The organism is Longicatena sp. 210702-DFI.1.196, assembly GCF_020563125.1.
Lineage (GTDB): Bacteria > Bacillota_I > Bacilli_A > Erysipelotrichales > Erysipelotrichaceae > Longicatena > Longicatena caecimuris.
On record NZ_JAJCPX010000021.1, the window covers coordinates 1 to 51,932 of the forward strand.

Consider the following 51,932-nt stretch of genomic DNA (forward strand, 5'->3'; position numbering starts at 1 on the left):
CGGAACCGTACGTACGGTGGTGTGAGAGGGTGATTTATTTCACCCTACTCGATTGCCGCCTACGGGCTGGGCATTGGCATTTACCTCTCATCCAGGCGCAACTACCGCAGGGGCGAGGAACACGGCTCCGCCAAATGGGGCGATCCGCGGGCCGTGAACCGGAAATACCGGGATAAAAACCCGTTTCAAAACCGCATTTTTACCCAGCACGTCCGCATGGGGCTGGACGGGAAAAAGCACCGCAGGACGTTAAACACCCTGGTCTGCGGCGGCAGCGGCGCGGGAAAAAGCCGCTTTTATGCAAAGGTCAATATCTGCCAGGCCAACACCTCTTTTTTCATCCTGGACTGCAAAGGAGAGCTGCTGCGGGACTGCGGCGGCCTGCTGGAACGGCAGGGCTATGAGATTAAGGTGGTTGACCTTTTGAACATGAACAAAAGCCACTGTTATAACCCCTTTGCCTATCTGAAAAACGACAACGATGTGCAGAAGATGGTGACGAACCTGTTCAAAGCCACCACCCCCAAAGGGAGCCAGTCAAACGACCCCTTCTGGGATACGGCGGCCAGTATGCTTCTTATGGCGCTGGTGTTCTATCTCCACTACGAGGCCCCGGAGGACGAGAAAAACTTCCCCATGGTCATGGAAATGCTGCGGGCCGGTGAGGTGCGGGAGGACGACGACAGCTATCAATCCCCGCTGGATGAGCTGTTTGAACGGCTGGAAATGCGCTCCCCCGACCACATCGCGGTGAAGTATTACAAGGACTACCGCTCCGGCAGCGCCAAGACCTTAAAATCCATCCAGATCACGCTTGCTTCACGTCTGGAGAAGTTCAACCTTTCATCCGTGGCGGCCCTCACGGCCACCGACGAGCTGGAGCTTGCCAGCCTGGGGGAAAAGAAAGTGGCGCTCTTTGCCCTCATCCCGGACAACGACGCCAGCTTCAATTTTTTAGTGAGCCTTTTGTATGCCAGCACCTTTCAGGAATTGTTTTACAGCGCCGACCGGGTACACGGCGGGAGCCTGCCTGTGCCGGTGCATTTTTTGATGGACGAGTTTGCCAATGTCAGCCTGCCCGATGATTTCGACAAGCTGCTGGCTACCATGCGCTCACGGAATATTTCTGTGTCCATCATCATCCAGAACATCGCCCAGCTCAAGGCGCTGTACGAGAAACAATGGGAATCCATCATGGGCAACTGCGATGAATTTCTCTACCTGGGCGGCAACGAATCGTCCACCCACAAGCTCATCTCGGAAAGCTATCTGGGCAAAAGCACCCTCTGGCTGGACACCTACGGCAAGAGTACCGGCCATTCGGGCAGCTACTCTACCAACAACCAGATCACGGGCCGGGAGCTGATGACCCCGGACGAGGTGCGTATGCTGGACAACCGCCTGGCCCTGCTCTTTATCCGGGGCGAGCCGCCGCTGATGGATGAAAAGTACGAATTGCTAAAGCACCCCAATGTGAAATACACCACCGATGGCGGCGCGCCAGCCTATGCCCACGGCGGCACGGAAAACGCTGTGGCGGGCTTGACCATCAGCCGCCTTACCCCCGGCGACCTTGCAAATCTCAAGGAGCCGGATGTGACCTGTGAGCTTCTGTCCGACGAGGACATGGAGAAAATCTTTCAATTCAAGGAGGAAAAGCAAAATGAAACTGTTTAACAAGGAAAGCAAGAAGAACAAGGAAACCCGCAGCCTGCCTATGAGCAAAAAGGGCAAAAGCGCCCTTACCGTCTACTCAGCCCTGGTGCTTATGCTGTGCAGCTGCACCACCACGGCCTTTGCTGCCAGCGACCCCTTGACGGTTATCAACAACCTCAGCGACTTCATTTTCGGCCTCATCCGGGCTATTGGTATGATCCTGCTGGGCTTCGGCGTGGTGCAGATCGGCCTCTCTCTCAAATCCCATGACCCCAGCCAGAGAGCCAACGGCTTCCTCACTTTGGCAGGCGGCGTTGTGATTACCTTTGCTAAAGAAATCTTAACCCTGATTACCGGCTGATGAAAAACGGCGGCATAGGGGCGGGCCACAGCGGCCCGCCCCTGTTTCTGCCGGAAAGGAGGTCTTTGAATGTCCGATAACTGGGTTGTGCAAAACCTGCAAAATGCCCTTGACACCTGGAACAAGTATCTGTCTGAAATCTGGCAGCTTATCACCCAAAGCCCGGAGCAGTTTAAGGGCGGCTCCATCTGGAGTGTGATCGTCAACATCCACGACGCGGTGCGGGCTATCGGCCTTGCGCTTCTGGTGCTGTTCTTTGTCATCGGGATTGTGAAAACCTGCGGCAGCTTTGCCGAGGTGAAAAAGCCGGAACACGCCTTAAAGCTGTTCATCCGGTTTGCCATTGCCAAGGGTGTCGTGACCTATGGGCTGGAGCTGATGATGGCCCTCTTTAACATTGTCCAGGGCCTTGTTTCCACCATTATGAACGCGGCGGGCTTTGGAACCGCACAGCAGACCGTTCTCCCACAGGAGATCATTGACGCGGTGGAAAGCTGCGGCTTCTTTGAGAGTATCCCTTTGTGGGCGGTGACGCTCATCGGCGGGCTGTTCATCACCGTTCTCAGCTTCATTATGATTATGACCGTCTACGGGCGGTTTTTTAAGCTCTATTTATACACGGCCATCGCGCCGGTGCCTCTGTCCACCTTTGGCGGGGAACCCAGCCAGAACGTGGGCAAGAGCTTCATCAAAAGCTATGCCGCCGTGTGCCTGGAGGGGGCAATCATCGTGCTGGCCTGCATTATCTTCTCCCTGTTCGCGGCTTCACCCCCTGCGGTTGACCCCAACGCGGCGGCAGTTACCCAGGTGTGGAGCTATGTGGGCGAGCTGCTGTTCAATATGCTGGTGCTTGTAGGCGCTGTGAAGATGGCCGACCGCGTGGTGCGCGAGATGATGGGCCTGTAAAGGAGGAAAAGTCAATGGACGATACAAGAAACGAGGTTTGCCGCAAGGTGCTGGAAACGCCTCTTGAGGACATCCGGGAGGATGTGTTCTTCCGCGCCGACAACTTTCAGAATGAGCCGTGGTACGGCGAGTTTCAGATCTACCGCAATCTGGGCGTTTGCCAGCCCAAGCCGGAACACGTCCTGGAGGTGCAGAAGGCGCTGAAAGTCATGGGCTATCCCACCCACGCTGCCGAGCGGAACGGGAAAACCTATCTTCTCCCCGGCGAAAAACAGCCCGAAAGCACAAAGACGTTGAGGGAGGAATGGAAAATGGCGCGGCTGGAGGAACAGAAAGAAGCTGCCTCTCGGCTGTTTTAGAAATCTTCCCGGCAAAAGGGCCGGGAGCGTTAAGAAACGGAGGGATATGTTTTGAACATGAGCAAAGAAAAGCTGATGAGGCTTGCCGGGCGCGCCCTAAAGCGTACCGAATCCTATCAATGGAACCGGGGGCTGGATGTGCCGGATGAGGAAAACTACAAAATCGACTATCTGCTGGTCAAGGGCAGCAAGGCTTCCCCGGAGGACGTGATAGCCTATGCGTCCTTTGAGGACGATATGGTGCGGTTCCATCCGCTGCGGGAAAACGACCAGCCTTTTGCGCATTACGGCGAGTGCTTCACTTACGATTCCGACCTGTTTGAGCCTTTGGAGCAAGGATATTCCCTGGCTTGTATGTCGCCGGAGGCCCATGCCTGCGCCTGGTATGAAATCGAAGATTTACAGGGCGGGATCGAACACCAGGCAGGTATGCAGAGCTATTTGCACTACTGCAAGCAGCACGGCGTTACCAGGGTGCAACTGGCCCGTCTGGCGGACTATGACGGCATGGATGTGATGAAGCTCTATGACCGGCAGGCTGTCAGAGGGGCGCAGGGCAAGCAGAAAAAAGAGTTTGAGCGATAACGGGAGGTGGCATTTTGGAAGTCAAGATCAACCGCGAAATCCGCAACTACACCGAATCCATGTTTTTCGGTTTGAGTATGCGGCAATTCATTTTTTCCATTCTGGCCTGCGGCGTGGCCGTGGGCCTTTACTTTCTCCTGCGCCCCTACTTTGGCGTGGAAACCCTTTCCTGGGTTTGCATTTTGGGCGCGTCCCCCTTTGCCATGCTGGGGTTTATCACCTACCACGGCATGACGGCGGAACAATTCATCTGGGCGTGGCTGCGCTCGGAAATGCTGGAGCCAAAGGAGATAAAGTTTGAGGACGGCAACTATTACTATGCTGCTTTGAAAGATGTGATCGAGGGGCGGCAGACCGGGCGGCCCGTCAGAAAGCAGCCCAAAGAGCCGAAACAGTTTTACAAGCGGAAGGAGGCAACCCATGATTAAAACGTTGAAAACCATGTCCAAGCAGGACAAGGAGCGATATACCGTACCCCGGAAGGTGCAGGATGTGATCCCCGTCCGCCGTATCTGGCAGGACGGCATTTTTTTGACCGGAAACAAGTTCTCCAAAACCTATCAGTTCAGCGACATCAATTATCTGGTGGCAAGCCGCGAGGATAAAGAGAGTATGTTCCTCATCTACTCGGAGCTTCTCAACTCCCTGGATTCTGGAGCGGTGACGAAAATCACCATCAACAACCGGAGGACGAATAAGGCAAACTTTGAAAACTCCATCCTCATGCCTATGCAGGAGGACTTCCGGGACGAGTACCGCAGGGAATACAATCAAATGCTGCTCGATAAGGCCACCGGGGCCAATGGAATCACCCAGGAGAAATATATCACCATCTCTGTGGTGAAGAAAGATATTGAGGAGGCCCGCGCCTACTTTTCCCGCGTGGGGGCCGACCTCATTTCTCACTTTGCCGCCCTGGGTTCCAAGTGCGTGGAGCTGGACGCTTCCGAAAGGCTACGTATCCTGCACGATTTCTACCGCCAGGGCGAGGAGGCAGAGTTCTCCTTTGATTTGGCGGCTATGGCAAAGCGCGGCCACGATTTCAAGGACTATATCTGCCCCGACAGCATGGAGAAGAACAGCGACTATGTGAAGCTGGGTGACAAGTTTTGCCGGGTGTTGTTCCTCAAGGATTTTGCCAGCTATATCAAGGACAACATGGTGACGGAGCTTACGGATTTCAACCGCAATCTGATGTTCTCCATTGACGTGGTTCCGGTGCCTACGGATGAGGCTGTGCGGGAGGTAGAAAACCGCTTATTGGGCGTGGAAACGAACATCACCAACTGGCAAAGACGCCAAAATGCCAATAACAACTTTTCCGCCGTGGTGCCCTATGACATGGAGCTTCAGCGCAAAGAGAGCAAGGAGTTCCTGGACGATCTCACCACCCGTGACCAGCGCATGATGTTTGCGGTGATTACCCTGGCGATCACCGCCGACACCAAGGAGCAGCTTGACAGTGACACCGAGGCGGTGCTTTCCGTGGCAAGAAAGCATATGTGCCAGCTTGCGGTTCTCAAGTTCCAGCAGCTTGACGGGCTGAACACGGCCCTGCCCATTGGGGTGCGCAAAATCAACGCCTTCCGTACCCTCACCACCGAGAGTTTGGCGGTGTTCATCCCCTTTAAGGTGCAGGAGATCCAGGACAAGGGCGGCATTTACTTTGGGGAGAACGCTATTTCCCACAACCTCATCATGTGCAACAAGGCGAACCTGTTAAACCAGTCGGCTTTTTACCTGGGCGTTCCCGGCGCGGGAAAATCTTTTGCGGTGAAAGAGCTGATCGCCTTCCTTATGCTCCATCCCAATTACGCCAATGATGAAATCCTCATTTGTGACCCGGAGGGCGAGTTTGGCGCACTGGTGAAAGCCCTGGGCCGCGAAAAGGCTACGGTGGCCCACCTGGTGGCAGGCGGAAAAGACAAGCTCAATTCCATGTATATGGTGGAGGGTTACGGCGAGCAGAATCCCATTGTGGAGAAGTCGCAGTTTGTTATGTCCCTCATCGAGCAGATCGACAAGCGCGGCGTGGGGCCGCAGCATAAATCCATCATCGACCGCTGCACCGCCCTTGTTTACCCGGAGGCGGAAAAAGAGGGCCGGGCCGCCACTCTCTGCGACCTGCGGAACAAGCTGCTGGAGCAGCCGGAGGAAAAGGCAAAGGAGATCGCCCTTTCCCTGGAGCTTTACACCACCGGCTCCCTGGACATCTTTGGCCGCGACAGCACGGTGGATTTGAATAAGCCCTATGTGGTGTTCGACATCCACGGCCTGGGCGAGCAGCTAAAGCCAGCCGGTTCCCTCGTCATCACCGACACCATCTTGAACCGCGTGACTCTCAACTGGAAACGAGGCAAGCGCACCCACGTCTTTATCGACGAGTTCCATGTGATGTTTGAAAATGAGCAAAGCGGTATTTTCTTTAACAGCGCATGGCGGCAGTTCAGAAAGCGCGGCGCTTATCCTACGGCCATTACCCAGAACGTGGAGTACCTTTTGGATTCCGTCCAGGCCAGCACCATGCTCAGTAACTCGGAATTTATCGTCATGCTCAACCAGGCGGCTTCCGACCGGGAAAAGCTCTCCAAGCTCCTCAATATCTCTAAGGAGCAGATGAGCTATGTCACCAACGCGGACGCGGGCTGCGGCCTCATCCGCTACGGCAGCGCACTGGTGCCTTTTGTCAACCGTTTCCCGCGCAATACAAAGCTGTATGCCCTGATGACCACCAAGCCCGGTGAGGGCGTGTTCGGCGGCGAGGAGGTTTTGGTATGAACAGGCTCAATATCCGGTTTGCGTCCGCAGAACACCGCGATTTCTTTTTGCGGATGATGAGTGAGGCCCGGAAAAATGACTGCTATCATCAGTCTTTCTTTTATGTCATGGGGATTGCCCCGGAAACACGGGCCAACATCCGCCAGATGTTTGATTTCAAGCAGGACTGTATCAAACCGGAGGGTATGCACGGCGGTTGGCAGACCAGCGGCACCGTCCGGGTGTGCCGTTTGGCCTTTAACCTTTGGAACGGCTATACCGAGCCGGAACACAGCAACGCCTATTCCCCGGAAGATCTGTTCTGCTGCGAGTTTGCCCCCTATTTCATGGAGGGCATGAAAATCCGTTACCCGGAATACTGCCGGGAGCTGCCGCCTGCCAGAAAGCAGGCGGAACCAGCCCGATAATGGCTTTGATAGGAGGAAAATAAGATGGCTGAATTGACCTATACGCTGGGGGAACATCCCCAGATCATCGAGCTTCTCTCTGTGCTGGAGAAAAACAACCTTCAAAGGCAGAAGGAAGAAGTGCAGGCCCTGGTGGGGTATATCGACGGCATGGAGGATAAGCTGGCCCAGATGATGGAGGAGATGAAAGAAATCCGTTTGGAGGTTGGCAAGCTCCACGACAAGGGAATCCGGGCCAAATGCGCGCAGCTTGTGACAGCGGCGGAAGGCAAAATCCAGCAGGTAAAAGCGATGGTTTCCACCGCCAAGGCAAACCTCATTTCCTCTGCCGGGCGCATGGTGCAGACCTTTCAGGAAAAGGGGCGCTCCGCCCTGCGTCATGCGGTGCAGGCTTTGCGTATTCCCGCCGTTCTCTCGCGCATGGAACACGGCTTCTCTCATGCCGGCAAGGCGATGGAGCAATGCGCCGGGAAGCTGGATGTATTCCGGGAGGAGCTGCATCAGGCGGGAATCCACATGAAAAGCGCCGGGCGCGCCCTTGCAGGCAAAGAAGTACAGCAGGCCCAGGAGCTGGAGGCCGACAAAGGCGTGCTTGCCAAGCTGCGGGGCCTGTTTCTGTCCTGCGGCAAGACCTTTTCCGGGATGGAGCGCGGCGCGGCCCGGCTGGCTGAAAAAGCAGGCAGTGAGAAATCATCCGTAAAATTGGAGCTGCGGGAACTGAAAGCGGCCCCGGACGCACCGCACCGGCAGGCAGCCAGCAAAGAGCAAGCGCGATAAGGACAAGGAGGGTAAAGAAAATGAGTGATAAAGTGAAAACCAGACGGATGATCGCAGGGGCGGCCTTTTGTGCCGCCCTTTTCCTTTTCTCCGGGGCTATGCTGGCCCGTGAATATCTCGACCAGAAGCAGAGCGCCGAAGCCTTTGAAGAAGTGGCGGAGCTGATAAAGGAGGATGTGGAGCTGCCCGCGCTGGAGCTGGAAAACGCCCCGGCCACGGAAGAAGTAACTGCGTTTGAGAAATACGCTGATGTGTACGCCAAAAACAGCGACCTGGTGGGCTGGGTTTCCATCCCCGGCACCCGGATTGATTACCCTGTCATGCAGACCAAAGACAGCCCGGATTTTTACCTCAAACACGCCTTTGACAAATCGTACAGCAGTTACGGCGTGCCTTATCTGGCCGAAAACTGCGACGTTGGCATTTCCGACAATCTGGTGTTGTACGGCCACCACATGAACAACGGCACAATGTTCTCAGACCTGTGCAAGTATGCAAGCGAGGATTTTTACCGGGAGCATAAGACCATCTGTTTTGATACCCTGGACAGCTTTGGCGAGTATGAGGTGATCGCCGCCTTTAAGACGGTGGCCTATTCCGGGGAGGGTTTCAAGTATTACCACTTTGTCAATGCGGAGAGCGCCGAGGCTTTTGACGAGTATATTGCAGAGTGCAAGGCGCTGGCCCTTTATGATACGGGCGTGACTGCGGAATATGGCGACAAGCTCATTACCCTCTCCACCTGTGAATATTCCCGGACAAACGGCAGGATGGTTGTGGTGGCAAAGCTGCTTGACGCATAAGGACGCGCCCGCCCTGGGAAGGAGGTGAAGCCTATGGGCAAGGGTATTAAGACAAGGAGTGTTGCGGATAAGACGATCAAGGCGATTGATAAAGCGGCGGTTGCTTCAGAACGGATGAAAGAAGCATATATCCGCACCAAAGACAAGGGCGAGCATGGCCTGTATGCAGAGGAAGGCTCTCCCGGCGAGTATGCGTCCGACCGCATTTCTTCCGGGGTTGAAAACACGGCCCGTGAAGCTGTCCACCAATTTGACAAGCAGGGCCGCAAAGGGGTTAAGACCACCAAAGAGAACATTTCCAAGGTCAAAGAAAAAATCCAGAAGCACAAGGCCGCAGCCGAACAGCCTAAAAAACAAGCGGAGAAGCAGGCGGCAAGACAGACCAGACAGGCCGCAGACCGTCTTTCGGAGCCGGTGAAAACCATCCGGCAGGAGCGCGGGGCTGTCAAGACACTGGATCGGGGCCAGAAAAGCATTAAAACAGTGGACAGGAGCCGCAAGACCATCAAGCAGGCGTCCTCTACTGCCAAAGGGACGGTGAAAACCGCCAGCAAATCCATCAAGACGGCGGAAAAGACAGCCAAAGCCAGTATCAAGACTACCCAGCAAGCAGCAAAAACGGCTCAAAAAACAGCCCAGGCCACAGCCAGGGCCGCCAGAGCTGCCGCCCATGCTGCCCGCGTTGCGGCGAAAGCGGCTGTGACTGCGGCAAAGGTGGCGGTCAAGGCCACCATCGCAGCGGTGAAAGCCATCATAGCAGCAACAAAGGCGCTGATTGCTGCCATCGCTGCGGGCGGCTGGGTTGCGGTGCTGGTGATTATTGTGATCTGCCTCATTGGCATGATTATCGGCTCCTGCTTTGGGATTTTCTTCTCCGGGGAGGACTCCGGCACCGGGCAGACCATGCAGACCGCTGTGCAGGAGATCAACGCCGAGTACGAGGAAAAGCTGGAGGAAATCAAAACTTCCCACACCTACGATGTGTTGGAGATGTCCGGCAGCCGGGCGGTTTGGAAAGAGGTGCTTGCGGTTTATGCGGTGAAAACCACCACCGACCCGGACGCTGCCCAGGAAGTCGCCACCATGGATGACTCCAAAAAGCAGCTCTTAAAGGATATTTTCTGGCAGATGAATGAGATCTCATCCAGCACCTCTACCAAGACGGAAACCATCATTGAAACATCCGATGACGGGCATGGGAATATCGTGGAAACAGAAGTCACCGTCACCCGCACCTATCTGTATATCACGGTCAGCCACAAGACGGCGGAGGAAATGGCCAATCAGTTCAGTTTTCACGAAGATCAACGGGAACAGATGGCAGAGCTTCTGGCCGATGAGAACAGTTCCCTCTGGAGCCAGGTGCTTTATGGCATTACCGGAGGCGACGGCGAGATCGTCACCGTGGCGCTCTCCCAGGTGGGGAATACGGGCGGTGCGCCCTATTGGAGCTGGTACGGCTTTGACAGCCGTGTGGAATGGTGCGCCTGCTTTGTGAGCTGGTGTGCCAATGAGTGCGGCTATATCGACGCTGGTGTTATTCCGAAGTTTGCGGCCTGTGCGTCCCAGGGTGTACCCTGGTTTAAGGAGCGCGGGCTGTGGCAGGACAACAGCTACGAGCCGCGCCCCGGTGACATCATCTTTTTCGATTGGGATGATGGAGGCCAGGACGGCTCATCCGACCATGTAGGGATTGTGGAGAAGGTGGAGAATGGCCGCGTCTACACCGTGGAGGGCAACTCCGGTGATTCCGTGCGCCAGAACAGCTACCCCGTGGGATACTATGAGATTTATGGGTACGGCACCCCTGCTTATTAACAGCCTCAAAAAAGAAGAAGCCCAGCCGCCTGCGCGGCTGGGTACATAGAAATCAGGCGAAATAACAAAATAAGAGTAGGCTCCACTTGACAGTAAAACAAAAATATGCTATTCTAACTTTTGTTTGATAATCCGATTATCTTAAATAAAATGTTTATCTAAGAAAGGAGGAAATATTTTGAGTTATTGCTCCGACTTGACAAAAGAGCGGATTATGGAATGTGCGAAAGCAGAATTCCTTAAAAAAGGCTTTCAGGCAGCGCAACTTAAAGATATTGTTACCGCTGCAAAGGTTACAACAGGTGCAGTATATCGTCATTTCAAGGATAAAGAAGCGCTATTTTTGGCTTTGATTGAAGATGTCTACCATTATACATTAGATTTTATGGATAATGCAGAGCCTTACGATAAAGTTGGAATTAGAGAAGCCATTGAGAGGGATTCTGTTGAAGCGTCATATATGCAGGCCATGACATACATTAACTATATGTACGATCATTTAGAGGAATTTCAGCTCTTGTTGAAATGCAGCAAAGGCTCTCGCGTCGAAAATTTTATAGAAGAAATTACAAACCAATATGCGAAGCAGAATTCCGAATTTGTAAAAGCGGCATATGAAGCGGGATATACAAAATACCTGCCAAGCGATATAGAAATACATATTTTGACACATGGCTATATTACTGCACTATGCGAGTGTATTTTGCACGATGTTCCTTATGAAAAAGCGGAGGATTACGTAAAAAACATCATAAAATTCCAGCATTATGGATGGTATGGTGTATTAGGACTTCCGTTCAAATAAGTGGCTTTGGCCATTTATTTTTTACCAAATGGTTAGTTTTTGCTAACTTATTTAAGGAGGATTCTTTCATGGAGAAGAAAAAGAAATCCGGAGCAATTCATCAACTGCTGGATTATGCCGGAAATAATAAAAAGCAACTATATCTTTCAACCTTTCTTGCAACGCTGGGAGAATTGTTTGGGATGGCTCCCTTTATTGCAGTGTCATTATTAGTTGCAGAATTATTTAACAAAACAGCGACCATTCAAAATGTATGTATCTTGTTTGCGGTTGCTTTGGGTGGACAGATATTAAAGCTATGGCTTACATACCAGTCCTCTTTCATGTCGCATAAGGCGACATATAAAATATTGAAAAATATCCGTAGTATGATTGCAGATAAGATGCTTCGGGTGCCCATGGGCGTTATGCTGGATACACCGACCGGCAATTTCAAAAATTTGATGGCGGATACGGTTTCAAAGTTAGAGGATTCGATGGCTCATTTCATGCCTGAGATAACCTCTAATATAGTGGCTCCCCTGTGCTGTATACTACTGGTATTTATTCTTGACTGGCGCATGGGATTAGCGGCATTGATAACAATTCCTCTCGGACTTTTGGGATACATTGGAATGATGAAAGACTATGTGAACAAAAGTACTACTTACATGAAATCGCAAAACGCGATGAACAGTACGCTGGTTGAGTATGTAAACGGGATAGAGGTTATTAAGGCTTTTAATCAAGGAAGCGCCTCTTATAGTAAATTTACAGGTGCAATCAACTTCTTTCACGACAGCACTCTGGCCTGGTGGAAGCAAAGTTGGCTTTGGTCAGCCGTGATTCAAGCTGTAATGCCTACAACATTGCTGGGAACGCTGCCGATTGGAGCATGGCTTTATATGACTGGAACATTACCTCTGTCAGATTTTATCACTTGCATTATCCTTCCCATTGGATTTATTGCTCCGCTTATGCGAGTTGGGAAGTATTCTGAACAATTTAATATGGTGAAAGCTTGCCTCGACCAAATACGAGAGTTTATTGAGAAACCGGAATTGAGCCGTCCAGAAAAAAATGCTGTACTGGATGAAACAGCCTATCGCTTTGAAAATGTTTCTTTTGCTTATAATGAAACAGAAGTTCTGAAAAATGTGTCCTTTGAAATCAAACCCTGCACGGTTTCAGCGATTGTCGGCCCTTCTGGTTCCGGCAAATCAACGATTGCAAAACTCATGGCTGGTTTTTGGGATGCTACAAAGGGAGAGGTCATTTTCGGTGGAAAAAATATCAAAGAGATTCCTTTTGCCCAGTTGATGGGTGAGGTCAGTTATGTGGCTCAGGACAATTTTTTGTTTGATGAAAGTATCCGTGAAAACATTCGTCTCGGAAAGCCAGATGCGACAGACGATGAGGTGGTAGCTGCTGCGAAAGCTGCCTGCTGTCATGACTTTATCGTAAATCTGGAAAACGGATATGATACAAATGCCGGAGACGCTGGAGAAAAACTTTCTGGCGGAGAGCGTCAGAGAATTACTATTGCAAGAGCGATTCTTAAAAATGCAAGAGTGATTATTCTTGATGAAGCTACAGCCTATGCTGACCCAGAGAATGAATATCTCATTCAAAGTGCTATCAGCAAGCTTGTAAAAGGAAAAACGCTTATTGTAGTGGCTCATCGTCTTGCAACGATCCAGAATGCAGATCAAATCCTCGTGGTGGAAAATGGAAAGATTGTCGGCTGCGGCAGACAGAAAGAGCTTCTGTCAAAATGCCCGCTTTATCAAAGGTTATGGAGAGATTATGTGAGTTCAGCAGATCAAGTGGAAGGAGGATTTTAATATGTTTTCAATTATAAAAAGGATTTTACGGTTATCCGGAAAATATCGTTCCCGTGTAATTGTCGGGTTGATCTTCAATGCTCTAAAATCCTGCTGCGCTGCCTTTGTATTTTTTGCGGTGCTATTGGTAATGTTGAATATCGAACACTTGACAGGAACTGTCATTTTACAGGCATTTGGAATTATTGTACTTAGTGTTTTAGGCCGTTTTTTATTTCAGTATCTAAGCGATGTGTTTATGAGTGCGTCTGGATATGAGATTTTTCGGGAAAAGCGTCTTGAGATTGGAAATCAGCTAAAACGGGCACCGATGGGGTATTTTACAGAAAACAATCTCGGCACCGTACAAACGGTATTGACAACAACAATTTCCGATCTGGAAGGAAATTGTATGCTTGCATTGACTTTTTTGGTGGGGGGCTTTGTTCAGGCACTTGCCATGACGTTAATGTTGGGTATATTTTGCTGGCAGATTGGCCTTTTAGCCTTAACGGGAATTTTAGCAGGAATTCTTGTGTTGGGCCAGATAAAAAAACGAGCCGGAGCACATACAGAAGATATGCAAAATGCCCAGGAATTGCTGGTGGGGAGCGCGTTAGAATATATAAAAGGTATTTCTGTTCTGCGCATATTTGGGAAAGGCAAAGAAGGGAAAGGAAAGGTGGATCAAGCCTTTGAAAACAAGTGTCGCAGCGATATAGCGGTTACAGTCTCTACTGCTGGAATTATGAAGATATATGAAGCCGTATTTAAGATTACAAGCTGTCTATTATTTTTGTTTTCAGCCCTACTCTATTTATGGGGAGTTATTACCTTACCCTATTGCCTTTTGTTTATCATCTGTGCATTTTTAATGTTTATGGAACTGGAACTGATGAATGATGGAGCTTTTTTGAGTAAAATGCTTGCTACGCAGTTAGATCGGCTGGATCTTATCTCAGATATACCAGTTTTAGATGTTGGCGGAAAGGACATTGCTCTGAAATCATATGAGATTGAACTAAAAGATGTTACTTTTGCTTATGACAGCCGTTCCATTTTGGATGGAATTAACTTAAAAATTCCCCAAAACTCTACCTGTGCTATCGTTGGGCCGTCAGGTTCTGGAAAAACAACTTTGTGTAATATCATTGCAAGGTTTTGGGATGTAAAGTCCGGCAGTGTTAAAATTGGAGGGCATGACGTAAGAGAATTTACCTGCGACAGTCTTTTGTCATATGTAAGCATGGTATTTCAAAAAGTGTACCTGTTCAATGATACGATTGAAAACAACATCAAATTTGGCAAACCTAATGCGTCTCATGCAGAAGTAGTGGCGGCAGCCAAAAGAGCTTGTTGCCATGATTTTATTGAGGCACTCCCTCAAGGATACGAAACGATGATAGGAGAAGCAGGTTCAACCCTGTCCGGAGGTGAAAAACAGAGAATCTCAATAGCAAGGGCAATATTGAAAGACGCACCCATCATTATTTTGGATGAAGCGACATCCAGCGTAGACCCGGAAAATGAGAAAGCCCTTTTGGACGCAATTTTTGAACTAACCAAAAACAAAACATTGATTTCCATTGCTCACAGGCTATCCACCGTTCGGACAGCAGATCAAATTGTTGTCATTGACCAGGGGCATATTGTTCAGCACGGAACTCATGAGGAATTGGCAAAAAAAGAAGGGGTTTATCGTACTTTTCTGGAATGCCGGGAAAAATCCATCAGTTGGAAGTTATGAGGTGTGCCGCCATGAAAAAACAAATTCCAATTATATCCTTTGAGCATACCTCTTTTCAATATGAAGGACAGATACAGGAAAATCTAAGGGATGTAAACCTTACTATAAAATCGGGAGAATTTCTTGTTATTACCGGGCAAAGTGGATGTGGAAAGACCACGTTAACCAGGTGTATCAATAATTTGATTCCACGCTTTTTTGAAGGTGTATTATCCGGTGAAGTTATTGTGTCAGGGCGATCCATTAAGGAATCAGACGCTGGTGAGGCTGGAAAGGAGATTGCCTCAATCTTTCAAGACCCACGCAGTCAGTTTTTTACTACTAACAGCTCCAGCGAGGTTGCGTTCGCCTGTGAAAATTATGGAATCCCTCATGAAGAAATCGTCAAACGTGTTGACAGAGCCTTTCAATCATTGGATATGGAAAATCTAAAAGACAGAGATATTTTTACTCTGTCCAGTGGAGAAAGGCAAAAAATCGCATTTCTTGCAGCGACTACGCTTAATCCTCAAATTTATGTACTGGACGAACCATCGGCTAATTTAGACATTCATGCAATTTTACAGATGAGGAAAATCCTTTCTGCCTTGAAAGCCGCAGGACACACAATCATTGTCTCCGAACACAGGCTATTCTATCTATACGGGCTTGCAGATCGATTTTTAATTATGAAAGAGGGACGAATCTGCGAAGAATTAACAGGTGAGGAGATGGCAAAGCTATCTGCTTCTCAAATGCGCAGCAGGAGGCTTCGTCCGTTAAATCTCAATACGATACAAATAGAAAAGATAGAGCCGATTGGGCATTCAGAAGTATTTCTCCAAATTAAAAACATGAGTTTTTCACATAAGGCTATGCCGGAGCTTCTTCACAGCATTTCAATAGAAGCTCATAAGGGAGAAACGATTGCTCTGGTTGGAGAAAACGGCTGCGGAAAAACAACATTTGGAAAAATCCTGTCCGGCTTGATTCGTTGTCGACAAGGGGGGTTCTTTATTGATGGAAAGAATGTGAAGCAGCGAAAATTGTCCGATTATGTGTACTTTGTTATGCAGGAAGCAGATCACCAGCTTTATACAGACAGTGTGACAGAGGAGTTGAGGTTAGGAAACAAAAAGATTCCGGGCATAGATGAAAAAGTGTCTCGAATTTTGAAAATGCTTCATTTGGAAAATTTCAAAGACTGTCATCCGTATGCTCTGTCAGGTGGTCAAAAGCAGAGGTTGACAATAGGGGCCGCAATGCTTTCAGAAAAACCAATCATCGTTTTGGATGAGCCTACAAGTGGATTAGATTGGAACAATATGTATGCCGTTGCCAATGCTGTTAACTTTCTGCGCAAGTCTGGGAAAGTGGTTTTTATTATTACACATGATCTGGAGTTTATCAGTCTGACCGCCTCGCGCACTTTGCTTTTGAAGGAAGGGATTATCAAAGATGATTTACAAATGACAGGGAAAAGTACATTCAAAATTGTAAAGGATTTCATGATGAAAGGTGGTGAATAAATGAGAACACATCATGGCTTATATTACGATTCGCGTATAAAACTACTTTTGATTTTGTTGACGTCGGCGCTGGCATTTGCTTTAGGTGGTGGTCTGACAGGACTATTGCTTTTTGGTGTTGTTTGCCTATTTTCCTTCCTGAGTGGGCTTTGGAAAACAAGTATTAAATTTTTAACGGCTTATATAGCCTTACTTATGCTGGCACAAATCCTTCCAATCCATTTATCTTCTGTGATAACTTTCTTCTTATTAAGGATTTTAACCATTGCACTCGCTTTGAACATCTTATTTCAGACTACGGAAATAGCGGAATTGATAGCCTCGCTTCAAGTGAGCCATATCCCCCAGGCCATTGTGATTCCAATAGCTATTATTTTGCGGTTTCTCCCATCTCTAAAACAGGATGCGATTTATATAAAGCAGGGAATGAAAACGAGGGGTGTGGGATTATCTTTCTGGCGAGTGTTAAGTCATCCAGCGCAGACATACGAAGGCTTTTTAATTCCTATACTTATGCGACTTTTGATGACAGCAACTGAATTATCTGCATCGGCAGAAACGCGAGGGATCAGCTATCCCTGTAAAAAAACTCACTATATATTAGTTGATTTCCGCTTGAGAGACGGCCTTTTATTGATAGGTATGCTTGCTCTTTTTGCGGTTGTCATATGGACATCGTTCCAGCCAATATCATTATTTTAAGGAGGATTTATTCCATGCAAAATGAAAACAAAAAAGGCTTTCAAGTAAGAGACTTGATCGTCACAGCTCTTTTATCTGTATGTGCGCTTGTCATTTATATTCTTTGTGCGTTTTTGTCCTTTTCTCCCTATACTATGTTAGTAGTAAGCCCATTGTGGGCATTACTGGCAGCTATTACATACTTCCTTGTGGCAGCTAAGACGAAAAAACCGTGGGCATTATTCATTTTTTGTGCAGTAACAGGGATTTATGGTTTTTATCCACCTATGATAATTTGCTGTATTATTGCCGGGATTATTTCTGCGCTGATTGCCTGGAAAACAGGTTGTACGAATGGAAAGACACTTACAATCAGTTATATTATTTACATGGTTTTAGCAGCATTCAGTGGAACATATATTCCTTTCCTGTTTTTCTCAAAACAAACGCTTGAACAGTACGCAGGAATGTTTGGCGAAAGCTATTTGGGGATTTTGCAGACGTTGGTATCGCCTATAACGGCTATTATAATGCTTATTGTTGTTGGCCTTTGCGCTTTTATCGGTGCGATTATTGCTAAGAAATTACTCAAAAAACATTTCCAGAAAGCTGGCATGGTGTAAATAACTTTATTTGTTCAGAAAAAAGGAGGTGTGCTATATGCCCTTAACATCTTCTATGGAGGACTATTTGGAGGCTGTGCTGGTGCTTCAGCAGCAAAAGGGCTATGCCCGCTGTGTAGATGTAGCGGAGTTTTTGAATGTAAAAAAGCCTTCCGTGAGCCGAGCGGTCAAGGAACTGTCTAAAAAGAAATGCCTACTAAAAAAGGACGATGGCACACTCTCCCTCACAGAGCAAGGCTGGCAGATCGCCCAGCAAATCTATGAAAAGCACCAGTTTTTTACCAGACAGCTTATTGAGGCCGGTGTTCCCCATGATATTGCAGCACAGGACGCTTGCAGGCTGGAACACGTTATTAGTGAAACAAGTTAAAAGAAGCTGCCTGGACAAATGCCCAGGAGGTGATACCATCGGAGAAATAATCATTATGAAGCTGAACGAGGACGAAAAAAAGATTTTTGAAGATTTCCTTTCATTTTTGCAGCTTCATCCAGAGCTGAAAAAGTGGGAGCTTACCTCGGAACCGGTGCTATCTCTCTCCGATCTTGAGATTGATCCCAGCCAAAGGCTGGTGCGCTGTAATCAGAAAGAAGTGGCCTTAACAACAAAAGAATATAATCTCCTTTGTCTGCTGGCAGTTAATAATGGGCGGGTATTAAGCTATTCCCAAATCTATGAAAAGGTGTGGGGCGAAGCTCTAACTGTCAATGAACGAGGCACCGTAGGCTACCATGTCCGAAACCTACGCAGAAAACTCTATTCCGCCGATCCGCACCATCCCTTTATCATCGAGAGTATTCGTGAAATCGGGTATCGCTTTCAAACAACTTCATAATATCCACAAAGCGCAGTCTTGATAGAGGCTGCGCTTTTCCTTTCCATAAAGCGAGGTCATTCGGGACGGTTTTTCAAATCTCATATCTTGTCGCTTGTGTTTGACAAATCACACACGGGACGTGTCTAAACTTGCGATGAAACTATGCAAATCCTCTTTGAAGCCTCGCTGTTTCCTCTTTTTTATACATTATACTACCCCTATCAACATTTCAATTTGGGGAAAGGTGGTGGTGCTTGTCAGCTTATCCCCATAAGGGGATAGCATGGAGCCAGAAAGAGAAAAGCCGGGCGGCTTCCCGCCCACAACCGAACAAAAACCATATTTCGTACATACCGCAGTCCTTACGGGGATTGCGGTATTTTTTTGTTCGACAGACTTTTTTCTTTTCTCCGGGTCTTACCCATCATCAGGCAAAAACCAACAGCCGAGCGCACGCGCCTTTTGGTGTGTGCGCTTTTACTTTGTCGGTAAATGCGGTTTTCTGGTATTTCCCGGTGGGACAAGCCTTCCATGTTGCAGAGGGCCGCCGTCCGTCTGGACTTCTTCTCGAAATTCAGACGAAACGGAGGTACACAGCGTGGACGCTGGCAAAAAAAGAATATGGGTTCGCGGCCAACTTATCGAGGTCACGGATGAAGTGTATGCCGCCTATATGAAGGGCGACCGGAAAATGCGTTACTTTGAGAAAGATTTGAAGTGTGAACGTCTTATTTATGGCAGCAACGGTGAAATCAAACAGGTTATTCCCAGCCGGGAAGATTCCCTGGACAGGCTCATGGAAGAAAACGCCCGTCAGTTTGCAGCTAATGCAGAAAGCGTGGAGGATGTGGTGTTCCGAAAACTTACGTTGGACAAGCTACATACCGCGCTTTTGCAACTCCCTAAAGAGGAACGGGCGTTGATCTATGCCCTGTTCTTTGACGGGAAAACGGAAAGCGAAGTGGCAAAGCACCTGGGCGTTTCCCGGCAGGCCATACAGAAGCGGAAAAACAGGATACTCAAAAAATTAAAAAAATTTTTTGAGTAAACAGGGTTGTCAAACCTCTCACTCAGCGGCAAATAGAGTGAGAGGTTCTTTTTTGGCCTCTCCAGGAACCTTGAAAACCGAATACCCAATCATCAAGCACATTCCCGCTGCTTTGGCGAAAGCCAAAGCCCAGGCGGCGGCTGCGCGGTGATCTGCCGGAAGAAAACAACGAGACTCCACCGAAAAAGAGAAGTAGGTCTTTGGTTTGTACTTCCTGGCAGGGAGCGAGAAACAGCAGGCTGCCAGTACCGGATGGCTCCCGGTACGGCCACGACCAGCAGCGGGGACAATGATACTCCCGTCCAGCCTAACGTCCGAGCGTTGAAGCGGCTCTTGCCGTGATCCGTCGCAGGCAATGGGGGCGGTTGCGTGAGAACCACGCGAGGGGTGAGATTCCCCGTGGAGCTGGCAAGCCGCCAGCCGTTTGATGACTTCCCGCAGCAAACCGGGGTGTCGAGGACAAATTGGTTTGCTTTGAAATATGGGCCGTACAGCAGGACAGGCCAATGAAAACAGGAGAATTGTTTTATCTCTCCCCGGCCTTCATTCTGTTTTGCTGCACGGCCTCTACATAGGCGGCCTTTGCCGCCTAATTTTTAAAAGGGAGGTCAAATACCATGAACAAAACATACTTGCGCGGCGATATGTACTATGCCGATCTGGGCCGGGGTATCGGTTCTGAACAGGAAGGCTATCGCCCTGTTGTCATCATTCAAAACAACACGGGGAATAAATACAGCCCCACCGTCATTGTAGCTGCTATCTCCAGCAAGGTGGACGCAAAGGCCAAGCTCCCCACCCACTACCTGTTAAAAGCAGAAAGCGGCCTGGAGCTGCCCTCTCTTGTTCTTTTAGAGCAGCTTCGCACCATTGATAAAAAGCGGCTGGAGACGTACATCGGCAGGCTGGAGGAAAAACACATCCGCAGGATCGACCATGCCCTGGCCGTCAGTGTGGGGCTGATCGAGGAGGTTCCCGAAAACTTAATCATGTGCCTTTGCCCGGCCTGTGCCAATAACTTTTATGGCACAGGCTCTTATTATTTGAGGAGAGTAAACCCCGCGCAGCAGAAACGGGACATCTGCACCTATTGCAGCCAGCGCCCCGGCTTTGACTATGAAGTTGTCAAAAGAGCAGAGAGAAGGTGAGTATTGAATATGGAAAAACTGATTACCCGTAAAGAGGCGGCAAAAATATTAGGAATCAGTTTGACCACTCTGGATGAAGCCAGAAATAGCGGTTTGATTTCCTATATTCAGTATGTGCCTAATGGCTGCGTCTATTTTACCCATACCAGCCTTCAGGAGTATATCGCAAAAAGTACGCACAGAGCGAAGCCAATAGAGAAAAGAGCAACATATCGCAATGTGCGAAGATAAAAATCGCACCTTTGATGAAATAGGCGCGTTCTGATAAAACAAGAGTACGGCGCTGAAAATTATTTTTGGAGGTGGTGGAATGGCTTTAAGAAAAAAGCGAATCCCCAGATATGGTACAGTTCAAGTGAACGGTCATAAGTATTATAGAACCGATGTTGAGGACGCAGAGGGTAAGCGTGTAATCCTTTACGGCAAAACTCGTGAAGAACTATACGATAAGGAAATGGCGGCATTGGAGAAGGTTGACAACATCACATTCCGTCAAAAATCCCCTACTGTCGCAGAGTATTGTGAAAAGTGGTTGCTTATGCAGTCTGTCCATATTCGTAATACGACATTGACAGATTACACATCCAAGGTACGGCGACATATTATTAAGGAGCTGGGCCAAAAGAGGATGGCAGAAGTAACATTGGACGACATCCAGGTTGCGCTTGTTCCGGTTTCAAAGAAATCCGTATCTGTGTATAAGTCGGTTATCATCCTGTATAAGTCCATTTTTCGCGCAGCACAGGAAAGTCATGTCATTGATACGAACCCAACAATATATCTCAATGCCAAAGGCGGCGGGATTCCTCAAGAGGACAAACAGGCGTTGACAGATGAACAAGCAGAACGGCTTTTAGACGCTATTCAGGGATTACCGCCCTATGTGTTTGTTATGATTGGTTTGTATGCCGGTTTGAGGCGTGAAGAAATTCTTGCGCTGCAATGGGATTCGGTATATTTAGACACAGAGGCTCCCTATTTGACGGTTCGGAGAGCGTGGCATACAGAGCATAACCGGCCAATTATTCTCACAGAGTTAAAGACAAAAGCTGCGGAAAGGAATATCCCCCTTCCAGATCGTTTGGCGGATTGTTTGAGAGAGGCAAAGAAAAAATCGACATCAGAATATGTGATCGCCAATCGGGATGGGGAGCCGCTTTCCTATACGCAGTTTAAGAGATTGTGGCAGTATATCGTTACCAGAACAGCAAAGCCTCGAGTATATTATAGGTATGAGAACGGAAAACGTGTGAAGCATACCGTCAATCCGGTTCTCGGAGAAAAAGCAGCACATAACGGGAAAGTGATTTACAGCCTCGATTTTGATGTTACACCGCACCAACTACGTCACACTTATATCACCAATTTGATTCATTCATCAGTAGACCCTAAAACAGTTCAATATTTGGCAGGGCATGAGAGCAGCAAGATTACCATGGACATATATGCAAAAGTTAAATATAACAAGCCGGATGAACTGGCAGGAGTTTTAACGGACGCATTTGCTCAATGGGACGAAGCCGAATATGGAACAGCACAGTAAAAAATGAAAACATTGCGAAGGCGAGGGGGAACCCTCGCCTTTTGCTATTACATAAATCGCACCTTTGAAAGAGCCATGGATTTTCAGTATAAAGATAGTATCAGCGCTGAACTACATAATAATAGGAAAGGAACTGAAAGCATGGCTAAGAAAAAAGTGAGTATTCCTCAGTATGGAACTGTTATGAGGAGAGGAATCCAGTATTATAGGACGCGGATTACAGACGCAGACGGTAAGAGAGTAGACTTATACGCTGAAACGAGCGAGGAGCTTTATGAAAAAGAGTTGGAAGCTCGACGCCAAGTAGAGGAGGCAGTTTTCCGCAGAAAACATCCGACAGTTGCTGAGTATTGTGAGAAGTGGCTGCTCATGCAGTCAGCCAAGGTATCTTCAAGCACTTTGAAAGGCTATACCCAGAATATGAACAACTATATTGTGAAACCTCTGGGAGATATGTATTTGTCAGAAGTGACAGCAGACGATATTCGGTTGGCACTCATACCATTATCCCAAAAATCAGCAGGGTTATACAGCACGGTCAATATGCTTTTGAAGTGTGTGTTTTATTCGGCGGAGCGTAACCAACTCCTTGACTATAACCCTTGTGTGGGAATATCGGCAAAGGGAGGTAAACCGGGGAAAAAGAAAAATGCTTTGACAGATGAACAGGTGAAGCTGCTTCTGGAAACCGTCCGAGAGCTGCCACCGTATGTATTTATTATGATCGGTCTTTATTCTGGCCTGCGGCGGGAAGAAATTCTTGCGTTGCAGTGGGATTGCGTGTTTCTGGATGTACCTACGCCATATATTTCTGTAAGGAGAGCATGGCGCACGGAACACAACAGGCCGGTGATTTCGACAACATTGAAAACGAAGGCGGCACAGAGGGACATTCCTATTCCAAAGTGTCTGGCAGATTGTCTGAGGCAAGTAAAAGCAACATCCATATCCGAATATGTGATTGCAGACAGCAAAGGGCAACCGCTGGCCGATTCGCAGTTTAAGAGGCTATGGCAGTATGTAGTTGTTCGGTCTACAAAGGAGCGCACCTATTACAAATATGTAAATGGGCAAAGCATTAAATGCAAGGTTACGCCGATTCCTGGCGGTCATCAGAAGAACAATCCTAAACTTGTGTATAGTCTGGATTTTGACGTTACACCACATCAGCTACGGCATACCTACATTACCAATCTTTTGTATGCTGGCGTTGATCCAAAGACAGTTCAGTATCTTGCGGGGCATGAAAACAGCAAGACAACTATGGACATCTATGCGCAGGTGAAGTATAATAAGCCCGAACACCTTTTGAGCGTTGTAAATGCCGCATTTTCCGCGCCCGTGGGTGCTTAGAGTGCCCCCATTTTTATGATTAAAGGGTGGGGCAATTTTAGTGGAATACCCTGAAAAACCTTGAAAAATCAAGGGAAATCGCCATTCAGAGGATTTGAATACGGCCTCAAAGCAGCTCGTCGCGCTCCGCAGTTCAGCAAGCGATAATCGACTGCTCAGACTATATCAAAATGGTTCAAAAAGCCCGGAAAATCAAGGTTTTCCGGGCTTTTGCTATATCTAAACGGGCTGATATGGTTTGACCTCATTTGACCAAACGAGAGCCGTTTTCACCCAATTTTTAGTGGTCCGCAAGTGGTTAACTGGCCAAAAAGAGGGCGAAAAGAGGGGTAAGTGGTTCCCAAAGTGGTTAACCGAGAGCCGATTTTGGGGGTGCTTTTCAGCCCTCCTTCCCCTCGTTTTTTGGCTGTGGCAGTTTGGCATAGTTTGAGCTAATTTGAATAATTGAATATGAATTTGATGTAGCACACAGATCATAAATGACTGGGTGCTTTTTTCATTTCAGGAACTCGTATTCCGGCGATAGAAAGAGCCGTCACTTCACTTTTTATTTTGGAGTGGCGGCTTTTTCTATTTCCAGAAGCAACAGCAACAATTAGAAATGAGGTGAAGTTAATGAACACGCAAATCATTGCCATTGCCAACCAGAAAGGCGGCGTTGGCAAGACAACGACCTGTGCCAACTTGGGAATCGGGCTGGCGCAGGCCGGAAAGAAAGTCCTGCTGATCGACGGGGACCCGCAAGGGAGCCTGACAATCAGCCTGGGCCATCCCCAGCCGGACAAGCTGCCCTTTACGTTGTCAGACGCTATGGGGCGTATCCTGATGGATGAGCCGCTTCGTCCCGGCGAGGGTATCCTGCACCACCCAGAGGGTGTAGACCTGATGCCTGCGGACATCCAGTTATCCGGTATGGAGGTATCCCTGGTAAACGCCATGAGCCGTGAGACTATCTTGCGGCAATATCTGGACACGCTGAAGGGGCAATACTCCCATATCCTCATCGACTGCCAGCCCTCCCTGGGCATGCTCACAGTCAATGCGCTGGCCGCTGCGAACAGGATCATCATTCCCGTTCAGGCGGAGTATCTGCCCGCCAAAGGGCTGGAACAGCTGCTCTCCACGGTAAACAAGGTAAAGCGGCAGATCAACCCCAAGCTCCAGATAGACGGTATCCTGCTGACGATGGTGGACAGCCGAACCAACTTTGCCAAAGAGATCTCCGCGCTCCTGCGGGAGACCTATGGCAGCAAGATCAAAGTATTCGGCACAGAGATTCCGCACTCTGTCCGGGCAAAGGAAATCAGTGCAGAGGGAAAAAGTATTTTCGCCCACGACCCTGGCGGCAAAGTGGCAGAGGGGTATCGAAATCTGACGAAGGAGGTGTTGAAACTTGAAAAGCAGCGCGAAAAAAATAGAGCTGGCCTCGGTAGATGATCTGTTCTCCACCGAAGAAGGCCGTCAGGATGCAAAGCTGGAAAAGATTCAGGAGATTCCGCTGTCTGAGCTGCATCCCTTTAGGAACCACCCATTCAAAGTCAAGGATGACGAAGCCATGATGGAGACCGCTGACAGTATCAAGCAGTATGGCGTTCTGGTTCCGGCGATTGCTCGACCGGACCCAGAGGGCGGTTATGAGCTGGTAGCCGGACACAGGCGGCGCAGAGCCAGTGAGCTGGCAGGCAAGGAGACCATGCCGGTCATTGTTCGGAATTTGGATGATGATGCCGCCACGATCATTATGGTTGACAGCAACTTGCAGCGAGAAAGCTTGCTCCCAAGTGAAAGAGCCTTTGCCTACAAGATGAAGCTGGATGCCATGAAAAGACAGGCTGGCAGACCGAGTAAAGAAAATGTGTCCCAAGTTGGGACACAAAAGCGATCAGACCAGTTGCTTGCTGAACAGGTGGGGCAAAGTCGAAATCAAATTCAGCGCTATATCCGTCTGACAGAGTTAATTCCTGAATTGATGGATATGGTGGATGAAAAGAAGATTGCCCTGAACCCTGCCTATGAGCTGTCCTTTCTCAAAAAGGAAGAACAGGTAGACCTGCTGGACGCGATGGACAGCGAACAGGCTACCCCTTCTCTTTCTCAAGCCCAGCGGCTCAAGAAATACAGTCAGGAGGGGCATCTGACCCTCGATATGATGCGTGTCATCATGGGTGAGGAAAAGAAAAGCGATCTGGACCGAGTGACATTTACCTCTGACACCTTGCGGAAGTATTTCCCTAAAAGTTATACGCCCCAGCGGATGCAGGAAACTATTATCAAGCTGCTGGAACAGTGGCAGAAAAAACGCCAGAGAGATCAGGAACGATGAAAGGAGCCGCCTATGAGGGATATTTCAGCCCGCGAGCTGAAAGGACACAACATTCTTGCCGTGGAGCGTTTTCAGGATAACACCCGCTGGATGATTGAGTTTTCCGTCCTGCGTCCCAGCACAGCTTACGGTAGCCCCGGAGAGGAAATACGACTGTTTTTGACTGAGGACGGGTATCAGGCCGCCCTGCAAAGCCAGCAGCGTCGGGAGATCAAGATCAAGCGTTACGCTCGTGTGATTGAGGGACATATCCTCGATTTCAAACCGGGAAAACACCGCCGCCACTCATAAACAAATCATTACTGCGAAAGGAAAGGATTGAAATGTGTACTGTAAAGGAAATCCGGGAAGCAATCCGGGAGGATTGCCATTCCCAGCATGGTATGGAATTTATAGAGATTGACCGTGTTCTGCAAACTCTGCCATTCTCTCAGGGAAATGACCTGTTGGACAGACCGCCCATTCCCAAGCGCCCCTACCGGCGCAGAAAAAGTGAACAAAACAGCTAACTGCCACAATTCTTTTTACAGGATTGTGGCTTTTTTCATACCCTGAGAAATTTGGAAGGAGTGAGGTCAATGGCCGTATTTCGCATTGAACGAACCAGAGATTATACCGTGATGAGCAATCACCATTTACGCAACGGGAAACTGTCCCTGAAAGCCAAGGGGCTGCTTTCCATGATGCTGTCCTTACCGGAGGACTGGAACTATACCACCAGAGGGCTTGCCGCCATCTGCAAAGAGGGCGTGGACGCTATCGGCGGCGCGCTGCGGGAGCTGGAAACTGCCGGGTACATTGTCCGCCATCAGCTGCGAGACCGGCAGGGTCGGATCAGCGATACCGAGTATGTTATCTACGAGCAACCACAGCCGAAGAACCCGGATACGCCCCAGCCGGATACGGCTTCACCAGATACGGAAAACCCGGATATGGTAAAACCGGATACGGAAAAGCCCACAGAATTAAATATAGAGAAATCAAATACAGAAAAAACAATTACTTATGGATCAAGTACCGATTCTATTCCCTTCCGGGAGCCAGCGGCAGCACAGCTGCCGGAACGGAAAGGAAGGGATGCGATGTCTGTCTCAGAGATGGAAAGTTATCGGGATTTGATTCTGGAGAACATCGAGTATGACCACCTGTGCCGGGAGTTTACCACCTACCGGGAGGACCTGGACGAGATTGTGGAGCTGATGGTGGAGACCGTCTGCGCCAAGCGGAAAACCACCCGGATCGCTGGCAGCGACTTCCCCCATGAGGTGGTCCGCTCCCGTTTTTTGAAGCTGGATTGCTCCCACATCGAGTTTGTCATGGAATGCCTGCGGAACAATACCACCGAAATCCGCAACATGAAGCAGTATCTGCTTGCGGTGCTGTTTAATGCGCCGACCACGATCAGCAACCACTACACCGCACAAGTCAACCACGATATGTACGCAGGCGGCTGGTAAACAGCCGCTTTTCTGCTACCCGAAAACACCGGGAGAAAGGATTTTGCCATGAAACGACCTCTTGCCTACATTACGGCTCCCTGGAGCAACAGCCAGTATGAGAACGCCGAGAGCGCTGCGGCCTACTGTCGTCAGGTGTACGACGCTGGGTATTCGCCCATCTGCCCGGTGCTGTTCCTGCCTACCTTCCTCAAGGACGAGATTCCCCAGGAACACAAGGACGGGCTGGATATGGCGCGGGACTACCTGCGCCGGTCCCATGTGCTGGTGGTCTGCGGCCACGGCATCGACGAGACCGTGAAGAATGACATTGCCACCGCCGAGCGCCTGCGGATCACCGCCACCACCCTGGACGGTATCCTGACCGTGAAGGGGCAGGGACGCGGGAAAGGAGGCGCACGCCATGCCTGAGCGTAAGACCGTGGGCCAGCTGATGGAGGAAATGCGCCTCAAAGCCGGGGCGCAGAACTACCACGGCCATGAGTACATGGATTTGGAGCGGTTTGCCGATGACACCCGGCACATGATTATCTTCGATGTGCTGACCGACGATTCCCCGGTGGGCTGGAAAGGTGAACGGACCCGCCTATTTCTGACGGAGGCCGGATACCAGAAAAGCCTGGAGAACCAGGAAAAGGGCCACATCAAGATTCTCAGCCATGCCAAAGTGCGCCAGGGCCATCTGTACTATGACCGCTCCGACCAGCTGCGCTGAAAGGAGCCTGCCATGCTGAAATACCTGCTGCGGCGGTTGGTGGTCCCGCCTTAGTATCAAGTGCCACCCCTGCAAAATCCGTGGAAAGGAGGCGATGACCTATGCAGGAGGAAGTGGAAAACAGGACTTTGACGCTGGTAGTCAGCGGAACAAAGTTTACCGGGCGGTTGATGAAAGCCGCCATCACCAAGTACCTTGCCCACCGCAAGGAAAAGAAGCTGCAAAAGCAGAAAAGCCGGGATACCCCCGTGATTCCCCACGGCAAGCAGACGGTGAAGCAGCTGATCGGCCAGAATCAGGGCGTTTCCAACATCGAGATCACCGACCCCTCCATCAAGGAGTTTGAGAAGATCGCCCGGAAATACGGCGTGGACTATGCGGTGAAGAAGGACCGCAGCAGCTCCCCACCCAAGTACCTGATCTTTTTCAAAGGTCGTGATGCGGATGCGCTGACAGCAGCCTTTACCGAGTACACCGGCAAAAAGGTCAAAAAAGCAGAGAAAACAGAGCGTCCGTCTGTGCTGGCAAAGCTGAACCAGTTCAAAGAGCTGGTCAAAAATGCCGTGGTGGACCGCACCAAGCGAAAGGAGCTGGAACGATGAAAAAGCAGCTTGACATCAAAAAGCTCCTGATTTTGAACCTGCCGTATCTCCTGATGGGCTTGTTTGCCACCAACTTCGGGGAGGCATGGCGCATGGTGCAGGGCGCGGACGCTTCCCAAAAGGCGCTCTCCCTGATTTCTGTCTTGCCGGTGGCGCTGGCAAGCTGGTGGCCCAGCCTGCACCCGCTGGATTTACTGGTGGGCCTGTGCTGTGGCGCTGGTCTGCGGCTGGCGGTGTATCTGAAAAGCAAAAATGCAAAGAAATACCGCCACGGCATGGAGTATGGTTCTGCCCGATGGGGAACCCACGAGGACATTGCCCCTTATGTGGACCCGGTATTCCAGAACAATGTGATTCTGACGAAAACCGAGAGCCTGACCATGAACAGCCGCCCGAAAGACCCCAAGACTGCCAGAAACAAAAATGTGCTGGTCATCGGCGGCTCCGGTTCCGGTAAGACCCGATTCTGGCTGAAACCCAACCTGATGCAGATGCACAGTTCCTATGTTGTGACGGACCCGAAAGGAACAATTCTTGTGGAGTGCGGAAAAATGCTCCAGCGGGGCGCGCCCAAGCTGGGGAAAGACGGAAAGCCCATGAGGGATAAGCACGGCAAGGTCATTTATGAGCCGTACCGAATCAAGGTCCTAAATACAATCAACTTCAAGAAGTCCATGCACTATAACCCTTTCGCCTATATCCATAGCGAAAAGGACATCTTGAAGCTGGTAACAACGCTGATCGCCAATACCAAAGGCGAAGGCAAGGCCGGAGACGATTTCTGGGTAAAAGCAGAAACCTTGTTGTACTGCGCGCTTATTGGCTATATCCACTATGAAGCTCCGGTGGAGGAGCAAAACTTCTCCACCCTCATCGAGTTCATCAACGCCATGGAAGTCCGGGAGGATGACGAGGAGTTCAAAAATCCCGTAGACCTGATGTTTGATGCACTGGAATCGGAAAAGCCAAACCACTTCGCAGTGCGGCAGTATAAGAAATATAAGCTGGCAGCCGGTGATATATGCTCTAAGTGACTTCTTAATCATGATTTTGTCATGGTTAGTGAAGCAATCACTTAGAGCATTTTTGTTTCAGGAGGTACAGCTATGAGAAACGAAAAAATCACCCCACTGTACGAGCGCCTGAGCCGGGACGATGAGTTACAGGGCGAGAGCAACTCCATATCCAACCAAAAACAGATGTTAGAGGATTTTGCCCGCCGGAACGGGCTGCCCAACCCTACGCACTTTACCGATGATGGTATCTCAGGCACCCGTTTTGACCGCCCCGGATTTTTGGCAATTATGGAAGAAGTGGAGGCAGGGCGTGTAGAGGCAATCGTCATCAAGGACATGAGCCGGTTAGGACGCGACTATCTGAAGGTCGGTCAAGTTATGGAGATTTTGCGGCAGCGAGGCGTTCGTCTGATTGCCATCAACGACGGTGTGGACAGTCTGAAAGGCGATGACGATTTTACCCCGTTCCGCAACATTATGAATGAATTTTACGCCCGTGATACCAGCCGGAAAATCCGCTCTGTGTTTAAGTCAAAAGGCATGAGTGGCAAGCACCTGACCGGCACTGTGATTTACGGCTACTTATGGGACGAAAAACGGGAGCATTGGCTGGTAGATGAGGAAGCTGCCGAAGTGGTACGCCGTATATTCTCCCTCACGCTGGAGGGATATGGGCCTTACCAGATCGCCTGCAAATTATCCACAGACCGGATTGAAATTCCTGTCGTACACCTTGCCCGCTTCAACGAGGGTGTGAACCGTTCAAAGCCGGTCAAAGACCCACATGGATGGGGATCATCTACCATCGTGAACATTTTGAAAAAACGAGAGTATTTAGGGCATACCATCAATTTCAAGACCCGCAAGCACTTTAAGGACAAGAAAAGCCACTATGTTTCTGAGGACGAATGGACGATCTTTGAGAATACTCATGAAGCCATTATCGACCAGCAGACCTTTGATTTGGCGCAGAAAATCCGCAGCAATGTACGGCGCTATCCAAACGGCTGGGGCGAAGCGGCTCCCCTCACAGGCTTGCTCTATTGTGCCGATTGCGGCGGCAAGATGTATGTCCACCGCACCAACAATGGCAAGCGGGTTTCTCAATATACCTGTTCCAATTATACCAAAGTTCCGTGTGGGACACTATGCCCTACACAACACCGTATCAATGAGAGTGCTGTCCTGACATTGGTTTCCGACACGCTCCGGGCTATCGCTGAATATTCGAGAAATGACCGGACGGAATTTATTCACACTGTTCAGGAGATGCAGGTTGCTCAACAGAGTGCCGATATATCGAAAAAGCGCAGGCGTCTGGCTGCTGCCCAAAAGAGAGCCGGAGAACTGGAAAAACTGATTTGCAAAATCTATGAGGACAATGCCCTCGGCAAGCTGCCGGATGCACGATATAAGGCGCTTGATGCACAGTATGCCAAAGAGCAGGATGCACTTGAGATTGAAATTGCAGAGCTGGAAAAGGCTGTTACCGGCTATGAGCAGAGCCAGAAATCCGCAGAGAAATTTATAGCCCTAATTGATAAGTATGAGAATTTTGACACTCTGACAAACACCATGCTCAACGAGTTTATAGAGAAAATCCTTGTCCACGAACGCGCCCGAAAAGGCAGCCAGGACACCACGCAGGAAATTGAAATCTACTTCAATTTTTTAGGGCGCTATATTCCACCATCCTTACAGCCAGTTCCTTTAACCCCGGAGGAACAGGAAGAATTGCGGAAAAAAGAAGAACGCAAGGACAGGCTCCATCAGAACTATTTGAAGCGGAAAGCCAGCGGCGCACAGAAACTGTATGAGGACAAAATCAAGGCGAAGAAAAAAGCGGAAATGGACGCTAAGAAAGCCCTGATCCGGGCTGAGGATATGAAAAAAGGTGTTTTTTCTACTATCGGTCAGCTACCAAAAGAAGAACCGCGCAAAGGCAGCATAGCAGCCAGCGCAGCAGTCTAATCATCACGAAGCAAAGGAGAATGAATATGAGTAAGTTGACTTACATTCGTTGTGGAGATTATGATATACCCAACCTAAAACTTTCTGAACAGCCGGAAACTTCTATCGGCAAGTACGGCAGAATGCGAAAATCCTACCTAAAGGAACATCGCCCCATTCTCTACAACCATCTGCTGATGAGCGAGAAACTGTATCCACACCTGTTAGAGATTGACCGGGCGGCGCGGGAACGGATGGAAGCCATGCTGCCCCGGATGATGGAGGCGGCGGGCATCACCGAGGAACTGAAAGCCCGTGCCCCCCCTGCGCTGGGTGGGGCTGATGAACACGCTGAAAGCGCAGGCAGAGGAAATTGTTTTGTCAGAAATAATCTTCAACTAATTTGGAAAATTGGAAAAAGTAAAATGGCTGTGTTCGTTAAAAACGAAGAAACCATATCTTCTGCAATACATTTCTCCAACAAAAAAACTCCGGTACATCCCAAACGGTTGTATCGGAGTTTATGGATCAAGATGGTAATCGTCAAATAGCGGCGACTGGAAGAAGTCGCACAGGGTAATGCCCAGTCCCTGGCACATTTCATGGATGATCCGTAGCTTCACGGATTCATACGAACAGTTGATAACGTTCCCTATGGTTGATTTCGGAACCCCGCTTTTCATAAAAAGCTGGTACTGTGTCATGTTCCGTTCTGAAAGAAGTTCTGTCAGTCGTTTACTCACGGCTTCATTTAGCTGCATCCGCATCACCACCAATCCCTGTCACTGTACTAATTATTATATGGCGGTACGTTGGAAATTTAGTCCCTGTGCCTGTACTAATTGAATGTTTTGTAGTAGAATGTTTGTGTTGTCAGGAAGATGGTGATTATAAAACTTGTGCGTCATGGGAGCGGCAAGGGGCACATCATCCATCATAAACGAGTTGGTGTTCTGAACACACAAAACAGGGAGGCGTGGTATGAACAAAAAGAAAATAATCGGATTAGCCGGTGCTGTCGTGGTCTGTATTCTGGTCTTTGTATTTATCGTGATAAGAGGCAAATCACCAAATCCAGCAGAGAACCCGGAGGAAATGTTGGGACGGATTGAAAACGCTTTAGGAGATGAGTACAAGAAGCAATCCATGACGGAATTAGTTGCCACCCTCAAATATGGAGACGAGGAGGGCAATGAGATCAACTATTACATACTCAAAACCACCTATTATGAAGCCGATCCTGCGGAAATAACGGGACTAAACACAGAGGCAATCAAACGAATCGTTAATCCTGACCGGGCCGATTCCTGCCAGAAAATGAAAATTCAGGATTGGGACGCTGCCCTTTATGAAAGAGGGGAACTATCCTACCTGTGCTGGACATATTCGCCGGAGGTGAGCTATATCCTGGAATATAGCCCCTATGCGTTTGCGGATGAAGAAATCATAAAAATGGCGGAAAGTGCAAAGCCCATAAATGAAGAATAGACAGACGCCGGACACGGCGGCCCGCTGGCCGTTGCATCCGGCGTCTTTATTATGGCTTGTTTCTATGCATTTAGAACCCCAATACGGCGGCAACGGGATAAAGAATACCGCCGCCCCAGCAACCACGCCGGAAAAGCCTTGAAATTTCAGTCGTTTTCAGGCTCTAAATGCGTAGGTTGGCGGGCTGTTTGGACATAGCAAAGCCCCGGCAGCGTGGCCGGGGCCTGATGATCTTTACTTAATTCCATGAAGATTCCTGTATTCCCTGGGGCCGAGGCCATAGGCTTTCTTGAACAATTTTGCAAAGTGGCCGGAATTGTGATACCCGACTTTAGCCGCAATCGTAGCAATTCCATAATCAGAATTTTTTAGCAAAATCAGCGCCTGGTTTAACCGCAATTCCTTGAGATATTCATACGGCGTTGTCCCATAATACTTCCGAAATGCCAGTTGATACCGGGCTGTACTCATACCCGCTATCTGGGCAAGTTCTTCCCCTGTCGGGTATGCGGCCAGATCATTTTTCATCACCGTTACCGTTTTTCTTAAATTGCGGATGTCCTTATAATCCAGCTTTACAGAAATATGTTTTTGTTCCTGCTCCATGCCTTTCACAACAAGAGAAAGAAGCTCCATTACTTTGCTTTCCAGATAGATTTTCAGCGTATGCCCCTCTGCCTGACAATCCCGTATCTGCTGGAACACAAAGTTGAGTTCCGGCAGGCTGGGGTTTTTGAGAATGTAATCCCTTGCAGAGTTGAGAAGTTCGGCGTTGTTCCTGTCATGCAGCCGAAAATAAGTATTGAAGTATTTGGGCGATAGGATCACTTTCGTAAAACGAACAGGCTTCCCGCCCTCGCAATAGGTGTAAGTTTTCTTCTGTGTGTTTAGATAGCAATAAATCCCCTTATCCACCTGATTCTTTTTCCGTCCACCAATCTTGAAAGAACTGCTGTCCGTTTCAAACTGGCTGATCTCCATATAGTCCTCTGAAATTTCAGTGATCTTTTCAAAGGTGTCCTTGGGCGTATAGTCACCAATCAAAATCAAAAGAAGATCGTCCTCAAACTCGATCAGTTGGAACGTGCCGTTTCCGTATTCGGAAAGCATACGGTAGAAAAAAACACCGTCGCCGCAAAGCTCCTGCACCCTTGCAAAGTGCATGGCTTCGGGGAGCTGTAACAAATAGTCAATTACAGATGGAACCATTGTACCGCCGCCTCCTTTCTCTACTTGATAGTATATCATACCGGCTTTCTGCGCGCCACTTTAAAAAAAGGTGACAATCCAATATTTATCGGTCACGATTTTATAAAATATATGAAACAAAAACGCTGAAAACCATAGAAATATCAGCACTTTCAGCGTTTTTCAAAATGCAAACAGTAAAGCGGGGTGGCTATTGAAATTTCCACTTCGTGCGGGTAAAGTAGATTGTGTCAGGTTAGCAAAATCTAACTGGCACATTTCAAAGAAAGGGGTATCGTTTCGATGGAACAAAAACGAACCGGATTATCATACGTTTTTACTCTTGCGAAAGAGGAGCGCGGCAAGTTAAGCCTTGGGATGCTGCTGGCGGTCTTTTCGTCGGCCCTGTCTTTCGTCCCGTATTTGGTAGTCTACCAAATCCTGCTTCTGATAATCAAGCAGGAGGTGACGCTTCCCGCAATGCTTGGTTGGGCCGGAATCGGCATTGCCGCAGCAGTCTTACAGGCAATCCTGACATCCTTTGCCGGTATCTGCTCTCATACGGCGGCTTTCAACACCATGCACAGAATCAAGGTCAGAGTATTGGAGCATATGTCCAAATTCAACCTTGGATTCTTTCAGGAACACGCGCCCGGACAGATCAAAACAACCTTGTTTGATGATGTGGACAGGATTGAAACCTTTCTGGCCCACAGCACTTTGGAACTGGCCCAGGCAATCGTCGTTCCTCTGATGATGTTCATTTTCATGCTGCGGCTGAACTGGATTATGGCGCTTATCATGCTGGTTCCTATGATCTTGGGGATTGCAATTCCGATGGCCCTCATGGGGCGCTACCCGGATTTGACGGACGAGTTTGCAGGCGATACGGAAAAGCTGAACGCTTCCGCAAATGAATTTATCACCGCTATGCCGGTTATCAAAATGTATCACCTTACAGCCGAAAAATTTGAGCAGTACCGAAATTCCTTGAAGATATATACAGACTGTTGGATTAAGATGTGTGAATCGTCCTGCAATCCGCTGTCTATCGCTCTTGTGGTTTTGGATTCTGCCATTCTGTTCACGCTGCCGGTGGGCGGTTGGCTGTATCTGCGTGATTCGCTGTCTGCGGCATCGTATCTTCTCTTTATTCTGCTGACTATGTGCTTTTTCACGTCTTTCCTGAACATGGTGACGATTGCTATGCAGTCTATGGAGCTGGGCAGCGGCCTTGATAATGTGAAGAAGATCATGGATATGGAAACCATGAAAAGCGGACAGCAAACCCTTTCCAAAACCGGCTGTTATGGTATTGACTTTGACAATGTGACCTTTAACTACACACAAGGCGGAAAGGATGCGTTGTCCGACGTTGATATTCATTTGGAACCGGGCAGCTTAAATGCTTTTGTCGGCCCGTCCGGTGCTGGCAAGACGACGGCGGTACAGCTCCTTGGCCGCTATTGGGACGTGAGCAGCGGGACAATCAAGATTGGCGGCGTCCCGGTTACAGAACTTCAAACCGAAAATCTTTCTGACTTAACCGCGTTTGTATTCCAGGATGTATTTCTTTTGGAGGACACGCTTCTTGAAAATATCCGTATGGGAACAGATGCTACCGAGGAACAGGTACGCCAGGCGGCAAAGGCGGCGCAGATTGACGATTTCATTATGAGCCTGCCGAAAGGATACGCAACGAGAATAGGCGACGAGGGAGTGAAATTATCCGGCGGCCAGCAGCAGCGGATTTCGATTGCGCGGGCCATTTTGAAAGACGCGCCTATCGTTGTTTTCGACGAGGCAACTTCCTATTCAGACATTGAGAACGAACACAAAATACAGCTTGCACTCCAAAACCTCCTGCGAGGAAAGACCACGATTATGATTGCCCACAGGCTTCATACCATCCGCAATGCGGATAAAATTTTTGTCTTTCAGGATGGAAAAGTTGTCGAACAGGGAACGCATGATGAACTGATCGCCAGCGGAAGTACATACAGCCATATGTGGGACACCTATACAAGAGAAACTATCGGGGAGGAGTGAAAAGACTATGTTACGCAGTATTCAGAAATTGATTGGTGACAAACGAAAGCAGTTGATATTTCCTGTTTTCCTTATGTCACTGGACGCCATCGGAAGCCTTGTCATGTACCTTATGCTGTATTTTACCGTAATTCATCTCCTGAACGGTTCTCTGACAGGTGGGCTTGTACGAAACTATACCATTGTATGCCTTATCAGTATAATTCTCCGGCTGATTATTTACCGCAGCGGCTATTTTCTCTGCTTTTCCAGAGGGGCCGAAATGTGCAGCGGCCTACGCTTGGATTTGGCAAACCATTACCGTTCTCTAAGCCTTGGCTATTTTAATCAAAACAGCAGCGGGTATCTGCTTAGTACACTGACAAAGGATTTAAGCAATTTTGAACTTGTATTGACCCATACGCTGCCCTCTATCGTCAAAACATTGGTCATGGGCTGCCTGATCTTGGTTGGAACCTTTTTTATCAACTGGAAACTGGCGTTGGCCGAGTGCGTGGTAATTCTGATCGCGTTGCCGGTTTTGAATTGGGGCAACCGGCTTGTAGAGAAGTACGGAACGATCAAGCGTGATCTGACTTCTAAAATGATCTCTATTGTTCTGGAATACATCAAGGGCATGAAAGTGTTCAAGTCTGCAAATATGACAAGTACGCACTTCACAAGAATGTCTGATACGTTGGAGGACATACGGAAAACCAGCGTACAGGCGGAAGTAAAAACCGCCGCCCCCACAAGTATGTATTCTATCATTGCAAATTTCCTTTTGCCGTTTGTCCTGCTGATTGGAAGCTATCTGTTCCTTGGCGGTACGATTGCTTCTGAACTGCTTGTGGCGTTTATGCTTATGAGCCTTGCGCTTTCTGCGCTGCTGATTGCGTTTGAACATTCGTATAACCTGCTGAAAGAACTGAAACTTGCCACTTCTAATCTGGAACAGGCATTTGACACAAAGCCGCTATCCTACAAAGAAGAAAAGGTAAAGCTCTCGCACTTTGATATTACCTTTGAAAACGTGGACTTCTCCTATAACCAGCAGGCCGATGTTTTACACAATATCAGTTTTCATGCCCCGGAGGGAAGCACTACGGCGCTGATCGGGCCGTCCGGCTCCGGCAAATCTACGGTTGCTAATCTGATCGCCCGGTTTTGGGATGTGACAAAAGGCTGCGTCCGCATTGGTGGGCAGGACATACGGGAGCTAAATCCTGACGGACTTTTGCACTATATCAGTGAGGTATTCCAGGAAAATACTTTGCTGTCCGATACGATTTACAACAATATCAAAGCTGGCCGTGAAGATGCTACCGAACAGGAAGTGATTGCGGCGGCAAAGGCGGCCCATTGTCATGAATTTATCGAAAGACTGCCTAATGGCTATCAGACCCATCTTGCCGAGGGCGGCAACACCCTGTCTGGCGGTGAAAAACAGCGGATTGCTATTGCAAGGGCAATCTTAAAGGACGCGCCTATCCTGCTTTTGGATGAATCAACGGCTTCTCTGGACGCTGACAATGAAGCAAAGATCAATCAGGCGTTAGACCGCCTGATGAAAGGGAAAACCGTTTTCGTGATTGCCCACCGTCTGAACACTATTCAGAACGCAGATCAGATTATTGTGCTGAATCAGGGACGGATTGAAGAAACGGGAACGCATGAAGAACTGTTAAGAAAGAAAGGCCATTACTACGAAATGGTGCAGGAACAGCAGAAAGCAAGAGAATGGATTGTAAAGGGGGCATAAACAGGAGCCGGTAAAGGAGGTGATACCGATGGGGCTACTTGACCTATTACTGGTTGCTGTCGGTCTATCAATGGACGCTTTCGCGGTTTCAGTATGCAAAGGTTTGAATACCAAAATGCACCCAGTAAAAACAGGGCTTGGTAGGGCTATATTTTGGTGGATTCCAGGCGCTTATGCCTACGCTGGGATATATCTGCGGCGGAACAATTCGCCAGTACATTGAAGCGGTTTCCAAATATGTTGCACTGTTTCTTCTGTGCATAATCGGTATCAACATGATTCGAGAAAATCTAAAAGGTGAATGTAAAGAAACAAACGGAGCATTGGGTTTTACTGTTATGGTTCCGACTGCGATTGCTACAAGTATTGACGCTTTTGCTGTCGGCATAACGCTGTCAGCCTTAAATGTAAAAATTATCCCCTCGGCAACACTGATAGGAACCACAACATTCTTAATTGCATTTGTCGGCGTATGGATTGGACACTTTTTCGGAAATCGGTTAGGAAACCGGGCCGGAATATTAGGCGGTGTGATTTTAATTTTAATCGGGGTACGGATTTTTATTATGGGCTGACAGAAAAGAATTGGAGGAATTTAAGAAATGAAAAAATTAAATGAATTGAGTGATGGCTCCTGCGGAAGGGTTGTTGCAATCAACGGGGACGCGCATTTTCAAAGCCGCGTGACCTCCATCGGCCTTACGATTGGCTGCCCTTTTGAAGTGATTCAAAATCCGAAAAAGCGGCCCGTTTTGGTGTACGCAAGGGACACGATGGTTGCCATCAACAAAACGGAATCTGACAAAATCATGGTGGAGGTGACAAAACAATGAGTGAAAAAACGATTGCCCTTTTAGGCCAGCCGAACTCCGGCAAATCAACCTTGTTTAATGGCCTGACTGGTTCCCGTCAGCACGTCGGGAACTGGCCCGGAAAAACAGTGGAGCGCAAGGATGGTTCTTTCGTTCACAAAGATACCACCTATAAAATCATTGATCTTCCGGGAACTTATAGCCTGTCTGCAAATTCGGATGAAGAAGTTGTTACACGGAATTACATAGCCAGTGGGCAGGCAGATGTTGTTTGCATATTGGCTGACGCCTCCCAGCTCAACCGCAGCCTTTTCATGCTGGCTGATTATACCGGGATTCGCGTTCCCGTGGTTCTCCTGCTGAATATGATGGATGTGGCAAAATCGCAGGGGAAGCAGATTGACACCAATGGAATCGCTAAATCCCTGGGCATCCCTGTTGTGCCGCTGGTTGCTGCCGATAAAAAACAGTATGGCACATTTTTCCGTATGTTAGAAAGCATTGATAAAAATGCTTCGACTTTAGACGAAAAGCGCTTGGCGCAGATTTATCAGAATACAATCGGGGCCGCGTTTGACGAGATCAAGGCGCTGCTTCCTGCGGACGGAATCGGCATCTATTCGTCCACATGGTTGACTGCAAAGCTGATAGAACAGGACAAATTGGCGCGTTCTCTTGTGAAAGAAACCGTTGATGCAGGCACTTATACCGCGATTGAAAAGAAGCTGTCCGATGTAAAGGACGGAAACCTTTTGACAGGTGATTGCAAATTCCAGTGGATTGACAAACTTGTAAATGAGAACGTGACCAGCAAGAAGAACAAGCTGCTGCGGAGCCGGTTTGATAAGGCGGCCACAAGCAAACGCTGGGGAAAGCCTATTGCCATTGGCATGATCGTTTTAGGTCTGATCTGCTCTATGGTGATTGGCTTCCCGCTGATGGGGCTTTTCAGCGGGCTTATCAGTGCAATTTCCGTCCCTCTGGCTAACTGGCTGCTGGATATAGGCGCAGCGCCATTCCTTGTATCGCTGCTCTGCAACGCCATTTTGACCGCTGTTTCTTTCGCTCTGCAAATGGCAAGCTATGTGTTCGGAATCAGCCTTGTCTTTGGCCTGATGGAAGATGTCGGCTATATGGCGCGAATCTCCTATGTATTCGATGATACTATGACAAAGCTGGGATTACAGGGCAAAGCAATTATGCCTTTCCTCGTCAGTTTCGGATGCAATATCGGCGGAATCACTGGAACAAGGGTCATTGATTCATGGGGACAGCGTGTTATGACGATTGCCCTGTCCTGGGTAGTCCCCTGCGCTTCTACCTGGGGCGTAGTTGGACTTGTCAGCGGTACGTTCTTCGGAAACGGGGCTGCTGTCGTAGTTCTGGCGTTGTTTGCCGTGGCGTTTTTGCACATCTTTATCACTTATAAGGTGTTTGGCCGGTCTTTGAACAAGGTAGAGGGGCGCACCGGCTTAATTATGGAATTGCCGCCTTACCATAAGCCTCATTGGAAAAGCCTGTTTGGTTCCGTTTTCAGCAAAATGGGAAATGTACTTAGCCGCGCACTCCGTATTATTATTTGCATTTCCGTGATCTTCTGGCTGCTTTCTTACTCGGCGGACGGAAATGTGGCGAACAGTATCATTTACAAGGTAGGAACCTTTATTGAACCTGTGACAAGCCTGTTTGGTTTACCGTGGCAACTGTTTATCGCTTTTGTCGCTTCCGCTATGGGCAAGGAGGCTTCTCTTGGCGTTATGGCTTCCCTGTTTAACACGGGAAGTATTTGGGCGGCTATTGAGCAGTCCGCTACCGTAGACACGGCGGCACTTAGTACAAGTATGCTGTCCGTCATATCCAGACCGGAAGCTCTTGCTTTCCTGTTCGCGTTTTTCTTCAATATGCCTTGCCTGATGGCCTTGACCGCAACAACCCAGGAAACACACTCTATGAAATGGACTGTGCGAATTGCGCTCTATTATGTCCTTACAGCCTTGATTATGGCAACGATTGCGTATCACGTCGGTCTTGTTATTTTCTAAAGGAAAGGAGTTATTGTGCTAATTCAATTATTGGAGTATTTACAAAGCGGGAAAACATACAGCGTTCAGGAGTTGGCTGAACTTCTGCATAAGGACGTAGGGAGCATCCAAGTGGAACTTGAATATTTGGAGAACCAAGGATATATCCGAAAAGTAGCTTATCAAGCCGACTGCAATCATAATTGCAACGGCTGTCATGGCTGCGATCAGCCTACCCCGGCTGCCCCTGATGTCAATATATGGGAAGTTATTAAACGAACCGAATAGGAGAAACAAAATGAAACTGTATGAGTCGGGCGAGGATTATTTAGAGGCCGTACTAATGCTGCAAAAGAAAAATGGTATGGTACGCTCTGTTGACCTTGCCCGGCACATGGAGGTGTCAAAGCCCAGCGTGTGCCATGCAGTGGCTACCTTGCGGGACGGCGGCTTTCTTATGATGGACGAAGATCACTTTCTCCATCTGACCGATGTTGGCCGGGAAGTTGCCGAAAAAATCTACGAGCGTCGCTGCTTCTTTACCGAGCAACTTATCACCGCAGGCGTTGACCCCAAAACTGCGGAGGTCGATGCCTGTCGTATTGAACACATCATCAGCGATGAGAGTTTTGACCGGCTGAAAGAGGCAGCCGAACAAGAGCAAAACTAAAACCGAATAAGCCAAGCGATCCTGCCCCGCAAGACGGGGAAAGAAAAAAACCGTTGCAGGGCAGGCAGCTTCGTGCGCTCATAATGGATTTTCCGGGTACTGCGGCGGTTTTGAGTAACATCAAGGCCGCCGTTTCTTATGCCCTCAACAAAGGAGTGACGCCCATACGTTGACACGGCGGCTTTAGGAGGGAGCCGCCATGAAGCACACTGACCGCCGACAAATTCAGACGATATTTCACTACCGTCAAAAAAAGTCCGGCCACCGGACAGGCCCCGTCTGGCAGCCAGTGCGAAAATTGTCACAATATAACTGAATACCGTGTTTTTTGCGCTCGAATAGCTTCATGCTGTCCGGGCGTTTTTTCATACCTATGGGGCCGGAACATCGGGCCAACATGGCCCGAACCTTGCCCCCGGTGCCGTTCCCCGCCACCTCGTTCAGATTTTCCCGCAAAAATCTGAACGGAGGAAAGGCCGATGGAAGTCACCATCAATTATAACGGACAAGCTGTGACCGTGGAGGTTACGCTGGAAGTCTATGAATTTCTTGACCGGGCCGATCACAAAACGGAGAACCTGTTCCATGAACAGCGGCGGCATTGGGATGGCCGGGAGTTTGACGAGTACATCATTACCACCGAGGGTGTAGGAGCCTACGGCGAAACGCCGGAAGAATACCTTTGCCGTATGGAAACGCTGCATGAGCTGATGGCTGTGCTGGATACCTGTACCGAGGCCCAGCGCCGCCGGTTCCTGTTCTATGCGCTTGACGGGCTGAGCCTTGCAGAGATCGGTGTGCTGTGCGGCTGCTCCAAAGTGGCTGTTTATCAAAGTGTGGAGGCAGTCAGAAAAAAATTTATAAATTTCTTTGAAAACAGGCTTAACGAATGACCTGTTTTCTGGCTACCAAGTGAAAGGGATCATTTCCCTTATCTCAGCGAGGGGCGGACAGCGGACGAGCTGCCCGCCTCTCCGATTTTCAGGAGGTAAGCCTATGAAAACAATCAATCTGCGGTGGATGTATCCCCACTACCGGCATGACGAGTTTGTGGATGTTACGGACGAGGTATGGGCAGCGATGTATCAGGCCCAGCGGGAGATGGAGAACTATGAGCGTCGGAAAGTCTACCACCGCGCCTACTACTCTCTGGACGCATACAGCTGGCTGGAAAATTACGCACTGGAACACAGCAGATCGCCGGAAGATATTTTGCTGGAACGAGAAGAAATGACCACCCGCCTGCACCTGATTGCAGCTCTGCCGGTGGCTCTGGCTCATGCCACTCCGACACAGGCCCACCGTGTTCACGCCTACTACATTGCCGGTATCAAGCAGCCGGAAATCGCCCGGAGAGAGGGTATCCATAGCAGTAAGGTCAGCGTTGCCATCCACCGGGGGCTGCGGAATATGCGCCGTTGCTATGATGTCCTTTTTCAAACAGAGTGAGGGCGTGCCTATGCAGACCATCAATCTCAAACAATATTATCCATTTTGCAAAGAGGACATTTTTGTGGAGGTGTCCGATGAGATCGTCGAAGCGTTTCTTCTGGACAAGAGAGCCGAGGCCGCCAGAGATCGCAAGATGTTCCGGTATAAGGCGTTTTATTCCCTCGATTGTAACGATGGAATCGAAAATGCCGCCATCGGCTGGGCGCAGCCATCGCCGGAGGATCATCTGATAGAAAAAGAAGAATTAGCCGAATACGAAGAACTGATACGGCGATTGTACGAAGCCATTTCCTCCCTGCCGCCTATGCAGGCCCGCCGTGTCCACGCCCGCTATATGCTGGGTATGAAAGTGAAAGATATTGCCGCAATGGAGGGTATCACGCCAGCACAGGCGGGAAAGTCCATCCACGCTGCACTGCGGAGGCTGCGCCGGTACTTTGCGCGTCAGAAATGGACGGTCAATCTATGAGCGTTTTCAAAGAAAAGAGGTGCATGACATGAACGAAAAAAATACAGCCCAAACCCAAAAAGAAGAACGGGAGAAAGTCCTGAAGGAGATCCGGCAGCTTGAGAACCGCCAGAAGATTTTGGAGAACAAGCAGCGCAACGAGGAACGCAAGGCCCGCACCCGCCGCCTGATTGAGCGTGGAGCCGTTTTGGAGGGGATTTTCCCGCTGGCTCCCGACCTTTCCGGCGCGGAGGTCAAAACATTTCTGATTGCCCTGTCCCATCTTCCGGGGGCTGCGGAATTGACTGCAAACCTGCCAAAATCCGGGGACACGCCATAAGTCCCTTGTCTACAAGGGCGCACTTATACACCGTTGCCGGTGTCGTGCGCCCTGCCGGGGGCTGTTGCGCTCTCCGAGCGCGATGGGGAGCTACTCTCCCCAAACCCCTTGTGCGCCACAGGTCACGGAACATCCGCAAGCGGCTGTCCCGTCCCCTGCGGCCTGAATACCCCTCACTGAAAGGAGGTGCCACCCATAGATTTTTGCCATATCCCCGTCAGTATCATCAAGCGCAGCGAGGGCCGTTCCGCTGTTGCCGCAGCCGCCTACCGCAGCGGGACAAAGCTGACGAATGAATGGGACGGCCTGACCCACGATTACACCCGCAAAGGCGGCGTTGTCCATGCGGAAATCATGCTGCCCGCCCACGCCCCGCCGGAATTTTCAGACCGCTCCACCCTCTGGAACAGTGTGGAGCAAATCGAGAAAGCAAGGGACAGCCAGCTTGCCCGCGAGATCGAGGCAGCCCTGCCCCGTGAACTGTCCGATGAACAGCAGCTTGCCCTTGTGCGCGCCTATGTGAAGGACAACTTTGTAGACAAAGGAATGTGCGCCGACTTTGCTATCCATGACAAGGGAACCGGCAACCCCCATGTTCATATCATGCTGACCGTCCGGCCCCTGAAAGAAAATGGCGCATGGGGCGCGAAGTGCCGCAAGGCATACGACTTGGACGAAAACGGCCAGCGCATCCCGGATGGGAAAGGCGGCTGGAAGAACCACCGGGAGGATACCACCGACTGGAACGACAAAGGGAATGTGGAGATTTGGCGGGCGGCATGGGCGGCTTATTCCAACCGGGCATTGGAAGCCGCCGGTCAGCCTGCCCTGGTAGACCACCGCAGCTACAAGCGCCGGGGCATTGATAAAATTCCCTCTGTCCACCTGGGGCCAGCGGCCAGCCAGATGGAGAAGCGCGGCATCCGCACCGACAAGGGGGAAGTCAACCGGCAGATCGCCGCCGACAACAAGCTGCTCAAGGAAATCAAAGCCCGCATTACCCGGCTTTACAACTGGTCGAAAGTCGAGGCCGAGAAGCCGGAGGGCCAGCAACCCAGCATGATTGACTTGTGGGAGGCCCAGCAGCAGCTCAAGCGGCCCGACACCCGCACCGGCAAAATCCGGGCTTTGCAGGAGGGCGCCGCCCTGTTCAGTTTTTTGCAGGCAAACGGCATCCAGTCCATGCAGCAGCTCCATGAAAAAATTGCCGACATGAATACCCGCTACTATGACCTGCGGCGAGGGATCGTCAAGGCCGAGCGCCGGATTGCCACCCTCACCGAGCGCGGGGAGATGTGGGCGCAGTACAACGAGTACAAGGCTGTCCATAAGCAGCTTGCCAGGGTAAAGCCGGAGAAGCGGGAACTGTTCGAGCAGCGCCACAGCCGGGAACTGATCCTCTATGACGCGGCGGCCCGGTATCTGAAAGAACTGAAAGCCAGCGGCGAGGAACTTTCCCCGAAGGAATGGAAGCGCGAGATCGACCTGCTGACCGCCCAGAAGCAGGTGGACAGCATCGACATGAAGGCCATGCGGGAGGAACTGAAAGCCGTGGAGCGGCTCCGCAAGGCCGCCGACCAACTGGCCCGGCAGGAACGGGACAAGCCCCGTGACCGGGGGCCAGAGCGGTAAAGGGTACGGCGTTTTGCCGACCCCTTGCGGTGTGTCGCGTTTCACGACACCCTTTTGCACAGAACTGTCAACATTCACTCATGGAAGGAGATTGCCCTATGAAGCAGATTATTTTACCCGTCACTGTCCACCTGAATATCCGCCTGCCCCTTGCCCTCTTGCAGCCGGAACCGGCAGACGCGCCCACCGGCCCGGAGCCGGAGGCCCATGCCTGCCAGGGCTGCGGCAACTGCGGCGGGTGCGGGAAGTGCCAGCATGAAGAAAAGCAAGCCTGAACCCATCCCCGTCATGGACTACCGCCAGTACCGCAGAGCGCGGCGGCTGGTACATGAGTGCTGCAACTACGACGGCGGCAACTGTATCGCGCTGGATGATGGAGAGGAATGTGTCTGCGTCCAGGCCATTTCCTACTCCCTGTTATGCCGGTGGTTCCGGGCGGCAGTGCTGCCGCTGGACAGAGAACTGGAAACGGCCCTGTTCCACCGCCTGAACGCCAAGCGGTGCGCCGTCTGCGGGGCGCTGTTCACCCCCGGCTCCAACCGGGCCAAATACTGCCCGGAATGTGCTGTTCAGGTACGCCGCCGCAAAGAGGCAGAACGACAGCGGAAAAGATACTACCTTTCTACGCATTTAGGGGCTGAAAAACCCTTGTAAATCAAGGACTTTTTCGAGGGTGTCGCTGGGGGCCTGATAGATTTATCCTCTGGCCCCCAAAACAGCCTTCTAAAGGCGTACAGACCCCTGAAATAAACCCCAAGGAGGAACCCATGTCAGACAATCGAAAATATTACTACCTCAAGCTGAAAGAAAACTTCTACAACAGCGAAACGATGGTTATTTTGGAGAGTATGCAGGACGGCCTGCTGTACTCCAATCTGCTGCTGAAAATGTACCTCATGTCACTCAAAAGCGGCGGTATCCTCATGCTCAACGACCATCTGCCCCACACGCCCCAGACCATTGCCACCTTTACCCGCCATCAGGTGGGGACGGTGGAACGGGCCTTGAAGGTGTTCGTTGAATTTGGCCTTGTGGAGATTTTGACCGACGGGGCCTACTACATGGCCGACATCCAACTGTTGATCGGCCAGTCCTCTACCGAGGGCGAACGAAAAAAGAAAGAGCGTATGCGGTTGAAGCGCCAAAAACTGCTCCCATCCGGCGGGGCGGACATTTGTCCACCATATAGCCGGGGGGACATTTGTCCACCAGAGAATAGAGATAAGAGATTAGATATTAGAGATAAGAGTATAGAGAATAGAGAGAGTGAGAGCGCCCGCGCCTATGGCCGTTACCAGAATGTTTTCCTGACGGACGAGGAACTGGCAGACTTGCAGGCCAGCTTTCCCACCGTATGGGGCCAGTACATCGAAAAGCTGTCCGAGTACATGGCTTCTACCGGCAAGCGGTATCAGAGCCATGCCGCCACCATCCGGCGCTGGGCCGGTGAGGACGCGAAGAAAGCGGCCCCGCCCACCCGCAACCGGGATTACAGCGTAAAGGAGGATGAAACCGTATGATGGAAATTACCGCAGAAATCCGGGCGCTGATCGACAAGGCAGCCGCCGGTATAGAACTGGCCGGGGACGAGTACATAGACCCGGCAGACGGCCTTATTCACTGTAAAAAGTGCGGCGGCCAGAGGCAGACCGTTGTGCCATGCTTTGGGAAACCGGGCTACTTCGTGCCCCGCTGTATCTGCCAGTGCCAGCGGGAGGCCGAGGAACAGCGCAAGGCCGCCGAGGAACGGCAGCGCCGCATGGAGCGTATCAAGCGCCGGAAGGCCCAGGGCCTGCAAGACCGTTATCTGTACGACTACACCTTTGCCAACGACAACGGCCAAAATCCCCTGATGGACAAGGCCCGCGCCTATGTGGAGAACTGGAAGGAGGCATATAGGAACAACACCGGCCTGCTGCTGTTTGGGGATGTGGGAACCGGCAAGTCCTTTTTCGCCGGTTGTATCGCCAACGCCCTGCTTGACCGGGATGTGCCGGTGCTGATGACGAACTTTCCCACCATCCTGAACCGCCTGACAGGGATGTTTTCCGAGGACAGGGCCGAATTTATCGCCAGCTTTGACGAATATGACCTGCTTATTATTGACGATTTGGGTGTGGAGCGCAGCACCGAGTATGCGATGGAGCAGATGTTTTTCGTCATTGACAGCCGATACCGCAGCCGCAGGCCCATGATTATCACCACCAACCTGAAACTGGCCGAACTCAAGAACCCGCCCGACCTGGCCCATGCCCGTATCTATGACCGTATCCTGGAACGGTGCGCCCCGATCCTCTTTGCCGGGAAGAACTTCCGGGAGGAAAACGCCGGGGCCACCAGGCAGGCGGCGAAAGACATTGTGAACCGTAAGAGCGAATAATTGTTTTGCCGGACGGCGCAGCCCCGCCCGGAGAAAGGAGCGCCATGAGCGAAGAAACCCGTACCATGCAGACCGCAGACACCACCCCGGCCAGAGCGCCGGAGGACGCCCCCGCGCTGGTAAAGAAAATTGGCAAGACCACCTACAAGGTGCGCGTCCATTTCAGCCAGACCAGCACCGAAACCATGAGCGACAAAATCAAGCGTATGCTTAAAAACGAGATACAGCAGATGTGACCGGCTGATAAAGCCAGCCGCCTTGTGCTAAACTGATGGTGGTACGCACCAAAACTTTTATCCAAGGAGGACATGAAAATGCTGTACACAGAAAAAGAAAAAAATGAGATTGAGCGCGTCCGTAAAGTGTTCGAGAAACACCTCCAACAAATGACTGGTTATGATTTGGTTTGGTCGGACAAGGTCGGCTATGTGTGGCTGGCAATATCTATCGACCCGATCTATATTGACACCGGAAACTGGATAGAGTCCGCTGCCAGCCTTTGTTATGAGTGCTTGAATGATATAGCACTGGATGTTTTCGGAATGACTGGAAACGACCATGACTTCGAGGACGCCGATCCGCTGGAACTGGCCGAGATTAAGCGGCGCTGGAAACCCTATATCGACCAACTGCCGGAATATGCGTACATTTGCGACGAACTGCTAAGCGGCCGCAAGTAACTCTACTCGCCTGAGTGTCAGGAGCATGAAAGTGCTTCTGGCACTTTTTTTGTGGCCTTTTTGTGAATTTGATTAAAAAGTCCTTGACAACTCGTTTCGGGCAAAACCGCTAAGTCGATTTTGATTTCCTGCGGTGCGCGTCTTGCCGTATTTGATATTGCGGAGCTGCGCGAGGTTACATCCTACGATGAGTTGGAACTGGATACGCTGGGAGACAGAAAAACGGCTCTGTTCCTCATTATGAGTGATACGGATGACAGTTTTAACTTTCTCATTTCCATGTGCTACACCCAGTTATTCAACCTGCTTTGTGAAAAGGCCGATGATGTGTATGGTGGCAGGCTTCCGGTTCATGTGCGCTGTTTGATTGATGAGTGTGCTAACATCGGGCAGATTCCGAAGCTGGAAAAGCTGGTGGCCACCATCCGAAGCCGTGAAATCTCTGCCTGTCTGGTGTTGCAGGCACAGAGCCAGCTCAAGGCAATTTACAAAGATAATGCCGATACCATCATCGGCAATATGGATACTTCCATCTTCCTGGGTGGCAAAGAGCCAACAACGCTGAAAGAGCTGGCGGCTGTTCTGGGAAAGGAGACCATAGACACTTACAACACCGGAGAGAGCCGGGGACGGGAGACCTCCCACTCGCTCAACTATCAGAAATTGGGAAAAGAGCTGATGAGCCAGGACGAGCTGGCAGTTATGGATGGCGGCAAGTGCATCTTGCAGTTGCGCGGTGTGCGTCCGTTTCTTTCAGACAAGTATGACATTACCAGACACCCTAATTTCAAATACACAGCTGATGCAGACAAGCGAAATACCTTTGATATTGAAGCATTTTTGTCTGCCAGACTAAAACTCAAGCCTGATGAGGTCTGCGATGTATATGAAGTAGACACGGAGGGCGTGTAATACGGTTCCGCTGAGAAAGGAGTGATCGTATCTATTTGCCGCAACTGCCTCTGTTGAGGCCATTGGCGTACAAAGCGGACAATCGCAAGAAAAATAATGAAAAAGGAGGACAGCCGGAATCATGCTCTCATATATCGAGGGCAGATTGTTCCGGCTTTTGTGCGCTTATGAAACAAACCTAACTAATCATTCAAATGATTCCGGCTAATATTATTTATGGCATTTTTTGAACAGGCAATTACCGTTCTTCAGACTCTCGTTATCGCTCTGGGCGCTGGTCTTGGTATCTGGGGTGTCATCAACCTGTTGGAAGGTTACGGCAACGACAACCCTGGCGCAAAATCTCAGGGCATGAAGCAGCTCATGGCCGGCGCTGGTGTAGCCGTAGTCGGCATGGTCCTTGTACCTCTGCTCTCCGGGCTGTTCTCTGTCTAAGCGTTCCTGCATGAAATCCTTGCCGCTCCCGCAGTTCTGCGGGGGCGGCGGAAAGGAGGTTGACACCGTATGGATTTTTTACTTGAAGCCCTGACAAATTGGCTGAAAGAAATGCTGGTGGGCGGTATTATGAGCAACCTTTCGGGGATGTTTGACAGCGTAAACCAACAGGTCGCGGATATATCCGTACAGGTAGGACAGACCCCACAGGGATGGAATGGTAGTATTTTCAATATGATTGAGAATCTGTCAAACTCCATCATGGTGCCGATTGCAGGTGTGATCCTGGCTATCGTGATGACCGTAGACCTGATCCAGATGATTGCAGACAAGAACAACCTGCATGATGTGGATACCTGGATGATTTTCAAGTGGGTGTTCAAATCAGCTGCCGCCATCCTCATTGTCACAAACACATGGAATATCGTGATGGGCGTCTTTGATATGGCGCAGAGCGTGGTGGCGCAGGCGGCAGGGATTATCAATTCGGATGCGTCCATTGACATTTCCTCAGTTATGACCGATCTGGAACCGAGGCTGATGGAAATGGATTTGGGACCGCTGTTCGGACTGTGGTTCCAATCCCTCTTTATTGGCATTACCATGTGGGCGTTGTATATCTGTATCTTTATCGTTATTTATGGCCGTATGATCGAGATCTACCTTGTAACTTCGGTGGCTCCCGTTCCAATGGCTGCAATGATGGGCAAAGAATGGGGCGGTATGGGACAGAATTACCTCAGATCCCTGCTGGCACTGGGCTTTCAGGCGTTTCTCATTATCGTCTGCGTGGCAATTTATGCTGTGCTGGTGCAGAACATCGCTCTGGAAGATGACATCATCATGGCAATCTGGAGCTGCGTGGGCTACACCGTACTGCTATGTTTTACGCTGTTCAAAACAGGCAGTCTCGCCAAATCAGTCTTTCAGGCGCACTAAAACGGAAGGAGGTTTCCACATTGGCTTATGTACCCGTACCCAAGGACTTAACAAAAGTCAAAACAAAGGTCATGTTCAATCTGACCAAGCGGCAGCTTATCTGCTTCACGGGCGGAGCGCTTATTGGCGTACCGCTTTTCTTTTTGCTCAGAAAACCTACCGGAAACAGTGTAGCGGCTATGTGTATGATGCTGGTTATGCTGCCCTTCTTTATGCTGGCTATGTACGAAAAGCATGGACAGCCCCTGGAAAAGATCGTGGGCAACATTCTCAAAGTAGCTGTGATCCGTCCAAAGCAGCGACCTTACCAGACCAACAACTTTTATGCTGTATTAAAGCGGCAGGAAATGCTCGATAAGGAGGTGTATGACATTGTTCACCGCAATAAAAAAATGGCTGCATCGGATGTTCGGAAAAACCGAGGAAAAAACTGTGCAGCCGGTAAAGACAAAGAAAAAGCTGTCTCGCGCCGATAAGAAGCAGATCGAAGCGGCCATTGCCCGCGCTAACCGCACGGACAAAAAAGGAAAATCTGCGCAGGACAGTATCCCTTATGAACGGATGTGGCCGGACGGAATCTGCCGCGTATCGGACAGCCACTACACAAAGACCATCCAGTTTCAGGACATCAACTATCAGCTCTCCCAAAACGAAGATAAGACGGCAATCTTTGAGGGGTGGTGTGATTTCCTCAATTATTTTGACAGCTCGATTCATTTCCAGCTGTCTTTTTTGAACCTTGCGGCATCGGAGGAGACCTTTGCTAACTCCATTTCCATCCCGCCCCAGAGGGACGCCTTTGACAGTATCCGCGAAGAATATACCACAATGCTGCAAAATCAGCTGGCCAGAGGTAACAACGGTCTCATCAAGACCAAATACCTGACCTTTGGTATAGACGCGGACAGCATCAAAGCCGCCAAGCCCCGTCTGGAGCGTATTGAGACCGATATACTTAATAACTTCAAGCGTCTTGGTGTGGCTGCCAGAACGCTGGACGGTAAAGAAAGGCTTTTTCAGCTTCATGCGGTATTCCACATGGATGAACAACTCTCGTTTCAGTTTGAATGGGACTGGCTGGCTCCTTCCGGTCTGTCCACAAAGGATTTTATTGCACCAAGCTCCTTTGAGTTCCGCACCGGCAAGCAGTTCCGTATGG

General features: G+C 49.8%; 56 protein-coding genes and 5 pseudogenes. 59 read left to right on the forward strand and 2 right to left on the reverse strand.

Annotated features, from left to right (window positions below):
* Window positions 1-51 precede the first annotated feature (51 nt).
* From LI241_RS09635 to LI241_RS09805, 35 genes and pseudogenes are all read left to right on the forward strand, one after another.
* Window positions 52-1,677 (forward strand): annotated as a pseudogene (locus LI241_RS09635) (VirD4-like conjugal transfer protein, CD1115 family); the annotation flags it as partial.
* Window positions 1,664-2,017, forward strand: coding sequence for a glutamyl-tRNA amidotransferase (locus LI241_RS09640; RefSeq protein WP_227151167.1), 354 nt, complete (start codon window positions 1,664-1,666; stop codon window positions 2,015-2,017). The pseudogene LI241_RS09635 and the gene LI241_RS09640, both read left to right, overlap by 14 nt.
* 69 nt (window positions 2,018-2,086) lie before the next feature.
* Window positions 2,087-2,923, forward strand: a complete 837-nt coding sequence (locus tag LI241_RS09645; protein ID WP_008818617.1) for a hypothetical protein — start codon at window positions 2,087-2,089, stop codon at window positions 2,921-2,923.
* Between the two features lie 14 nt (window positions 2,924-2,937).
* The gene (locus LI241_RS09650) at window positions 2,938-3,282 is read left to right on the forward strand and encodes a hypothetical protein (protein ID WP_008818618.1); all 345 of its coding nucleotides are present in this window, start codon (window positions 2,938-2,940) and stop codon (window positions 3,280-3,282) included.
* Window positions 3,283-3,339: 57 nt separating this feature from the next.
* The gene (locus LI241_RS09655; RefSeq protein WP_044948109.1) at window positions 3,340-3,867 is read left to right on the forward strand and encodes a hypothetical protein; all 528 of its coding nucleotides are present in this window, start codon (window positions 3,340-3,342) and stop codon (window positions 3,865-3,867) included.
* Window positions 3,868-3,881: 14 nt separating this feature from the next.
* Window positions 3,882-4,295 (forward strand): PrgI family protein, encoded by a 414-nt coding sequence (locus LI241_RS09660; protein WP_008818620.1) that lies wholly within the window; start codon window positions 3,882-3,884, stop codon window positions 4,293-4,295.
* A complete protein-coding gene (locus tag LI241_RS09665; protein ID WP_008818621.1) occupies window positions 4,288-6,645 on the forward strand; it encodes a VirB4-like conjugal transfer ATPase, CD1110 family in 2,358 nt (785 codons plus the stop codon). Before LI241_RS09660 ends, LI241_RS09665 begins: the two co-directional genes overlap by 8 nt.
* Window positions 6,642-7,052: a DUF6075 family protein gene (locus LI241_RS09670; RefSeq protein WP_008818622.1), complete on the forward strand. Its 411-nt coding sequence runs from the start codon at window positions 6,642-6,644 to the stop codon at window positions 7,050-7,052. The genes LI241_RS09665 and LI241_RS09670 overlap by 4 nt, the downstream gene beginning before the upstream one ends.
* A gap of 24 nt (window positions 7,053-7,076) precedes the next feature.
* A complete protein-coding gene (locus tag LI241_RS09675; RefSeq protein ID WP_008818623.1) occupies window positions 7,077-7,829 on the forward strand; it encodes a DUF6674 family protein in 753 nt (250 codons plus the stop codon).
* A gap of 20 nt (window positions 7,830-7,849) precedes the next feature.
* Window positions 7,850-8,632, forward strand: a complete 783-nt coding sequence (gene srtB, locus LI241_RS09680) for a class B sortase (protein ID WP_008818624.1) — start codon at window positions 7,850-7,852, stop codon at window positions 8,630-8,632.
* Between the two features lie 33 nt (window positions 8,633-8,665).
* Complete coding sequence (locus LI241_RS09685) at window positions 8,666-10,450, forward strand: CHAP domain-containing protein (RefSeq protein WP_008818625.1); 1,785 nt, start codon at window positions 8,666-8,668, stop codon at window positions 10,448-10,450.
* A gap of 178 nt (window positions 10,451-10,628) precedes the next feature.
* On the forward strand, window positions 10,629-11,255 hold the full coding sequence (locus LI241_RS09690; protein ID WP_008818626.1) for a TetR/AcrR family transcriptional regulator: 627 nt from the start codon (window positions 10,629-10,631) through the stop codon (window positions 11,253-11,255).
* A 68-nt stretch (window positions 11,256-11,323) separates the two neighbouring features.
* On the forward strand, window positions 11,324-13,078 hold the full coding sequence (locus LI241_RS09695) for an ABC transporter ATP-binding protein (protein WP_008818627.1): 1,755 nt from the start codon (window positions 11,324-11,326) through the stop codon (window positions 13,076-13,078).
* 1 nt (window position 13,079) lies between these two features.
* Window positions 13,080-14,804 (forward strand): ABC transporter ATP-binding protein, encoded by a 1,725-nt coding sequence (locus LI241_RS09700; protein ID WP_008818628.1) that lies wholly within the window; start codon window positions 13,080-13,082, stop codon window positions 14,802-14,804.
* A gap of 11 nt (window positions 14,805-14,815) precedes the next feature.
* Window positions 14,816-16,312 (forward strand): ABC transporter ATP-binding protein, encoded by a 1,497-nt coding sequence (locus LI241_RS09705; RefSeq protein ID WP_008818629.1) that lies wholly within the window; start codon window positions 14,816-14,818, stop codon window positions 16,310-16,312.
* A complete protein-coding gene (locus tag LI241_RS09710) occupies window positions 16,313-17,014 on the forward strand; it encodes an energy-coupling factor transporter transmembrane protein EcfT (protein WP_008818630.1) in 702 nt (233 codons plus the stop codon).
* Between the two features lie 14 nt (window positions 17,015-17,028).
* Entirely contained in the window at window positions 17,029-17,616 is a 588-nt protein-coding gene (locus LI241_RS09715) for an MptD family putative ECF transporter S component (protein WP_008818631.1), read from the forward strand.
* A gap of 37 nt (window positions 17,617-17,653) precedes the next feature.
* Window positions 17,654-17,986: a metal-dependent transcriptional regulator gene (locus LI241_RS09720; RefSeq protein ID WP_022298831.1), complete on the forward strand. Its 333-nt coding sequence runs from the start codon at window positions 17,654-17,656 to the stop codon at window positions 17,984-17,986.
* A 55-nt stretch (window positions 17,987-18,041) separates the two neighbouring features.
* On the forward strand, window positions 18,042-18,449 hold the full coding sequence (locus LI241_RS09725; protein ID WP_217780398.1) for a winged helix-turn-helix domain-containing protein: 408 nt from the start codon (window positions 18,042-18,044) through the stop codon (window positions 18,447-18,449).
* 265 nt (window positions 18,450-18,714) lie between these two features.
* Window positions 18,715-19,479, forward strand: a complete 765-nt coding sequence (locus tag LI241_RS09730; RefSeq protein WP_217780397.1) for an RNA polymerase sigma factor — start codon at window positions 18,715-18,717, stop codon at window positions 19,477-19,479.
* A 617-nt stretch (window positions 19,480-20,096) separates the two neighbouring features.
* A complete protein-coding gene (locus LI241_RS09735) occupies window positions 20,097-20,627 on the forward strand; it encodes a type II toxin-antitoxin system PemK/MazF family toxin (RefSeq protein ID WP_008818635.1) in 531 nt (176 codons plus the stop codon).
* 9 nt (window positions 20,628-20,636) lie between these two features.
* A complete protein-coding gene (locus tag LI241_RS09740) occupies window positions 20,637-20,858 on the forward strand; it encodes a helix-turn-helix domain-containing protein (RefSeq protein WP_008818636.1) in 222 nt (73 codons plus the stop codon).
* A 79-nt stretch (window positions 20,859-20,937) separates the two neighbouring features.
* On the forward strand, window positions 20,938-22,170 hold the full coding sequence (locus tag LI241_RS09745; RefSeq protein WP_008818637.1) for a site-specific integrase: 1,233 nt from the start codon (window positions 20,938-20,940) through the stop codon (window positions 22,168-22,170).
* A gap of 141 nt (window positions 22,171-22,311) precedes the next feature.
* A complete protein-coding gene (locus tag LI241_RS09750) occupies window positions 22,312-23,523 on the forward strand; it encodes a site-specific integrase (protein ID WP_022298832.1) in 1,212 nt (403 codons plus the stop codon).
* Between the two features lie 615 nt (window positions 23,524-24,138).
* Window positions 24,139-24,960, forward strand: a complete 822-nt coding sequence (locus LI241_RS09755; RefSeq protein ID WP_097770162.1) for a ParA family protein — start codon at window positions 24,139-24,141, stop codon at window positions 24,958-24,960.
* The gene (locus tag LI241_RS09760) at window positions 24,917-25,846 is read left to right on the forward strand and encodes a ParB/RepB/Spo0J family partition protein (protein WP_227151169.1); all 930 of its coding nucleotides are present in this window, start codon (window positions 24,917-24,919) and stop codon (window positions 25,844-25,846) included. The genes LI241_RS09755 and LI241_RS09760 overlap by 44 nt, the downstream gene beginning before the upstream one ends.
* Before the next feature lie 12 nt (window positions 25,847-25,858).
* Window positions 25,859-26,137: a DUF5720 family protein gene (locus LI241_RS09765; RefSeq protein ID WP_003525137.1), complete on the forward strand. Its 279-nt coding sequence runs from the start codon at window positions 25,859-25,861 to the stop codon at window positions 26,135-26,137.
* Window positions 26,138-26,169: 32 nt separating this feature from the next.
* On the forward strand, window positions 26,170-26,355 hold the full coding sequence (locus LI241_RS09770; RefSeq protein ID WP_055224629.1) for a hypothetical protein: 186 nt from the start codon (window positions 26,170-26,172) through the stop codon (window positions 26,353-26,355).
* Between the two features lie 69 nt (window positions 26,356-26,424).
* On the forward strand, window positions 26,425-27,303 hold the full coding sequence (locus LI241_RS09775) for a DUF6017 domain-containing protein (RefSeq protein WP_064786260.1): 879 nt from the start codon (window positions 26,425-26,427) through the stop codon (window positions 27,301-27,303).
* Window positions 27,304-27,351: 48 nt separating this feature from the next.
* The gene (locus LI241_RS09780) at window positions 27,352-27,714 is read left to right on the forward strand and encodes a hypothetical protein (RefSeq protein WP_015527912.1); all 363 of its coding nucleotides are present in this window, start codon (window positions 27,352-27,354) and stop codon (window positions 27,712-27,714) included.
* Window positions 27,707-28,018 carry a DUF5720 family protein gene (locus LI241_RS09785; RefSeq protein WP_015527911.1) on the forward strand — a complete coding sequence of 104 codons (312 nt, stop codon included), beginning with the start codon at window positions 27,707-27,709 and terminating at the stop codon, window positions 28,016-28,018. The genes LI241_RS09780 and LI241_RS09785 overlap by 8 nt, the downstream gene beginning before the upstream one ends.
* 101 nt (window positions 28,019-28,119) lie before the next feature.
* A complete protein-coding gene (locus LI241_RS09790) occupies window positions 28,120-28,620 on the forward strand; it encodes a PcfB family protein (RefSeq protein ID WP_015527910.1) in 501 nt (166 codons plus the stop codon).
* Window positions 28,617-29,636: pseudogene (locus LI241_RS09795) on the forward strand (type IV secretory system conjugative DNA transfer family protein); the annotation flags it as partial. The gene LI241_RS09790 and the pseudogene LI241_RS09795, both read left to right, overlap by 4 nt.
* Window positions 29,637-29,726: 90 nt before the next feature.
* On the forward strand, window positions 29,727-31,607 hold the full coding sequence (locus tag LI241_RS09800; RefSeq protein ID WP_227151170.1) for a DUF4368 domain-containing protein: 1,881 nt from the start codon (window positions 29,727-29,729) through the stop codon (window positions 31,605-31,607).
* A gap of 26 nt (window positions 31,608-31,633) precedes the next feature.
* Window positions 31,634-31,988 (forward strand): annotated as a pseudogene (locus tag LI241_RS09805) (TnpV protein).
* 119 nt (window positions 31,989-32,107) lie between these two features.
* Here LI241_RS09805 and LI241_RS09810 read toward each other — a convergent pair.
* Window positions 32,108-32,353: a helix-turn-helix domain-containing protein gene (locus LI241_RS09810; protein WP_238134956.1), complete on the reverse strand. Its 246-nt coding sequence runs from the start codon at window positions 32,351-32,353 to the stop codon at window positions 32,108-32,110.
* A gap of 214 nt (window positions 32,354-32,567) precedes the next feature.
* On the opposite strand from LI241_RS09810, the gene LI241_RS09815 reads away from it, so the two are divergent.
* Entirely contained in the window at window positions 32,568-33,074 is a 507-nt protein-coding gene (locus tag LI241_RS09815; RefSeq protein WP_069432549.1) for a DUF4367 domain-containing protein, read from the forward strand.
* Window positions 33,075-33,308: 234 nt separating this feature from the next.
* On the opposite strand, the gene LI241_RS09820 is transcribed toward LI241_RS09815, so the two are convergent.
* Window positions 33,309-34,283, reverse strand: a complete 975-nt coding sequence (locus LI241_RS09820) for an AraC family transcriptional regulator (RefSeq protein ID WP_069432550.1) — start codon at window positions 34,281-34,283, stop codon at window positions 33,309-33,311.
* A gap of 282 nt (window positions 34,284-34,565) precedes the next feature.
* Between LI241_RS09820 and LI241_RS09825 the strand changes: the two genes are divergently transcribed.
* From LI241_RS09825 to LI241_RS09935, 23 genes and pseudogenes are all read left to right on the forward strand, one after another.
* A complete protein-coding gene (locus tag LI241_RS09825) occupies window positions 34,566-36,311 on the forward strand; it encodes an ABC transporter ATP-binding protein (RefSeq protein WP_069432551.1) in 1,746 nt (581 codons plus the stop codon).
* 7 nt (window positions 36,312-36,318) lie between these two features.
* On the forward strand, window positions 36,319-38,052 hold the full coding sequence (locus tag LI241_RS09830) for an ABC transporter ATP-binding protein (protein ID WP_147571859.1): 1,734 nt from the start codon (window positions 36,319-36,321) through the stop codon (window positions 38,050-38,052).
* A gap of 173 nt (window positions 38,053-38,225) precedes the next feature.
* Window positions 38,226-38,627, forward strand: coding sequence for a manganese efflux pump MntP family protein (locus tag LI241_RS09835; protein ID WP_238134961.1), 402 nt, complete (start codon window positions 38,226-38,228; stop codon window positions 38,625-38,627).
* A 27-nt stretch (window positions 38,628-38,654) separates the two neighbouring features.
* Entirely contained in the window at window positions 38,655-38,885 is a 231-nt protein-coding gene (locus tag LI241_RS09840; protein WP_054325777.1) for a FeoA family protein, read from the forward strand.
* Window positions 38,882-40,906 (forward strand): ferrous iron transport protein B, encoded by a 2,025-nt coding sequence (gene feoB, locus LI241_RS09845; protein ID WP_147571858.1) that lies wholly within the window; start codon window positions 38,882-38,884, stop codon window positions 40,904-40,906. Before LI241_RS09840 ends, feoB begins: the two co-directional genes overlap by 4 nt.
* A 15-nt stretch (window positions 40,907-40,921) precedes the next feature.
* A complete protein-coding gene (locus tag LI241_RS15985) occupies window positions 40,922-41,173 on the forward strand; it encodes a FeoC-like transcriptional regulator (RefSeq protein ID WP_069432554.1) in 252 nt (83 codons plus the stop codon).
* A 10-nt stretch (window positions 41,174-41,183) separates the two neighbouring features.
* Window positions 41,184-41,555 carry a metal-dependent transcriptional regulator gene (locus tag LI241_RS09855; RefSeq protein ID WP_147571857.1) on the forward strand — a complete coding sequence of 124 codons (372 nt, stop codon included), beginning with the start codon at window positions 41,184-41,186 and terminating at the stop codon, window positions 41,553-41,555.
* Between the two features lie 479 nt (window positions 41,556-42,034).
* The gene (locus LI241_RS09860; RefSeq protein WP_147571856.1) at window positions 42,035-42,448 is read left to right on the forward strand and encodes an RNA polymerase sigma factor; all 414 of its coding nucleotides are present in this window, start codon (window positions 42,035-42,037) and stop codon (window positions 42,446-42,448) included.
* Window positions 42,449-42,551: 103 nt separating this feature from the next.
* A complete protein-coding gene (locus tag LI241_RS09865) occupies window positions 42,552-43,004 on the forward strand; it encodes an RNA polymerase subunit sigma-24 (protein ID WP_227151176.1) in 453 nt (150 codons plus the stop codon).
* A gap of 10 nt (window positions 43,005-43,014) precedes the next feature.
* The gene (locus LI241_RS09870) at window positions 43,015-43,476 is read left to right on the forward strand and encodes an RNA polymerase sigma factor (RefSeq protein ID WP_173740191.1); all 462 of its coding nucleotides are present in this window, start codon (window positions 43,015-43,017) and stop codon (window positions 43,474-43,476) included.
* A 28-nt stretch (window positions 43,477-43,504) separates the two neighbouring features.
* Entirely contained in the window at window positions 43,505-43,795 is a 291-nt protein-coding gene (locus LI241_RS09875; RefSeq protein ID WP_227151178.1) for a DUF3847 domain-containing protein, read from the forward strand.
* 186 nt (window positions 43,796-43,981) lie between these two features.
* Window positions 43,982-45,427: a MobQ family relaxase gene (gene mobQ, locus LI241_RS09880; protein ID WP_227151180.1), complete on the forward strand. Its 1,446-nt coding sequence runs from the start codon at window positions 43,982-43,984 to the stop codon at window positions 45,425-45,427.
* 98 nt (window positions 45,428-45,525) lie between these two features.
* The gene (locus LI241_RS09885) at window positions 45,526-45,702 is read left to right on the forward strand and encodes a hypothetical protein (RefSeq protein ID WP_002596503.1); all 177 of its coding nucleotides are present in this window, start codon (window positions 45,526-45,528) and stop codon (window positions 45,700-45,702) included.
* Complete coding sequence (locus LI241_RS09890; RefSeq protein WP_117633391.1) at window positions 45,683-46,081, forward strand: cysteine-rich VLP domain-containing protein; 399 nt, start codon at window positions 45,683-45,685, stop codon at window positions 46,079-46,081. The genes LI241_RS09885 and LI241_RS09890 overlap by 20 nt, the downstream gene beginning before the upstream one ends.
* Window positions 46,082-46,194: 113 nt before the next feature.
* Window positions 46,195-46,947 (forward strand): phage replisome organizer N-terminal domain-containing protein, encoded by a 753-nt coding sequence (locus tag LI241_RS09895; RefSeq protein ID WP_117633390.1) that lies wholly within the window; start codon window positions 46,195-46,197, stop codon window positions 46,945-46,947.
* Window positions 46,944-47,807: an ATP-binding protein gene (locus LI241_RS09900; RefSeq protein ID WP_117633389.1), complete on the forward strand. Its 864-nt coding sequence runs from the start codon at window positions 46,944-46,946 to the stop codon at window positions 47,805-47,807. Before LI241_RS09895 ends, LI241_RS09900 begins: the two co-directional genes overlap by 4 nt.
* Before the next feature lie 44 nt (window positions 47,808-47,851).
* Window positions 47,852-48,043 carry a transposon-encoded TnpW family protein gene (locus tag LI241_RS09905; protein ID WP_050616859.1) on the forward strand — a complete coding sequence of 64 codons (192 nt, stop codon included), beginning with the start codon at window positions 47,852-47,854 and terminating at the stop codon, window positions 48,041-48,043.
* Between the two features lie 78 nt (window positions 48,044-48,121).
* Entirely contained in the window at window positions 48,122-48,487 is a 366-nt protein-coding gene (locus tag LI241_RS09910) for a hypothetical protein (protein ID WP_117633388.1), read from the forward strand.
* A gap of 87 nt (window positions 48,488-48,574) precedes the next feature.
* Window positions 48,575-49,399 (forward strand): annotated as a pseudogene (locus LI241_RS09915) (VirD4-like conjugal transfer protein, CD1115 family); the annotation flags it as partial.
* Window positions 49,400-49,615: 216 nt separating this feature from the next.
* Window positions 49,616-49,834, forward strand: coding sequence for a Maff2 family mobile element protein (locus tag LI241_RS09920; RefSeq protein ID WP_003525154.1), 219 nt, complete (start codon window positions 49,616-49,618; stop codon window positions 49,832-49,834).
* 69 nt (window positions 49,835-49,903) lie between these two features.
* Window positions 49,904-50,773 (forward strand): VirB6/TrbL-like conjugal transfer protein, CD1112 family, encoded by an 870-nt coding sequence (locus tag LI241_RS09925; RefSeq protein WP_002576236.1) that lies wholly within the window; start codon window positions 49,904-49,906, stop codon window positions 50,771-50,773.
* Between the two features lie 20 nt (window positions 50,774-50,793).
* A complete protein-coding gene (locus LI241_RS09930; protein ID WP_117920647.1) occupies window positions 50,794-51,249 on the forward strand; it encodes a PrgI family protein in 456 nt (151 codons plus the stop codon).
* Window positions 51,206-51,932, forward strand: a pseudogene (locus LI241_RS09935) (VirB4-like conjugal transfer ATPase); the annotation flags it as partial. The gene LI241_RS09930 and the pseudogene LI241_RS09935, both read left to right, overlap by 44 nt.

Coding starts and splice junctions, on each gene's coding strand:
- LI241_RS09855 (WP_147571857.1), top strand. CDS start 41,184: ATGAAACTGTATGAGTCGGGCGAGGATTATTTAGAGGCCGTACTAATG.
- LI241_RS09785 (WP_015527911.1), top strand. CDS start 27,707: ATGCCTGAGCGTAAGACCGTGGGCCAGCTGATGGAGGAAATGCGCCTC.
- LI241_RS09670 (WP_008818622.1), top strand. CDS start 6,642: ATGAACAGGCTCAATATCCGGTTTGCGTCCGCAGAACACCGCGATTTC.
- LI241_RS09715 (WP_008818631.1), top strand. CDS start 17,029: ATGCAAAATGAAAACAAAAAAGGCTTTCAAGTAAGAGACTTGATCGTC.
- LI241_RS09870 (WP_173740191.1), top strand. CDS start 43,015: ATGCAGACCATCAATCTCAAACAATATTATCCATTTTGCAAAGAGGAC.
- LI241_RS09675 (WP_008818623.1), top strand. CDS start 7,077: ATGGCTGAATTGACCTATACGCTGGGGGAACATCCCCAGATCATCGAG.
- LI241_RS09875 (WP_227151178.1), top strand. CDS start 43,505: ATGAACGAAAAAAATACAGCCCAAACCCAAAAAGAAGAACGGGAGAAA.
- LI241_RS09810 (WP_238134956.1), bottom strand. CDS start 32,353: ATGCGGATGCAGCTAAATGAAGCCGTGAGTAAACGACTGACAGAACTT.
- LI241_RS09840 (WP_054325777.1), top strand. CDS start 38,655: ATGAAAAAATTAAATGAATTGAGTGATGGCTCCTGCGGAAGGGTTGTT.
- LI241_RS09770 (WP_055224629.1), top strand. CDS start 26,170: ATGTGTACTGTAAAGGAAATCCGGGAAGCAATCCGGGAGGATTGCCAT.
- LI241_RS09860 (WP_147571856.1), top strand. CDS start 42,035: ATGGAAGTCACCATCAATTATAACGGACAAGCTGTGACCGTGGAGGTT.
- LI241_RS09665 (WP_008818621.1), top strand. CDS start 4,288: ATGATTAAAACGTTGAAAACCATGTCCAAGCAGGACAAGGAGCGATAT.
- LI241_RS09885 (WP_002596503.1), top strand. CDS start 45,526: ATGAAGCAGATTATTTTACCCGTCACTGTCCACCTGAATATCCGCCTG.
- LI241_RS09640 (WP_227151167.1), top strand. CDS start 1,664: ATGAAACTGTTTAACAAGGAAAGCAAGAAGAACAAGGAAACCCGCAGC.
- feoB (WP_147571858.1), top strand. CDS start 38,882: ATGAGTGAAAAAACGATTGCCCTTTTAGGCCAGCCGAACTCCGGCAAA.
- LI241_RS09700 (WP_008818628.1), top strand. CDS start 13,080: ATGTTTTCAATTATAAAAAGGATTTTACGGTTATCCGGAAAATATCGT.
- LI241_RS09765 (WP_003525137.1), top strand. CDS start 25,859: ATGAGGGATATTTCAGCCCGCGAGCTGAAAGGACACAACATTCTTGCC.
- LI241_RS09920 (WP_003525154.1), top strand. CDS start 49,616: ATGGCATTTTTTGAACAGGCAATTACCGTTCTTCAGACTCTCGTTATC.
- LI241_RS09910 (WP_117633388.1), top strand. CDS start 48,122: ATGCTGTACACAGAAAAAGAAAAAAATGAGATTGAGCGCGTCCGTAAA.
- LI241_RS09800 (WP_227151170.1), top strand. CDS start 29,727: ATGAGAAACGAAAAAATCACCCCACTGTACGAGCGCCTGAGCCGGGAC.
- LI241_RS09905 (WP_050616859.1), top strand. CDS start 47,852: ATGAGCGAAGAAACCCGTACCATGCAGACCGCAGACACCACCCCGGCC.
- LI241_RS09815 (WP_069432549.1), top strand. CDS start 32,568: ATGAACAAAAAGAAAATAATCGGATTAGCCGGTGCTGTCGTGGTCTGT.
- LI241_RS09645 (WP_008818617.1), top strand. CDS start 2,087: ATGTCCGATAACTGGGTTGTGCAAAACCTGCAAAATGCCCTTGACACC.
- LI241_RS09695 (WP_008818627.1), top strand. CDS start 11,324: ATGGAGAAGAAAAAGAAATCCGGAGCAATTCATCAACTGCTGGATTAT.
- LI241_RS09865 (WP_227151176.1), top strand. CDS start 42,552: ATGAAAACAATCAATCTGCGGTGGATGTATCCCCACTACCGGCATGAC.
- LI241_RS09820 (WP_069432550.1), bottom strand. CDS start 34,283: ATGGTTCCATCTGTAATTGACTATTTGTTACAGCTCCCCGAAGCCATG.
- LI241_RS09740 (WP_008818636.1), top strand. CDS start 20,637: ATGGAAAAACTGATTACCCGTAAAGAGGCGGCAAAAATATTAGGAATC.
- LI241_RS09895 (WP_117633390.1), top strand. CDS start 46,195: ATGTCAGACAATCGAAAATATTACTACCTCAAGCTGAAAGAAAACTTC.
- LI241_RS09725 (WP_217780398.1), top strand. CDS start 18,042: ATGAAGCTGAACGAGGACGAAAAAAAGATTTTTGAAGATTTCCTTTCA.
- LI241_RS09705 (WP_008818629.1), top strand. CDS start 14,816: ATGAAAAAACAAATTCCAATTATATCCTTTGAGCATACCTCTTTTCAA.
- LI241_RS09735 (WP_008818635.1), top strand. CDS start 20,097: ATGAACAAAACATACTTGCGCGGCGATATGTACTATGCCGATCTGGGC.
- LI241_RS09710 (WP_008818630.1), top strand. CDS start 16,313: ATGAGAACACATCATGGCTTATATTACGATTCGCGTATAAAACTACTT.
- LI241_RS09835 (WP_238134961.1), top strand. CDS start 38,226: ATGCCTACGCTGGGATATATCTGCGGCGGAACAATTCGCCAGTACATT.
- srtB (WP_008818624.1), top strand. CDS start 7,850: ATGAGTGATAAAGTGAAAACCAGACGGATGATCGCAGGGGCGGCCTTT.
- LI241_RS09730 (WP_217780397.1), top strand. CDS start 18,715: ATGGAGCCAGAAAGAGAAAAGCCGGGCGGCTTCCCGCCCACAACCGAA.
- LI241_RS09685 (WP_008818625.1), top strand. CDS start 8,666: ATGGGCAAGGGTATTAAGACAAGGAGTGTTGCGGATAAGACGATCAAG.
- LI241_RS09750 (WP_022298832.1), top strand. CDS start 22,312: ATGGCTAAGAAAAAAGTGAGTATTCCTCAGTATGGAACTGTTATGAGG.
- LI241_RS09900 (WP_117633389.1), top strand. CDS start 46,944: ATGATGGAAATTACCGCAGAAATCCGGGCGCTGATCGACAAGGCAGCC.
- LI241_RS09830 (WP_147571859.1), top strand. CDS start 36,319: ATGTTACGCAGTATTCAGAAATTGATTGGTGACAAACGAAAGCAGTTG.
- LI241_RS09780 (WP_015527912.1), top strand. CDS start 27,352: ATGAAACGACCTCTTGCCTACATTACGGCTCCCTGGAGCAACAGCCAG.
- LI241_RS09790 (WP_015527910.1), top strand. CDS start 28,120: ATGCAGGAGGAAGTGGAAAACAGGACTTTGACGCTGGTAGTCAGCGGA.
- LI241_RS09775 (WP_064786260.1), top strand. CDS start 26,425: ATGGCCGTATTTCGCATTGAACGAACCAGAGATTATACCGTGATGAGC.
- LI241_RS09755 (WP_097770162.1), top strand. CDS start 24,139: ATGAACACGCAAATCATTGCCATTGCCAACCAGAAAGGCGGCGTTGGC.
- LI241_RS09825 (WP_069432551.1), top strand. CDS start 34,566: ATGGAACAAAAACGAACCGGATTATCATACGTTTTTACTCTTGCGAAA.
- LI241_RS09655 (WP_044948109.1), top strand. CDS start 3,340: ATGAGCAAAGAAAAGCTGATGAGGCTTGCCGGGCGCGCCCTAAAGCGT.
- LI241_RS09720 (WP_022298831.1), top strand. CDS start 17,654: ATGCCCTTAACATCTTCTATGGAGGACTATTTGGAGGCTGTGCTGGTG.
- LI241_RS09925 (WP_002576236.1), top strand. CDS start 49,904: ATGGATTTTTTACTTGAAGCCCTGACAAATTGGCTGAAAGAAATGCTG.
- LI241_RS09890 (WP_117633391.1), top strand. CDS start 45,683: ATGAAGAAAAGCAAGCCTGAACCCATCCCCGTCATGGACTACCGCCAG.
- LI241_RS09650 (WP_008818618.1), top strand. CDS start 2,938: ATGGACGATACAAGAAACGAGGTTTGCCGCAAGGTGCTGGAAACGCCT.
- LI241_RS09745 (WP_008818637.1), top strand. CDS start 20,938: ATGGCTTTAAGAAAAAAGCGAATCCCCAGATATGGTACAGTTCAAGTG.